We start from the raw sequence: 49,978 nt of genomic DNA on the forward strand, positions 1-49,978 counted from the left end.
CCTAGGCTACTTTCGTTTGATATAACACTCCAAGGGCGTAAATTCCCATACAACGCATGGTACATATTAACAGCTATCTTTCAGGTGATTATGCTGCTAATCCATATCTCGAAAGATTTATGCTAGCATTCCTGTCCCTGTCTATGACGAGGCCGCACGCATCGCATCTGTAGGTTCTATCAGATAGCTTCAGATCCTTTCTGATGGAACCACATTCCGAGCACAGCCTGCTTGAGGGATACCATCTGTCAGCAATTCTCAACTCTATTCCGTTCCTCCTGCACTTGCCAGCAAGTTTCAGCCTGAAGGAATGGAAGTTCTGGCTTTGTACAGCCTTCGCTAAATGCCTGTTCTTCATCATCCCCATCACGTTCAGGTCTTCTATGGTGATGAAACGTGGTTTTTGCCTGATCACCTTACGGATTACCTGATTGACGTGATTTTCCCTTATGCAGGAAAGTCTCTGATGAAGTTTCTGTACCTTTATGGTCTGCTTATGGATATTCTGTCTAGTAGCTTCTCCTTTCGTTTCTTTATTTCTGACGTTCAGGCTTTCGTATTTTCTCGAAAGCCTTCTTTGTTCGCGTTTCAGCCTTTTTCCCAGGTCACGCACGGATTTTGTCTTGTTGATGTTTGCGAATGGATTCTCCATGGTGCTTACCACCGCAAAATCTTTGATGCCCAGATCTATGCCGATGCCATTTCCTTCGGGCACATCATAGGGCTTCTCCTCTGCTTCAATCAGCACAGATACGTAATATCTGCCTGCCTTCATGGATACGGTCCCGCTTTTCACCATGGAGCCCATCGGGATGTATCCTTTCTCTTTCAGCCTGACAAATCCCAGTGTGGGTATTTTCAGGCGATGCCTTTCAATGGTCCAGTCCGTCCTGTTGTTCTTAGGGAAGTATGCCTTCACATCCGACCTGTTCTTCTTCTTGAATCTCGTAAATCCGGACTGTTTCCTGAAAACTTCCTGAAAGCCTTCTCCCCATTCATGATGCTCTGCTTGACAGCTTTGCTGCTGACTTCTCTGATCCACAGTATTCCGGATTCTCTGGCAGGAATTCATTGCTTCGCCATTTCGAGAAATCCATTCCGGACATAAAACTTTTCTCCGCTTTGTAGATCTCTTTGTTTTCAGCAATGTATAAATTGTAGATGAACCTGCAGACACCGATGGTTCTGTTTATTTTGTGTTTCTGCTTCTCCGTCGGATGTATTTCCGTCTTGTAACTTTTCAGCACCCTGATCATCACCTTTATGCACTATTTTTCTGGAATTTCTTTAAGAAAATTATAGCGCATACGTTCTTTTCAAACGATTGAATATGAAACATAAAGTATTCTATCTGAATTGCACCAAAGCTGGACTGTCATAGCAGAAACAGGTATGAACTCAGAAAGTCCATGAATCATGGGTATATTACGTCACTTTTGTCCATGATTGTATATATTTTAAGAATCATTTGCTTCTCCTTCGTCAGTTGGTGTGCTGTCATTTTTGAAAAGCTTAACTCCTCCATATTCTGCGTAATTATGTATTCTATCACTATTTATATGAATCTATTTTAAAAGATATACTATGATTAATCAATACTATATTAGATTCACCAAAACATCCATGCATTGACCGTACTGGTCTCTTCGGTGATGGAGTCCTGTGGATGGGTCCATTCCGGGTTCATCTGTATTTTTTACTGCCTCTCACCGTACTATGCAACAGATCGACTATAGTTTCAGCGATCTTTTGCAGCGCTTTTTCTCCCCTTGCCATTCTTCATGAGATCACAGCTTGTTTATATTATTCTCCCGCAATCACTGTGTGAAACTCTGGACATTCATGAAATCTTTACAACCGGATAATTGATATTCATTCTCATTAGCGCTATAATCTGACTGGATGATGCTCCATTCCAGACTATGACCACTCAAGGCAGTGCTGCAGTCGTGTTCATGAGAATGAAGCAAATACGCATTCACTTCAAGGAGGAAATCATGTCAGTATATCAGAAAGATGGAAAAGTCTATCTCATTATAGGTAATGGACCCGCAGGGCACTTCGCAGCGGGAGAAATACGCAAGAAAGATCCAGATGGAAGAATCATCATTACAGGAAGAGAAAAAGAAAGAACTTATCTTCGAACGCAGCTGGCTGAATGCTTCAGTGCTGAGCTTCCGGAAGATAAGTTCTATATGGTAAAAGAAGAATGGTATGAAAAGAACGAAGTGGAGCAGCTTTTGTCGATGGAAGCTTCTTCCATTGATAAAGAGAAGAAAATGGTCACCTTCAAAGATGGCAGTCAGATTCATTACGATAAACTCATCATTGCCACGGGCAGCTATAACTTCATTCCGTCAGTGGATGTGGAAATAATGAGAAACGGAAAAGCTGTGGATGTGATGAAAGTGGATCGTGCGAACTTCAGAGACTATGATGGTCTCTTCAGCATCAGAGAGCATGATGACACCATAGCCCTGCAGAAAAGAATCCGAGCATCCAAACAGGCTGTAGTCATCGGAGGGGGTCTATTAGGACTTGAAGCTGCATGGTCTCTGAAAAAATGTGGATTGGATGTCACCGTCGTTGAATTTTTCAACAGACTGCTGCCAAGACAGCTGGATGAGGAGTCTTCTGAAGTACTGAAAAACATGGCTCTGGCTTCAGGCGTGAAGCTGATTCTCGAAGACTCACTGGAATCCATCACCATCGAAGAAGATGAGGATGGAAATCAGAATCTTGCCAGTGTAAGGCTTCAAGGCGGAGATACTCTGGATTGTCAGATTGTGTTGTTCAGCGTAGGTGTTCGGTCCAGAGCGGCACTGGCTGCTGATGCAGGCATTAAAGTGAATAAGGGTATTGTGGTGAATACCAGGATGGAAACAAGTGCAGAGGATATCTATGCCTGTGGCGATGTGGCTGAAATCAATAATTTCGTCTATGGCACCTGGCCATCGGCACTGAACATGGGCAGAGTCGCCGGCACCAATGCCGCTGGTGGAGATCTGAAGTTCCCGCCCATGGTCCTGTCCACCATGTTCACATCCATGAATGCGAAAGTGTTCTCTGCCGGGAATGTGGACTTCTGCGATCCTGGTCTGGACATACTTGAACATAAGAGTGTAAAGAAAGGGGAATACAAGAAGCTTTTCTTCCGTGACGACAAGCTGGTGGCTGGAATTCTCTTAGGCGATACCAGACGTTCTACACGTATCGTTAAAGGGATTGAACAAGGCTACACTGAAGAAGAAGCCCTGAAAGCAGACATTCTTTAGCACCTTCGTTTCATTGAAAGCCAAAGCATAATACGCCTATGAAGAGATTCATCCCTCTGGATTCGCAAGAGAAATAACACCCTTCTATCAGAGGAGACCAGCCTTTTTGCGCAAACTGAAAATCAGCTGATGTATTCCGCTTAAATGGACATACTCAGCTGATTTTTCATGATTCCATATTTGCTGCGAGACCCAGCCTGCTATGCAGATTTAAGCTTGATCACAGAGCGGTCTGCCACTTTCTTCTCCATGCTTTCCTCATAACGGCGATATCCTTCGATTATCGCTCCCACAAGTAGATATCCGATGACAAATCTCACATCATACAGCAGTGTAAGATTTGGTGCATGCATGAAGCCTGTGGCAGTGAGCACTGCAGCCGCTGCTGCTGCATAGGAAGCCTTACGATAGGAACCGTCCAGAAGAAACACAAGAATCGCTCCCCAGAGGAGTCCTGTGAACATAGCTCCCTGGCCCAGTGGAACAATACCGCTGGATAGGTTGGCAACCACTTCTCCTGCACTGCCGTTGAACCTTGTCATGAGATAATTCGCAAAATACGGGAACATGGCCAGAACCACTGCAGGATAATGCTTTTTCTCCACTGTGCCGAAGGTCTGTGTCACCATGGAGATGCCCACAAACACCAGAATCGGTGCGATGACGGACATGGGGATCACTTTGGATAGGGCTGCGATGACACCAAACGTGGAGGCAATGAAGAAGACCATGCCGTTTAGTATGGAGTATCCTCTTCCTGCATTCATCAGCTTGGACCCGATGGAAGCGATGTATACGGTGGTGGGAAAGACTCCGCCGAAGAATGTGCCGAAGAGTGTGCCCAGTCCATCAGCCAGCTGCGCTTCTGATACGCTGTATTCATCGCCTGCTGAAGCCATGGCTTCCACGTTATTCATGGTCTCCACGAAATTGTAGATGGAGATGGGCAGAAGCACAGCAAAGAGGCCGATCATGTTTCTTCCGATGAATACAATACCTTCCACCAGGCCCAAGGTCGGTCTGGGCAGATAGAATCCCATGACGCTCAGTCCCTCTGTAATCATCCCTGCATCCTGACCGCCTATGGTGTAGGCCAGAACTGTACCGATGATGATGGCAAAAAGGGATGCGGGAATCTTGAAGGGCATGGGTTTCTTCACTACCATGCCAAGGAGAATAATGATGAGAACCGCCATGCCCGCGATAGGCATCTCATAGGTCATGAAGAACATTTCACCGCCTACGAAGGCGAAGGCCACTCCAGCCAGAGCGCCCATCATGGCCGCCCGGGGAAGATGACGATGAACCCATCTGCCGATAAAGCTCCCCAGAACTTCAACCACGCCACCAAGAAAACAGGCCGCAAGACCGATCTTCCAGGCCAGCTCGGGATCTCCTGTGAGCTGAAGTGCAGGTCGAAGTACAGCGAAAAGATAGATGAACATGACAGGGGTTGAGACGCCGTAGGCAAGGGCCGTCACATCACTTCGATTTTCCTTGGCTGCCAGCTTCTCAGCCATTCTGGCATAATAGAGATTGCCGAACAGAACTGCCATGGCCACGCCAGGAATGACGCGTCCGTAGACGATGCTGCCGGGAAAACCCATGGCGGTCATGGACACGGCGATGAGCACAAAGTTTGCCAGGTTGTTCTGAAAAAGGGCAAAGAATCCGTCAATATCTTCTCTTTTAAACCAGGGATAATAATGTTTCTCCAAAATGATCTCTCCTTGTTTGCATGCTGGTAGGTGCATCTACAGAATGTTCAGTGCAGTTGTATAACATAATTGGGACTCTATGATTTCTGTATACTGGTGAACTTATTCATAAAAGAACGTGTCGTAAGCGATTATCTGAATGTGATGTTTCCTTCCTCCATGGATGAAATGGTGGCCAGAGCACGGATATCCATTCCCTCTGATCTCAGCTGATCTCCTCCCTGCTGAAATCCTTTTTCGATCACCACACCAGCTCCTTGCAAGGTTGCACCGGCAGCCTCCACAATATCCCGAAGTCCTTTTAAGGCTTCTCCATTGGCTAGAAAATCATCCAGAATCAGCACCTTATCCTCTTTACTCAGGTAACGTCTGGAAACACGGATCTTGAAATGCTGCTCCTTCGTGTAGGAGTAGACCTCTCCCTCATAGGTATCTTTATCCAGGTTCAGAGACTGCGTCTTCTTTGCAAATACCACGGGAACCTGGAAATGAAGACCTGCGATAGCCGCAATGGCTATGCCTGATACTTCTGCCGTAAGAATCTTTGTGATCTCTTTATCCTTAAATACTTCTTTGAATTCTTTCCCGATCTCATTAAGAAATGCTACATCCAGCTGATGATTCAGGAAGCTGTCCACTTTAAGGACTGAGGAACCCAGTACTCTTCCCTCTTCTATTATTTTCGTTTTCAGTTTATCCAATTCTCTCTCCTTTACTCCTACTCTTTTCAGAAGGCTTTCATCAATATTCTCCAATAAAAAACCCGCGGTTTTCACCACGGGGAAATGCACCTAATCAGCAGCTTCAAATTATTGCATGAAGCCCACATAAGGAACGCACTCCCGTAGTCAGACCGTTTACGGTGGTCTGGTAGAAACTTATGGACCATATCTCCAAGATTATACGAGTTATTGATTTTTTGAATTAGTCTTTATTCTAACTTACTATTTGAGAATTGACAAGAGCCTGAAATCCTATTCAGAATTTATATTCTAATTTATTTTGAGTCAACTGCTGTTTTTCTGTACTGATCCGCAGACTCAGTAGGTGTTTAGGATATGGTACGGTGAACCGTACCATAAATAAAGGACATTAATACTCTACTCTTTTCGGATATGATATAATAAAGATATAAATAACCTTATTAGAAAGAGGGATTCACCTTGATGATGGACAACATAGAGATGATGGATAGAAAGAAACTGCTGGATATTTTCGAATATCTAAATGAACGTTTACTAGAAAACCAGCTTCAACTCGAGATTACAGTTTACGATGGTTCAATAATGACAATGGTCTATGACAACAGACCCGCTACAAGAGATATTGACTGCGTTTTTTCAGATGTTAATCAAAAATTATTTAACTATATTCTTGAATTGACAAAATATGCATTTAGTCTATCTGAAGGATGGATCAACGAAGAAATTAAGGAACCTCTGAAGTCCATTCTAAAAGAGGACAAAGAAACCTATAAGGTTTACTCAAACCTAAAGATTCTCAAACCTTCTGCTAAACAGCTTCTTGCTATGAAAATCCTGGCAGCAAGGCCAGAACCAGCAAAGGATTTCATCGATGCCTATCTTCTGTGCAAGGACCTATCTATCAAGACAAAAGAAGAATTACTTCATCTATGTGAAGAGTATATCCCATTGACACTCATTGGTGAGAGACAACAAAACTTTATAAGGTATTTAGGAGAGGATTTGGGTTATGATTGGAAATAAATATTTACAGCAATTATATGATTACCCGGATATTGATGCAAGTTTAAATCAGCTTCTTGAACTACTTAAATACAAAAACAAAGACTTCATAGACAGTCTTTTCATTCCTGTGGACTTATCACTATGCAGTAAAGATGAACTGAACTTTTTGACAAAAGTCGCAGCCCTTATCGACTACAATCTTCAGATTCACAAGATAGCCGTTCCTGAATGGCTTAGAAGTAATATACTTCGGTTCGAAGTCCCCTACTATCATTCAAAAAGAATCAGCGATTTTGAAAAATTCAAACTGCAAATGACTAATCCCGGTCCCTTTAGAGCGAGAAATGTGTATTTTGATTTAGCCGGTATCGGTAGAATTTAATTGTTTTAACGAAAAATCCACCTTAAGACATTTTATAGCCTTAAAGATGGATTTTTATTTCGCCTTATTTTATGGTACTTGATCAATCCGTATGAGAGGTTCTCCTAAGTGCATCAGATCCTCATCATGAGTGACAAGAACCACTGTCTTACCTGCTCTTTGAAATCCCTTCAAGAGATCTACAACTTTCATTTTATTCTCATGATCTAGGCTTCCTGTAGGTTCATCGGCCAGAATCAGTTCACAGGGCTTCAGCATCAGCCTTGCAATGGCCACTCTCTGCTGCTCTCCTCCAGAACACTGATATACTTTCTTCTTTTCAAATCCGGCGAGTCCCACTACCTCCAGAACTTCCTTTACTCGGTTATTTTCTTTGCTCGTGTCATGACCTTCCATGGCAAGCTTCAGGTTATACTCTACTGTGGCATTATCGACTAAAGCATAGTTCTGAAAAAGGTAACCGATTTTATCCTTCAGAAGATTCGTCGCTTTTGTTGAAAAGGGCTTGATATTCTTCTGTCCAAAGTGCACCATTTCGCCTTTGTCTTTCTTCTCCAGTAACCCGATGATATTGAGAAGCGTGGACTTTCCAGATCCTGAAGCGCCAGAAATCACCGTGAAACTGCCTTCTGGAATTTCTAGGTTGAACCTGGAAAAGACCGTCTTTTTACCGAAATTCTTTTCTAATCCCTGAATTGAAATTACATTTTCCATAACTACGCCCCTTTTATGGTTTTCACCATATCCGCTGATTCAAAACGTTTGATCAGACCTGATACCAGAATTGCCGTCCACCTTGAGAAATTGTGAAGCCTGGATCTGCCCATGGGTATCTACTACTTCGTCTCGGACCTTTCTGATATCACTTCCTTCCCCGTAGAAATAAACCACATAATAAGGATCTTTTTGCGGACTTTCATAAATCTGATGAAGAGGACGGAAATATAATAGAGGATATAGGAGCCCTGATGCGTAGCTCTCATCGAGCATCTGTATAGTCACTGCTGAGGAATCCTCTTTATTGGTTGAATAAAAAGTGGACTCACCGCTGTCACTCCAGGAAATTCTACTACCGTTTTGAGTATAGAAGAGATCCTCTATCTCCACTGAAGAAGAATAGATATAGTTCTCCATGACATTTCTGTTCATCTCGTCAGAATACCCTACAATCACACGAAAGGTCACTCCATTCTCATCTTAACTATTTTTTATCGTTTCCATAAACTCTTCCGATGAAACGGCAGTGAACATACTCTCATCAAACATGAAACTATATGTGCTCTGGTCATCAAAGTCGGGATGAAAAAAATTTTCCAGGTTAAATGTATATCTGACATTGAAGGTTGTGACAATCAGGTAGGTGGTCGCAATCGCCAACTGTATGACGAGAAAATAGCTGATTTTCTTCATAAAATACTCCTTACCTTAAAAAATAGAATCCCTATAATTCTCCATCTATACCTTTCCTAATTTTATCAATATATATATATATATATGTTGTAGCATCAACATTATTGTAGTTCAACACTAAATTCGAATATTTAAAATATTGAAAACTTACTATTCTTCTAATCTACTTATTATTTTGATTTGCATGTTCTTAGTATGAGTCTCAAAGCTTCTATGATTTACGCCGATGGATGTGGTGTGGTTCATCCAAATTATTTTAATAAACATTTTAGTATGATGAGGAGATCTGCTAAGAGAGCTTATTACTTGATTCTGACATGTCGATCAGAAAGAGACACAAGCGACGGATCATGAGTAACAACAAGCAGCGTCTTTCCTTTTCTTTTCATTGAAAGCAGTAAATCAAAAATCTCCTTTTTATTCATATCATCTAAACTACCCGTGGGTTCATCTGCAAGAATGAGTTCACAAGGCTTTATTAAAAGCCTTGCAATGGCAATTCTCTGTTGTTCCCCACCGGAGCATTTATACACTTTTTTATTTTCTTCACCCTTTAATCCAACTTCTTCTAGAGCATTTCGAATCAACCTGTCTTCATCAGGTAGTCTATGATGTTTTATGGCAATATGCATATTGTAATATACACTTTCATTGCTGATGAGCGCAAAATTCTGAAATAGATATCCGATTTTATCTCTCAAAATTTTGTTGGCTTTTGGGGAAAAGGGTCTGATATTTTTCTCCCCAAAAAGACTGATCTCGCCCCCATCATAAGTATCCAGTAGTCCTATCATATTCAGCAGTGTAGATTTTCCGCTTCCAGATTCACCAATTACAGAAACAAATTCTCCTCTTTTAACTTCCATACTGAAATTATTGAAAACTACTTGTTCATCATACTTCTTCTTAATATTCTTAATATTTACTATAACCTCTTCCACACGCTATTCCCCCTTTAGCACTGCCAGTGTTCTCTTTTTTTCAAAGGACTTAATCATTATCCCGGCAATTATAAAGTCAAAAAATATGCCAAGGAGTATGAATACAATAAGATACTTTCTGTCCAGCTCCATGAACTCCATCCCCAGAACGAGAGAGAAAAAATATACAGCCAAACTACTTATAAACATGTAGCCATAGCGCTGGAAATAGGATTTTCCAAAAAGATAGTTTACTGCCACTTTTTCCTTATTCTCATAGAAGTAAATAAACACTGACTGATACTGAAAAATATAAATCATCAGAATGTATAGACCAAGAACGAGAATAAATGCTCTTACTTGATCATTGCTTCTAGAAAGCGCAGTATCATATTCTTGATTCATATTTGAAATAAATATCCGATCGTTTAAACCATTGGTTACCAAAAAATCTGTAATCACCGTCCGAGTATCTTCGCCATCCTTCATGGTAAGAGAGCTTCCATTCCATTGCATACTCGCATCTAATCCTTTTTTTAAAAGAATTACCGGGTCTTTCTGTCTCTTAAGTGATAAATCCGGAGACAAAGGCGCTAGATTATAGAGCGTTCCAGGATTTTCTATATAAAGAACTTCTCCAGCACCGCCACTAAAATATACATCAGTAAACTCATCATCCTTATATCTCTCGGGAACCAATAAGGTATTCTGCTCGATACTCTGGAAATCCATCAGATTATTGTTTAAGTCCCTGATATTATAGTTTTTCAGATATCCCTCATTTGCAATAATATATGGGTGTTGTACAAACTGACGTTTATAGATTTCTTCAGGTATCGTTTCTTTTATTTCATCAGGGAGAAAATTACTGGAAAAATCATGGTACATCCATTCCTGGGACTCTACAACTTTTAACGTTTGTTGAAGCGGCTCCCAACTTTCGAGACTCGTCACAGTACTGTCAAGAAGTATCCCTTCAATTACCAGGTTGTTTTGCATAAGCGATTTATTCTTTCTAAGAATACTATTTTCTTCCATCATTAAAGGAGCAGTTTTAATCAAATCAATAAACGGTGTAACGATTAGAATTAACAGCAATAGCTTCAGCACTACAGCGACAACCCCTGAAAATTTCAGCGTATTATTATTTTTGATATTCGACGGCCTTCCAGTCACTGTCAGCATCATATAGCTCAATGCATTTGCTGCAATCCAAAAAAGTAAATACAGCCCAAAAGCCACTAAAAGAGGCTTCAGCAGCAGAAGGTGAATGGGTCTGAAATTTTTCACAATGAGAAAATATAGAGTTACCTGGGAGAAAATGTATAAGACTATGTTGATCAAGTACCTTTTTGCAAAGAGGTCCCAGTAAATACTTGTATCGCTTTCTCCGAAGAGTTTCCGTATTGTAATTTCTTTTTTCAAAGCGATTGATTCACAAATGGTGATCACCACCAAGGATGCAATCGTCAAAATAAGAAGGATATGAATTGATCCGACTTGAAGATCATCTGGAGTCGAAAACTCGAAGGAGAGTGAAGATTCATTAGATACGACGTGCTTATTTATCTCACTATCTACAATGTCTTTTTTGATCTGCACTCTATCTTCGCCATAGATAAAAAACAATGCCGTCTTCTTTTCAGGATGTTCGCTGTCAAGAAGTGTTAATGGCTTTACAAGAAGCCTAGGCTGATAGTCTTTCTGATAGCTCGAGTTTACATAATCGATGACATCAAATGCTTTTTTATCATTCGAAAATGAAGAATAGTAATTATTCTCTTCTATTGTAAAGTCTAAATTTTTGCCTTGGACCGTTTTGAAAAAGTCCAACTCATTCAGTTTTAGATTTGTGTACAAATATGCTGTAGTGTCAATTATGAAGTCATGTCGTCTTGTCTGTACGAAAGTTATCGCATCATAATGCTTTGATTCCAGAAAATCCGTAAGTTCAGACAAAACCGGGGATTGATTATCATTCAGCAACTGTAATTCAATCGTCTCATGTTCTTTACCCGTTGCTTGAGAAAAACTGCTTTCCAGGCTATTCATTACATTATAATGATTTAGCGAAATATTCTGATATAAATAAAGAAAAATAAAAACTGCCGTAAACATCGTCAATAAATAAGCAACCCGTTTCATATATCCTCCTACGAAAAAATCTGCATATAAGTCAAATGGAAATATCGATGAGTTTATGACGCTCCGTTCCTTTTATTGTGAAGATTCCATGGTTCATTCTAATCAAATATCTTATCCAAATGCTCACTCTGTAGTCGCACCTGCTTTTGCACCTCTAATTTCACTTCGTTTACATCCGAGTCCTGGTTTTTTGACTCAGCTATATAAGGCGATAAATCTTCATTACTCATAATATCTATAGGATCCGTCATCAGACCAATACTTGCTGCGATGATGATGATTAGTGTTGAGATTGTCTTAGTTATCTTGGGTTTTCGAAATCCTAAAATGTGCTGAACTCTTACTTCCAGATTTCCTTCACCGAAAGCTGTTATTCTCTCGTTAACTGGATGCATTTTGTAGGCAAATCGAACCAAAGTATTAGCATAGGTTTTCCTCATGTCAGTTTTACAGTGATTTAGAGCAGTCTCGTCACATGAAATTTCCATATCATCTGTCATTTTTTTGAATGCAAACCAAACAATAGGATTGAACCAGTGAACGGATAAAATGAAAAATGCCAAAGTCTTTATTATATGATCTTTTCTTTTTATATGTGATCTTTCATGAAGTATGATGATATTTTTTTCATCATGTGCGATTCCAGCAGGAATATAAACCTTTGGTCTAATGAACCCTATAACAAATGGAGTTTTAAGATGAGAAGCCTCATATATATTATCATGATACAGACTCGCATTTTTCAGTTTTCCTTTTAAAAGAAGCATAGAAACTGAAGTGTATATCATTAGAGATGCAAACCCATAGCCCAGATGTAGGATGCTATTCTGATAGAATCATACCTGCTAAGTAAAGCTAGGGAACTTTGTGCTGCACCCTTCTCAAGCAACGTAAATCCTCCGTCGAAGCCTTCTGCTGATGGCATTAAACTGAACTTTCCCTTTAGCGCAATTGGGCCTATCAGTCTAAATGCAACTACACTCCAAATTGGAAAAATCAAAGTCTTCGGGAAATTTCGTAAAAGCAGTCTTATCAATAGAACCACAATGATTACATAGGATCCTGTTAGACTCATTTGTAGGACGGTTGAAAATATGCTGCTCATTTCTCCACCTCATCATACTCTTCAATAAGCCTCTCCAGTTCCTTCATCTTCTTTTCACTGATTTTCTTTCCATTAAAGAACGCGCTAAGAAATTTCGGTAATGAACCACCAAAGGTGTCCTCCACAAAATATCTGCTTTGTATGGAATAATATTCATCTCTGGTTATGAGAGAGGTTACTTCTGATTTGATATTTTGGAATATACCTTTCTCTGACAGCTTTTTTAACACTGTATATGTTGTTGATTTTTTCCAATTCAGCTCATTTTCACATAACTTTACCAGTTCTCCAGAACTGATAGGTTCATGTTTCCATATCAACTCTGCAAATCTTTCCTCTATGTCTCCTAATTTATATAAGTCCAATTTTATCACCTCAGTCTATTCCCAATAGATCATTTATTTTAGTCTATTGGAAATAGACTAAAATGTCAATACTCTGTCATGATATGCTGAATTTCTTCTCTGACGCTGTTATGTAGTGTACGGTGAATCGTACCATAAGCACCAAACTTTATTTATGTTAGATATTCTAAAGCAGCAATTCTAATAATAATGGATGTCAATTTTTCATATATCACATACCACTAACTCCAGACTTCCTCTTTCATCTCTTCAATAATTATTGTAGTGTGATTTTCTTCATAAAACCCACTGAATTTTTGTCCGCAGACTCTCCACCGTATCTGAACTGAATATAGAGATCTCTGATTTCATCGTTATTTAGAGTAACTCCATCACCTTTTATGCTGATGCTTTGGGATGTATCACTCACTTCAAGCATTCTGCTCTTTTTTAGTTTTCGAAGGTATTTTCTGTAGTAGTACCTGATCTGTTCGTTATATCCTGAAGGAAATCGGTCTCTTTTTTTCTGTTAAAAAGAGTCTCTTTTGAGATCAGATATTCTCTTTTTTCATTGAGAGGTCTTCTACTGTAGTTATCCATTCTTCGTTTCTTATTTACAAAGTAACCAATAACCATAATTACCACTAACAATCCAGCACCTAAAACAAATCCCCATAGGTCACTGTTCTGAGCCATCTTGATCTCTTCCCCTATGCCCGGGGATGCGCCGGGTATTTCCTGTTCTACATAACTGTCACTGAAAACCTCCATTAGTCTTCTGCCAGAAGCTGTGAAAATCCATAGACCCACATACAGTAAAGGATAGAGAAGAAAGAACAGTGCCTTCTGTAATAAACCGAAGATGATACTAGCGCCATAAAGAAGCTGTATTCGGATCCCTTCAACACTGATGATAAGGGAAAGCACCATGGCTAAAATCAAGAAAACATAGATTCGTCTGTTATTTTTCTTCGATGTAGTTCCATAAGCGGATTGCCTTAAAGTTACACTTAAAAGAATTTCCGAAAACAGGTAGAACATCATAAACGGAAGTATACTTAACATTTTCTCCTGAACTGGCTTTACGAGAATGCCTGCAAAAACAAGAACTGTCATGATGCTGTAATGCACTTTAAACCTGCTTGCGCGCTCTTCCATCTCCAGTCTTCCCATAAATTTCTCATAGTAGTAAATACATCCTATAGCAAATAGAAGCGTAAAAAGAACTCTCTCCAAGGTAAAATAAAGAAGCATTGGCAGAGAAAGTGAAACCCCCAGCAGAACTGTGGTCTTCCAGTTTCTCTTTTCACACTTCCCTTGAAAGAAAAGCAGAACCAGAGCACTGTATAGATAGATGGGAATACTCCAAACTACTTCCACCTGAAAGAAAACAAGTAGAATCATCAGGTAAAAGGAAACAAAAGACAAAACTTCAAGTATCATCAGCTGCACAAAAATCCCTCCCTTTATAAATCCTGACATTTCTGGATATTTCTGTAAGATGGTCTTCCCTCATGGCAATGAGCACGAGTTTACCGTTTTTTGAAAACTCATTTATGGGCAACACATGCTCCTTCAGAACTTTTGGCACAATCAGCACCACCACCTGAAATGAGCTTCTGTTTCTGGAAAGCTTCTTTAAGCTGTTTTCCAGGCTATCCGATACCATGCCGCCCATTTTCCCTAAAAGCATCGTATACTTTTCAAGATTCTTCGGAGAAAGTCCAGGTGGAAAACTGACTCCCCCATTGTCTGTTTTAGCATTGTATCCATTACTGGAGAAGCCTGCAGGGATCTTTTCCTTCATAAGCTCCTCCAGTACAGCTCTGGCAGCAATGATGCTTTCCTCTAATGCTTCCACATCGGGATCTTTCCAGTAAGGCTTGCTGCTTTCCATGCTGAGAAAGACCATGGCGCTCTGATCTGCAGTAAAATCAAACTGCTTCACTAGAATACGATGGTGTTTTAATGAAGAGGGCCAGTGAATATATCTCTGGGACTCTCTTCCCGTATATTCTCTTACGCCTCTTAGCATCAGAGGATCATCCACAATCCACCTTTTCACAGAAACGGCGCCGTGGAGACTGTCGAAAGGTAAAATGAGCTCCCTTATGTTTTTTTTCCTCGGTAGAATTATTAATTCCTGATTTAAAGCCTTCTCCAGAAATTTTATCTGAAATCCCAGAAGATCTGTCATCTTGAGCGCTGCTCCATCCAAGGTGTGAAGACCTCTTTCTTTCCCATAAATTTTATGTTCAAGTGTACTCCGCTGAAAAGGCATCACGAAAAGATGATAAGCGTGATGACTTTCCGAAAACTTCTCCCCATAGTATTCTGTCACGTTTAAGAAAGGAATGGAAAGAATCTTTCTGTTTTCAATCACTGGTGTTAAGGTAATCTCCTCTCCAATCTCATACACATTCTTATCCGTCTGTACCCCATAGGAAAGCTTCTTCTCACCAAAATAAAACATCACTTCATTAAGAACGATGATGGCAATGAGCATGCCGAAAAATCCCCAAAGCATCAGAGTGCCTCCAGATCTTCCAAAGGAACTTTTGTTTCTTTCACAATTTCAGAAATGATCTCCATACTCTCGTCAAGAGACTGGCCCATACCAGATGAAATCCTGTGGTTCAGCACAAATGGTGCCATGTGCTGAACATCTTCCGGGAGCATAAAGGATCTCCCCTCCACTGCTGCCTTGGCTTGAGAAGCTCTAAAAAGCGCTATGGAGCCTCTCGGACTCACACCTACACTGATCTTTTCATGATTTCTGGTTTTCTCCACAAGGTCCAGGAGATAATCCATCACTTCCTTTTTTGCGCTCACTTTCTTGCTCTCCTCTATATAGCTGAGGAGTTCTTCCAACTCAAAAACCGCATGGATGGTATCAAAGACATCTTCCAGAGTATTGAGAAGAATCCTTCTTTCTTCTTCCTTTGAAGGATAACCCATGGAAAGTCTCATGAGAAAACGATCCATCTGAGCTTCAGGCAACGGAAAGGTACCGTAGGATTCTATGGGATTCTGGGTGGCCAGAACCATAAAAGGCCTATCCAGTATTCTTGTCTCACCATCAACAGTAATCTGCCTTTCCTCCATGGCCTCTAAAAGAGCCGATTGTGTCCTTGGTGTTGCCCGATTGATCTCATCCGCCAGAATGACATGGGAGAAAAGAGGACCTTCTCTGAACTCAAATTCTCTTTCTTTCTGGTTATAAAAACTAACACCTGTGATATCCCCTGGAAGAAGATCCGGCGTGAACTGAATTCTCTTAAATGGCAAGTCCAGGGTTTTGGAGAAAGACCGCACCAGCATGGTTTTTCCCATGCCAGGCAGATCTTCCAAAAGAATATGTCCTTCCGATAGAAAAGCAATCAGAAGAAGCTCAATCACCGGATCTTTTCCAATGATTCCCTTTCTTACGTTCTGAACTACAGTTTCCTTGAGTTTCTTTATATTTTCCAACTAATTTTCCCTCCTCATCGCAGTATCTTCATGAAGATTCTCCAGTCTTACATGGGGATCTCCCATACTCATAAGCTCCTCATCATGGGTGACAATGAGAATGGTCTTTCCTTCTCTATGCAGCCTCTTAAGCACTTCCAGGATGATCATCTTATTGCCATGATCAAGGCTTCCCGTAGGCTCATCAGCGAGTATCATCTCGCAGGGCTTCAGCATCAGCCGAGCCAAAGCAATTCTCTGCTGCTCTCCGCCAGAGCACTTGTAGATCATCTTCTCTTCAAACCCTTCCAGACCTACTTCTTTCAAAGCTTTCGAGATAAGCTCTCCCTTCTGATCCGATTTGACATTTTCAAGAGCAATCTCTAGATTATACCGAACTGACTTGTGATCAATGAGGGCAAAGTTCTGAAAGAGATACCCGATTTTTTCTCTCAGAAGGATTTCGGATGCTTTTGTAAAAGGCTTTACCCCTTTCTTGCCAAACCTTACAATGGTTCCTCCATCTTCACGGTCCAGGAGTCCTATCATGTTCAGCAGTGTGGATTTACCTGAGCCCGATGCCCCACTGATGACTGTAAAGCTGTTTCTTCTGATGTCCAGATCATACTCATCAAAGATGACAAGATCATTGAATCTTTTTTTCAGATTTCTGATTTCTATAATATTCTCCATACTTATTCTCCTTTCAAAACCAAAGAAATAGACTTTTTCTCAAACCTTCTGATAATCCAGGTCATAAACAGTAGGTCTATGACAACAAAGTAAAGAACCAGACTGGTTGCAATTGTTGCATTCACATTCAGCGTAGTCCAGACGGTAAGCAGAATCACGAAATAAGGCAAAAGGTGCATCAGAATCATTTCTCTGTACCTACTAAAGAAGCTGCTCCCCATGCTGTATTTCAGTGCAATTTCTTTTCTTCTTTCGTTAAAGTGAAAAGACAATCCTTGATAAAGAAAAATCATGGGGATGATGGTAAAAAGCATCAGATATCCCATGGCGGTGATGAATTCTTTCATGTAACTCTCTAGATAATAGTTATGCTTGATCACATAATTTTCAATATTAAAATAGGCTTCCATCTGGTACTTTGAAAGTAATAAAGAAACGTCCTCATATGAAGAGTAAAATGCGCTCATATATACTGGTTGAATCTCGCTTCGATACTCAGTCAAAAAATACACTACCGGATTTTCTATTAACATTTTCGGGTCTGAAATATCGGGGGCTAAAAAGGCACTATCATAAGTGACAAAGTACGTATTCTTTCCGTTCTGATCTAGCCCAGTATAGGTTTGGAACTTCTCTTCTTTGAGATGAAGAGGCACGAATACAGTGTTCTCGGTGATTTGAGATAAATCGAGAACTTCGCCATCTTCATTTCTGATGGAATATTCTTTCAGATACTGATAATCTACGATGATGCTTGGATAAGGAATCTCCATACCTATGGTTTCATAAAATTCAATCATCTGCTGATCCAGGTGAGCATGTGAAAAGTCCGCATACATGCCTTTTCCCCTTAGAATCATCTCCTCAAACAGGATCTGATTCATGTTTAGATTCTCTCCAATCTCTCCTGGCAGAGAAGTCATCATAGACTGGTTTGTAAACAGGTTATAATTGTAATGTTCTTCTGTGCGGGAACCATAATGGTATATTTTGCGAAACGCTTCAACACCTGTAGAAATCTCATGAACCAGCGGCGTCAGTACAATAAGAAGAAGTACTGTTTTTATAATTATGTTTCCATACACCATTTTCATATTCACAATACTTCTCTTTAGTGCAACATAAGAAGCAACATATCTCACATAGAGATAACTAAGGATTGTAAAAATCAGAATGACTCCTGCAAACATCAGAAGATTCATCAACATGGGCTTTATGACATTTAACGAAATGGGTGTAAAATCTCCCCCTAAAATGAAATAGGAGAAAAAAATGCTTACGGTATAGGCGAGGATGGAAAACAGAATAAAACTTCTCATAAGTCTTGTGAAAATCAGGGTGCTTTGATTCCCGTTCATCTTTCGTACGCTTACTTCCTTCAAATTTGAATTAATATAGCTGGTGGCACTAAGCAAAATAACAAGTAAGAGGATGGGAGCCATGAATTCCGTAAGTTTTACCGGCTGATCGTCCACCTCTTCTTCTATAGGACTGTTTAAATCATAGATATCTTCCTCGTACATGAATGGAAAAGCATCAAGAATCATCGCCTTAATCTCTGCCATACTCATTGAGTTATCAAAGAAGAAAGAGATTCCAACAAAATTCGCTTCTCCCTCATAGTATTTCCCAGCCGTATGAAGCGGCATAAAATTAAGTACAGGATAGGTGTTTCCCATAATGTACTTGTCAGACAGAAATTTGATGCTGTCAGTTTTTTCATCATTTATAGAATCGGAACTTATATACTGATCGTTTGCAAGGCCTCCAAAATCCACATGAGTTCCTTTCTCCAGATAGAAAAAGTCTTCAAAAATAAATTCATTTGAATAAATATATAGACTTTGAACTTTTCTTTGATAAATGTCATCATTGCTAAGACTCATCATGATCTCAAGAGAGCCGTTTTGTCCCATTTCTAGTAGTTTATCCATTACTTCGGTTACGGACACGCCTTGTTCTTTTAAATATAGATTAATAATTACACCATTTTTATCCGTCCAGTCATGATATTCTAAGATTGTATTGTCCAAACTATTAAAGTACCTTTCATTAAACTCATTGAATATGCCAAAGGTTACAATAAATCCATAAATAATGATAAATACATAGGCAAATTTTTTCATACGACCCTCCTCGACAATAATTTTAGCTGAAATGTTTAACTTGGCACCAAAACACTGCATGTTTTGTCTAATGTCAGCGTTCAGTGCTCAGTCCATATTTATCTTGCTATAAATGTCTCGATGTACGCATGCTGATGTCCAACGGTCTTAGAGATGGATATTGAGGCCGTTTTAGGATAATCACCAGGATTAAGTGATCCTGTAACGCTTTTTGTAACCCAACTGGTGCTACTATTGCTCCTAACTGCCGCAACTCCGCCAGCATTCATATTTTCTAAGACAAACATCGTATATGCACGATCGGAAGTGTCATAAACGTTCACGTATCCAAACTCCGTTTCCGTTATACCATGCATTACTATCGTGTATCCATATGCGGTCACTTGAGCTGTTACGAGTAAGGTCAGGAATAAAACTGCGATTTTTTTCATTTCAAACCTCCATATAATTATTAATTCATTCGATGAGTTTTTTATCAGTTTATTTATCTCATTAATTATCACCTCCGATACTTTGTGAAGGATTAGATTGAAAAAAACCTGCAGACTCTGTTGACACCTCTTCTTGATGTCTGCACCTTGTGGAAATACACAAACATGATTTGAATCCTTCTTAAAAACTACCTTAGACTTTGCACTCAGTATACAGTCAAATGTTTTTTTATATTATTGACGAATGGTTCTGTCCATCGTCCTTTATCACTCAAAAAATATCCGGGAAAACCAATACCAACTCCTTGAGTTTCTTTAAATTTTCCAACTAATTTCCCCTCCTCATCGCAGTGCCTTCATGAAGATTCTCCAGTCTTACATGAGGATTTCCCATTTTCATAAGCTCCTCATCATGGGTAACAATGAGAATGGTCTTCCCTTCACCATGCAGCCTCTTAAGCACTTCCAGGATGATCATCTTATTGCCATGATCAAGGCTTCCCGTAGGCTCATCTGCAAGAATCAGCTCGCAGGGCTTCAGCATCAGCCGCGCCAAAGCGATTCTCTGTTGCTCTCCGCCCGAACATTTGTAGATCATCTTCTCTTCAAACCCTTCCAGACCTACTTCTTTCAAAGCTTTCGAGATGAGCTCTCCCTTCTGATCCGATTTGACATTTTCAAGAGCAATCTCCAGATTATACCGAACAGACTTGTGATCAATGAGGGCAAAGTTCTGAAAGAGATACCCGATTTTTTCTCTCAGAAGAATTTCGGATGCTTTTGTAAAAGGCTTTACCCCTTTCTTGCCAAATCTCACAATGGTTCCCCCATCTTCACGGTCCAGGAGCCCTATCATGTTCAGCAGTGTGGATTTACCCGAACCCGATGCACCACTGATGACTGTAAAGCTGTTTCTTCTGATGTCCAGATTATACTCATCAAAGATGACAAGATCATTGAATCCTTTTTTCAGGTTTCTGATTTCAATAATATTCTCCATACTTATTCTCCTTTTAGAATTTCCGCCACCGATTTTCGTTCAAACTTTCTAAGAATTATCATCATGAACATCAAATCAAGAACTATATAGTAAAGTATCATTTGTACACCTATGGCTTTGGGCATTTTAAGAGAAGTGACCACGGCAAAAATCAATACTCCGTAGGGCAATAGATGAAGAAGTATGATTTCTCTGTATCTCTTTATGAAGGAAGATCCCATACTGTACTTTAGAGCGATTTCTTTCTTTGTTTCGCTCAAATGAAATGACAGACTCTGATAAAGGAAAATCAAGGGAATCAAGGAGAATATCAGCAGAGAAAATGTCGACTCCATAAAGGTTTCCCAATAACCATTTAAATAAAACGCATAAATAGGCTCATAGGCTTCAGTCTGGTAGAAATCTTTAAACGCACTTTGATCCAAAATATTCTGAAGTTTCGTCTGAGAGGAATATAAAGCATTGGTGTACGTTACATGAACCCCTTTTACGTATTCCACCATGTAATTCACCACCGGGTCTTCTATGAATAGGCTGCTGCTTCCCACATCAGGATTCAGAAATGGCTTGTCAAAAGAAACATACATCACATTAGGAACACTATGTGTGATCTGATTGTAGGTCTGATGCTTCAAATCTTTAAGATTCATCGGAATGAAAACAGTATTTTCTTTGATTCTAGAAAGATCTATTTCCTTCCCTTCTTCATCCCTAATCTTGTACTTCCTCAAATAATTGTAATCTGCAGAAACACTTGGATATGGAGCCTCTAAACCACCTGCAAGAAATCCCTCCACCGCTTGAGGAGGCCAGTAGGCAGACGAGAAATCTGCATAGAACCCTTCACTATTTAAAACAAACTCATTAAATAATAACTTTTGGAAGTCACTCTGCCTGTCATCCTCCGGATCCACATAGAAGTCCAAGGAAGTGACTAAATTTACCATATACTTCCCTTCGTAATCTTCTGATGCTTTTGTATAGTGATAAACTCTTAAAAGAGCATCCGCTCCGCTTTGCATTTCTTGTGCCAGTGGTGCCAGAATGAGGATGATCAGTATCATTTTAAGAAGTAGATTCATATACACTGTGGTCATTTGAGATTTGCTTCTTTTCAATGATACAAAATTTCCGATGTAATAGATGTATCCATAGGTCAGCATCATAAAAATGATCAGAATCAAAATAAAGTTTCCCATGTTTCCAATCACAGGTCGGATAATATTCAATGAAATACTGCTGAATTCTCCTCCAAGAATAAAATAAGAAAATACTGTCCCGATGATGTAATAAAGGACGATAAAGAGAATATAGGACTTCATAATTCTCATGAATATATTTTTTGACGAATTGCCTTGAAGTTTTCGAATACTGATTTCTTTTATACTGCCATTCACATGACTCGTCGCTGTCAATAGAATGATGAGCAGCATAATAGAAGGAAGATAATCTGTTAAGGAAGCTGTTTCCACCTCCATATCCTCTGAAAATTGTTCTGATTCATATATTTCCATTGGATTTAAAAATGGATACTCTTCTTGAATTTTCTCAATCAGATCATTTTTCGTTACTTCCTCTTTGTCGTATACAATGGTGGGTGCAAAGAAGTTTACAGATGCATCGTTGTTCTCTTCAAAACTATGCATCGGAAGAAATCTCAAAACCGGATACTCTTTACCTCTGGTATATTTCGATGACAGAAAACGAATCCCTCCAATTTTCTTTTCATCCAGTGGGTCAGAACTGATGTACCTCTTTTCTTTTTCATCTGAAAAATTGATATCGATCTCCTTTTCAAGGTATGCAATGTTATTTAGTTTGAATTTATCTGAGTATATGTATGTACTCTTCACGCTTCTTCCTAAGATATCTTTATGTTCAAGCGTGACCATCACTTCCAGGTTATTCTCTTTAGCAAGATGAAGAAGTCTTTTCATGGCATCGTTCTCAGTCAGATCATTCTCCTTCAGATATAGATTTAGTACTAGAGAATCTTTTTCAGTTTGGTACTTAAACTCAACTGGCAAAAACTGAAGACGGTTGAAGTAACTTTCGTTGAATGAATTTACAACCCCTAGCGTCAAAATAAACGTATATAAGAGGATGAAGATATAAGTAAAGCGCTTCATGTTCATTCCCTCCGTTGTGATAGTAAAGATATTTCACTAGGAAAGAAAAGCTTTCATTTATGATAAAGGTTTCATTCCTATTGAAATTCAAACTACTTTGCTATTATTTGCTCCCTGAAAGCATGGTAATGATTCCCATTCTTAGAACGATCGGCTATAACCACTTTAGGATCATCTGAAGGATTAAGAGAGCCATATACATTCTTCACAACCCAAAATGTATCCACTTCATTTCTTACGGCAGCAACACCTGCTGCATTCATATTTTCTAAAGTATAAGATGTGTATATCCTGCTGCTTGTGTCGTAAGCATTTACAAATCCATATTGTGTATTAGTAATACCGTGTCCTATATAATTGTAACCATACGCTACAGTTTGTGAGAACAGTAGTAGCATCATTGTGAATATCATTTTTTCATACTTTTTCATTTCAAACCTCCCTGTAATAGTGTGCAGCACCAATAATTCATTATTATCGATATGATCACCTCCAATCTAGATTGTCGAGAACATTTAAATATCATTTTTGTTGATCTTCTATTTCTCTGCTTTGGGCCAACTATAAACCATGCACTCGGTTCACAGTCAACAGATTCTTTGTGTTTTATCATGTGTTATGTGAAATTAGCCTAAATAAGACTTAAATTCATGACTCTACAAAGAAAAAGGAAAATTGCTTTTGTATCCCAATACTTCCTCATTGGAAAATAAAAAAATCCCTACAGATAAAACACTGTAGGGAAAAATCCAAACTTAATCATTCTTCTTAACAGAAAAATTGACTTTATAGATATATTCTTTTGCATCATCAAGAGGTACAACAAACTGTGGTGAGGTATTTTGATATCCGACCAGTTCGACTTCCGCAGACACACTGACATTATTTATGATATGGGAGAATCCTTCAGATGCGCCTTTGGAAACTACAGTCATAACCTCTTCCATCTTATTAGAAAACAGCCCGATAGTCTCTTGGGCACCTGCCATCGAAAGATAGCTAACCAGCATATGGTTATTATATGTATATAGTGTCTGCCTTTTGTTCTGAATGTTTATATTGAAAGAAATAGCATCTACTTTACCATCATCAAATGAATACAGCATCATTGGGCTTTCCATATATCCAATAAAAAGATTAGACTCTTTATCTGATGGTTCTGTCCATTGTCCTGTATCACTCAAAGAATATCCGGAAAAATCAATACCAAGCAGCTTCTGATAATACTGGAAATTCTCAGTGTATTCTTTCAGCGTCAAATCCCCTCTATGAGGTGGAAATACCTGTGCTTTGAAAGTCAGAATAAACAGTATTAGTACAAGTATTGATACTCCTCCTGCAGCAATGGAACGAAGTCTGCTTTTGTCTTTAAGATCATAGGCAAGACCTTCATCCCAATTAAGGACCTCTTCGTCGATACATAACTTATAGCATTTGAAGAGTCTGATCATCGAATAGATGGGTATCAAGAAACCCATGCCGTCCACTAGAACAAGATACGTTCTTCTCAAAGCTTCCCCATAAGATAGTTTCGTCATCTCAAAGGTCTTAATATTTAATCCAAACACTGACTTCCCAATGGTGCTTCCAGTTATCGAAATCAAGATCGGTTCAAAGATCATCATAAAAAAAACGATCATCATAACGTCTAGAAATACACCCCGCATACTCTTATTCACCAGTGGAACATGCAGATAAAATACCTGTATGCTCATCCATAAAAGAATATACAGGGCAAGATCTAAGCTTCTTGCAAAAAAACGAGTCCATGGAAGAAACACTTGGGGTAACCGGTCCTTCTTCACCGTAAAATAATCATGCTTAGAGACTACTTCTTTCTTCTCCAAAAGTTCCAGATACTCATAAGGGTTCAGCTCACTGATATGACTTCCGCTTTGTCTGATTTTCTCACAGATCTGCTGAGCATAGAGAATATCACCTTTTGCTTCCTCCAGATCCGAAACCTGTCTCTTAAGCACTTCTAGCAGTGACTTTTCATCTGAAAACAGACTTTTTACCTCATCTAGTGAAATCTGCAGGCTTCTAAGAAGCTTGATCCATACTAATTTATTTAAATCATCTTCGGTATATTCACGATATCCATTCTCTAACCGTTCGGGGTTGATAAACCCTTCTCTTTCATAAAAACGGATATTAGAACGATCCATACCAGAACGAATTTCAATCTCTTTAACTTTCAAATAGACCATCCTCCATCAGCGATTCTTTCATACAATGCGAAGTATATTTTCAATAACTTCCAATCATATTTTATGTTCTATATCAGTTATATTGTATCATAAGTACAAACTGAATTATTACAAAGTGCAATGTTTACGCCGATGGATATGTCACGGCGAACCGTACCACAAATAACGGCGTAAATTTTGCCGATAGGTATGGTAGAGAGTCACTTACCGTTACTATCGGCATACTTACAGTTTAGATAGAGAAAACTCTGACCACAACTCCCTCTTAGATTGTGCTTCTTTTACTTTAACCTCTAAAGTCAATAACTTGAGCTCTATATTTTCATGTTTTCGCTAAGACTATTTTTTCTGAAGAGTATCTCACAGTAGCTATAGAGTTTAAATCCGTACTTTTATTGACCACATACTATTTAGAAGTAATTACAAAGAGAAATAAAACCTGAAATCCAGTGTTCGCAATGGATTTCAGGCTTTATAGGTACAACTACCGGGACTTCAAGTCACATAAATAGGCAAAACGGTATATATCATAGGGAAACAAGTTATTCTTCGTACATTGATTTATATCTAGGTCTTTGATATTCTACTTCTTCTTCAATGTATTTTTCATAATCTTTGTATACTTGTGATGACACTATTTCTTCTTCACTTGTAACATCTAACTTGACCGCTCCTGTTGCAGCCGCCTGTACTATTGAGCCATCATCATTTCCTGCAGCAACTAGGATGTAATATTTATCTTCTTCAAGCATTGTATCACCTTCGAGCAGGGTAACCATATTACTTGAGGATGATATTCCACCAATCTTACTAAGTTCTACAGGTGTATTTATCTTTATTTTCCCTTTCAAATTATCAATAACTGTAATAGAATATGTAGACATTGGGATTCCAGGGTCAAGGTCTTCAGCACTGCTATGCACGTTTTTGATTTCCTCATCAACGCGTGCAACAAATACGTAATCACCATACCCCACTACTTCCCTAGGGTTTTCTATATCTATAACATTCATGCCACTTACGTATTGAATTGGCGATTCTTTTTGGGGGTTCATTAGATATTGTGTTGCAAACAATGATATACATAACATTATTATGATGATTACTAATTTTATATTTTTGGTCATCATTACCACCCTTTCTTTAATTAGAAAATAATAAAGTCTAATAATTTTAAAAAGCTGCATCATCATATACCTTCTTCTTTTCATATACGTCGAGTCTCACCACCTCCAGAACTTCCTTTATTCGATTATTTTCTTTGCTCGTGTCGTGACCTTCCATGGCAAGCGTTCAGGTTATACTCTATTGTGTCATTTTCGACTAAAGCATAGTTCTAATAAGTTAGCCGATTTTATCTTTCAATAGATTCATCTCTTTTGTCGAAAAAGGCTTGATGTTATTCTGTCCGAAGTGCACCATATCCCCTTTGTCTTTCTTCTACAGCAACCCGATGATATTGAGAAGAATGGACCAAAAGAATACCTACAGTTTTTAGCATTTTTATGTCTCCTGAAATTATTTATATATATTATAACAATCAGATATTATGAAATCAATCAGATGTTACAAAATATAAAATATAATAATCATAATCTCTTAATATATATGTTATTAATATAATCATTCGTTTTTGAAAAATTACATTGATAGAATGGATACGGTGAACCATGCCTGAAGTAACGTCATAATCATTGTATTGTATAATAAAAGAATGATGATTACTGTATTGGAGGTAATAGAAATGAAGCGTATTTTGGATGAGGCACTTATTTATGAAATACTGTCTGTGGTTGAAGAGATTCCTGAAGGAAAAGTCGCTACCTACGGCCAGATTGCCAGATTAATCGGCAGAGAGAAAAACGCTAGACTTGTAGGAAAAGTGTTGAGCATGTCGGAATTCTACGGCAGCTACCCCTGCCACAGAGTGGTCAGCCATAATGGAAGACTGGCGCCAGGTTGGGCTGAGCAAAAGTATCTTCTGGAAGAAGAGGAGGTGCCCATGAAGGATGATGCTCATGTGGACCTTGCACTGTGCCGCTGGGACTGCTGATTCAATCGCAGCGTAGTGCAAATGATTGGAAAAAGCCTTTTCAGAATTTCAGTCGAAGCATTCTGTCCAAAGCCCTTCCAATTACAATGACCAGGACCCATGAATGAAGGATGTCCGGGTGAAAGAATAAATAACCAGTGGTTGAGTTGTATTGTTCTGGTGTAAACCAGTTGTAGTTCCATGGATGAATATCCAAGGAATGAAAAAACGCTCCCCACCTGTACTTAGCTGTATAGAAGAGGACAAGAAACAAAACCAGTCCCATGAGCTTTGATATATGCAGCTTCTTGATTAGCATCTCCATTGGAAACACCACCAGTGGAATGGATCCATCGACCAGGTACATCCAGGTGCTGGCTGTCTGAATCGCATTTCTATCTATCTGCTCTCCAATGATCTGCTGCACAGTGGTCATGGAAACATCCCGACCCATGTCCAGGATCCCAAACACAGGAATCCCCATCCAGAGCTTTTTATCATATTCCGTAAAGAAAGCTTTCAGCTCCAACTACTCCTCACTAAGGCTGCACGCCAGCCTTAGTCCTGACATCCCTCCCGCCTATTCTTCCATGACCTGGATACAAGAGCTATGCTCAATTCCATAAGCAGACGCACCTATCTGAATCCGTGTATATGATATACTACATATAGAAATACATCGCTTACTATGGAGGTTGAAAATGGAAAAGAAACTGAAACTGAATGATGGTACAGATATGCCCAAACTGGGCCAAGGCGCCTGGTACATGGGCGAGAACACCAGTCGTCACCAGGAAGAAATCGATGCACTGCGTCTAGGCGTCCAAAGCGGCATGACCCTTATTGACACGGCAGAAATGTATGGAGACGGACTGTCAGAGGTTCTTGTCGGAGAAGCCATCAAAGAATTCAGACGAGAAGATCTCTTTCTCGTATCCAAAGTCTATCCGCACAATGCAGGACGAAAGAACATCTTTCACTCCCTGAAAAAGAGTCTGGAAAGACTCGATACGCCATATCTGGATCTTTACCTCCTGCATTGGCGGGGAGGCGTACCCCTGTCGGAAACCGTCGACTGCATGGAAGAGCTGAAAGCGTGTGGACTCATAAAAAACTGGGGTGTCTCGAATTTTGATACAGCGGATATGAAGGAGCTCCTCTCCCTTCCCCATGGAGATCAGTGCAGAGTGAATCAGGTGCTGTACAATCTAGGCTCACGAGGCGTGGAATATGATCTGCTTCCCTATATGAGATCCAAGGGCATTGCCCTCATGGCCTATTGCCCCTTGGCCCATGATGACAGAACCAGAAGAACAATCACAAATGAACCTGAAATCAGGAGTCTCTCTGAAAGACTGGACATCACGCCAGAACAACTGATGCTCTCCTTTCTGCTGGCACAGGAGAATGTCTGCGCCATACCAAAGGCTTCCTCCCCGCAGCATGTCAGAGAAAATGCGGATACACTGCAGATAGAATTAGGTGAAGAGGAAATGAGAATTCTGGATTCCAGCTTTCCTGCTCCGACCAGAAAGGTCTTTCTGGACATGCTCTAACCATCAATACATGTACAAGATAATTGAAAGCGACGAAAGAACCGGAAGCTGCAAGGAATTTCTACTGCAGTTTCCGGTTCTTTCCTATTGCTTTCTCTTCATCACTGAACTGCCTCTGTCTTCCCTTCCAGAATATAATTGAACGGGAGTGAAAACTGCAAATATCTGAAAAGCCATTTTCCGTTCTCTTTCACAAGTACGGCTTCAAATCTGAATGGCCATTTATACTCTTCCCCTCTGGCGTTCTCTTTGAGCATCTCTGCTATACTCCGCCGGATGCGAAACAGCTTATCCTTATCGTCCATCTGAGAACTTTCGGTTTTTTTGATGAACGCTACCAGATGTTCCAGTGCTTCGCTTTCAGTGATCACTTTTCTGAAAACACCATGGGTGGCAATCCAGATAGCATCATGGGAAGAATTGACCAAACAGTTGTCATGATCGAGTTCAAATCCCTCAAAGCAGCTTCTATGTTTTCTGATCATAGAGTCTATTCCTTCTGGATCCATATACTGAGACTGATCTGTATCAATCGCGAGCAGATCCTCTGAACTGAAATACTTCTCTCTTATGGAACTTGGATCCATTTCTTTATCCAGATAATCTTCTCCGAAATCATGAATGACGGGTTGTATGTCCTTTTCATCCATCGATGCATTATGCTCAGCATATTTCTCCAGTTTCCTCGTTTCCTGATCAAAAATCTTCTGATCATACCCGTATTCATCAAGCCGTACATCAGGAAGATGACCGACTACCGGTAGTGAAAACTGCAGCTGCCTGATTTTCCAGACACCCTTATTCTGTGTCAAGATGAAAGAGATCCGCAGATCCCATAAATAGTCTCGCACCTTGCCCTCCCATTGGCTCAATATATGCGCCAATGCCCAGTTGATGTCTGTAACCTTCATCCAATCCGGCCTTTTACTATCCAGAGATACTCCGTCAAAGCATTCTCTGATATAACCCAGGTATCCCGAATAGGCATCCTTGTCACTGGAAAAGGAATACTTCACAGAACCGGTTGTGTAGACGATGGCAGTCTCTCCAAATATAATCATCTCTGCTTCATCGGTATTCATCCTCAAGTCACCCCAATACTTCCAGTCACTGATGAATAATTCTTTCACCTCATCATAGCCCATACACCATTCACCGCTGCTTGTTCCGATCAGTACGATGTTTTCATTCTGATCAAATAATTTTTGCATGAAGGAATCTGCCTTACTGATGTCCCTCTGTATGTATCCTTCCTGAAAATAATCCAACAGTTCTCTGATTTCACCCTTGATCCGATTATTCATACGTTTCACCTCTTTTCTTTTTCTACACTTATTTACCCTTACAGTTTCATCTCTCCGTATATCTGTTATTTCAAAGTAATGATTACGTTTTCATAGTAACTTAGTATATTTGTGATGTCAATATTGCGCTTCTTATGCAGCAACCATTCAGTTACAATTAGGCAAAGAGAAAAAAATCTATTAAGCCATATGTTCCATCGAAAACATATGGCTTAATAGATTCCTTATAATAAGCTTTGTGCATTATATTGATATCAAAGTCAGCAGATTCATTCTTCTAGTGCCACGCTGGTTATTTCACTCTTTTCGGCCATCATAAATAATACGACGATCTGCCCAAATGGTACCAATAAAAATAACTGCCACCAGACACTGCGACCGATATCATTCAATCTCCGGGACCCTACAGCAAGAAATGGCACCAGGAATATGATTGCAACTATTTGATTGAGCTGTTCATGAATAATGGTTGCTATAGCCAATACAAGAACCATAAATAGAAGAAACCACCAATATTCATAGCGAGTTGCTTTACCGGAAAAGTTGGCATACTCCATAAAGCTCTTTTTGATGGACTCAACCGGTGTTTGTGGTTTCTGCTTCTTCTGCAAGATCAGTTCACTTGGATCAGCACTCAAAGCTTCTGCAATCAGTCTAAGCGACTCAGCTGATATATTACTTCCATTTTCAATTCGTTGTATTGTACGAAGACTTAATCCACTTCTTTCGCTCAATTGCTCTTGTGACCAGCTCTTATCTAGCCTTAAGGCTTTAATCTTATTCGAATTAGTTTTCATAACTTCACTCATCCTCGTTTTCATGTAATTTGAACATAGTATAGATGAAATGACCTGTAATGTCTACGACAGCAGGACGTCAGTTACCCGCAAATGGGTCTTAAAATGAAAAAAGACCGCATAAAGCGGTCAGTTTAACTGGTGGAGATGAGGGGTGTCGAACCCCTGTCCGAAAGTCGAAAAATAAGACTTTCTACGAGTGTAGCTTTGTAATTAACATTCCCTTTGGCTTAGTTTACAAGCAGACTTGGCCATTGGTAGCTTCATTTATTCCGTTTCTGAGGCAAAGCTTACTCAGACTCGTTTTTCCGCTAATCGGCGCTCTGATCCCAGGCAGCGGACATCCCGGGTAGAACGTAGCAGCTTACGCTGCTAGTGCAAAATTATCTTCTGCGTTTATGTTTTGCTATAGTTTTTTAAAGCAGGTCAATAGCATCCTTCTACTCGCTTATCAGATCTTCCATACCCCCGTCGAAGCCAATACATCCCCATGTATTGTACAATCCTTATTATACGCACTAATTCTTAAAAATCAATAAAAAACACCATACAGAATCGAAAAAGTCTTATTTTCTAAAAATTTACTCATTTAATCGGAAATAAACTGTTAATAAATATTTAACTTTTAGAAGAAATGGTGTAGAATTATAGTAGTAAAAACCCTAAACAGGTGGTGATAAAATGAAACTCTTAATCATCGGGGATAGTCTGGTAACAGGATATGGTCTTCCAGATGGAAAAAGCTGGCTGGACCTTGTAAGTGAAGAATCCAGTGAATATATTATAAACAAAGGCGTCAACGGTGACACGACCGCAGATATCCTCAACAGATTTCATGAGGATGTCATCATGCATTCACCAAAGACCGTGTTTATTCTGGCGGGCACCAATGATGCGTTGGCTGGAAGAACAGCAAACTACATCTACAACAATGTGCAGGAAATGATCAGGCAATGCATCAACAATGGCATTACGCCCATCGTACTGCTTCCGCCCTTTCTGAATGTGGAGACGGCGATAAAGAACGATCCTTCCCTGAAGGAGACTTTCGAATCCTCAGCCAACACACTGAAACGATTCAGAAGGCTCATTGAAGACTACTGCATAGACGAACATATTGACACCATAGACTTCAATCGTGCATTCATAGGTTCAGACATGGAGGAGAACCCCGAAAAATACTATATCGACGGCATCCATCTGACCGAATTCGCGCACAGAAAGATGACGGACAAATTCCTGTATAAGTACAACTACATCCTTGTGCACAAAAACCCCACAGACTACATCATCAATTATGACACCATATGATGAAGAATGAAAAATGGCGAGAACTCGCCATTTTCTTTTTTATTCGAAAAGTCCTCTCCAATCAGGCAAGATCGGAAAGGACTTTTTCTGTTTCATCATTCTAAACTATGAACTCTTCTTCTCCGAATCCTCTCCATCACTGACTTCAAAGAAAATTTCTCTGGAATCCAGATTGACGTTGGATACAAGGACTTCGATTTTCTCGCCTAGACTGAACTTCTTTCCAGAACGTTCTCCGATGAGCGTCATGTAACGATCATCATAGACATAATAATCATCATAGAGGGATGTGATGTGGATCAGACCTTCTATGGTATTGGGCAGTTCCACGAATAGACCGAAGTTGGTCACGGAGGAAATGATTCCTTCGAAAGTCTCTCCCACGTGGTTCTTCATGAACTCCGCCTTCTTCAGCGCATCCAGTTCTCTTTCCGCCTCCACAGCCACTCTCTCCATTTCAGATGCCTGTTTCGAAGCTTCTGCTACGATGGGAATCAGCTTCTTCGCTCTCTTCTCATCCAGCTCCCCATTCAGGAACTCCTTGATGATACGATGGATCTGAAGATCGGGATATCTTCTGATGGGTGATGTGAAGTGAGAATAATAGGTGGCGGCAAGGCCGAAATGCCCGATGTTTTCAGGTGCATATCTGGCCTGCATCATACTTCTTAAAAGAAGTTTCGACAGGACTGGTTCTGCAGGTTCCCCTTTCACCTTCTCCAGAATCTCCTGAAGCATTTTGGGCTGAACACCTGCGTAAAGCTTCACAGGATACCCCAGATTAAAGGAGAACTCCGTGAATGCCTTCAGCTTTTCCTCATCCGGCTCTTCGTGGATTCTGTAGATGAAGGGAACATGAGCCCAGAACATATGCTCCGCCACGGTCTCATTGCAGGCCAGCATGAACTCTTCAATCATCTTGTTGGAGATCTCTCTTGGATACAGAGAAACATCCACAGGCTTCCCGAGTTTATCCAGCGTGATCTTGCTCTCCGGGAAATCAAACTCGATGGCTCCTCTTCTTTCTCTCTTCTTCTCCAGAATATGCTGAAGCTCTTCCATGTCTCTGATCATGGGTATAAACGCTTTGTATTTTTCAAGGCTCTCATCCATTTCGCCGTTCAGCACTCTGGTCACATCCGCATAGGTTGCTCTCAGTTTGGACTCGATGATGGATTCATAGATGTCATGCTCCACCACTTTCCCCTGCGGGTCGATGATCATATCGCAGCTCAGTGTAAGCTTCGACTCATAGGGATTCAGAGAACACAGATTGTTGGACAGCTTCTTGGGCAGCATGGGAATGACCAGATCCAGAAGATATACCGATGTGGCTCTTTTAAACGCTTCCTTGTCGATGGGACTGCCTTCCTTCACGAAATGCGTCACATCAGCGATGTGGACGCTCAGCTTATAGTTGCCATTCTCCAGTCTGAATACGGAGACCGCATCATCCAGATCCTTGGCATCGGCTCCGTCGATGGTCATGATCATCTCCTGCCTCAGGTCTCTTCGTCTTTCGATCTCCTTCTCTGGCACTTCTTCCGGAATCCGATCCGTGTATCCGATGACCTCAGGGGAGAATTCTTCAGGCAGATTGTACTTCTTGACCACCGTTAGAATGTCTACACCCTTATCCCCTTTCTTGCCAAGGATTTCTGTAATAAGCCCTTCCGGATTTCTTCCTTTCTCCGGCCATTTTGTGATTTCCACCACGACCACGTCCCCGTTTTCCGCGTAGTTTCTGTTCTTCTTGTTGATGAACACATCATGATGCATCTTGGTATCTTCAGGAACCACGAAGCCGAAGGCTTTGGACTCCTCATAGACTCCAATGATCTTATTGTTCTTTCTTTCGATGATCTGAAGGACTTCTCCTTCGGCTCTTCTGGATCCGGCATTTTCTCTCATCACCTTCACCTGAACCTTATCACCATGCATGGCGGTCTTCATGGCATTCTCAGGAACAAAGATATCCTCCTTGCCTTCTCCTCTTGCCACAAAACCGAATCCTCTCTTATTCACATCAATTCTTCCTGTGTATACTCCGTATTCTTCAGGAAGGACGATCTTCTCTTTCTTGATTTTGATCACCAGGCCGTCTTTCATCAGGCCATCGATGACTTTTCTCAGTTCTTTCTTCTCATTTTTTTCCAGTCCCAGCACATTAGCCAGCTCATCCGTATTCATCGGCTTATAGCTGTGTGCGGACAGAATTTCCATGATCTTTTCTATTAACATACTTACCTCCCTGTCAGATTCACTTCAATATGAAACCTGTTTGATTTACTTCTACCATCAGTATACAGAAAAAGTGTTAACTTATCCTGAGATTTCGATAATAACTTGTATATTTTTTTATAATTTTCCTATGTGCCGCAACAGGGAGCCCAAGAAATAAGGGCTCCCTGTCTGTTTCCTTAATTGAACAGTTTAATGATGATACCGCCATATTCCAGAATCACCGGTGCAAAAACCAGAGATACGATGGACATGAGCTTGATGAGAATGTTCATGGAAGGACCTGAGGTATCCTTGAAGGGATCTCCAACCGTATCCCCTACAACGCCCGCTGTATGGGCATCACTGCCTTTTCCTCCATGCTCACCGGACTCAATGTATTTCTTGGCATTGTCCCAGGCACCGCCTGCATTGGACATCATGATGGCCAAAAGCACACCGGTGACCACTGCGCCAGCGATGAGTCCACCCAGGGTTTCAGGCCCGAAAAGAAGTCCCACCACCACGGGAATCACAACGGCCAGGACCCCAGGAAGAATCATCTCCCGTAGGGCAGCCTTGGTGGAGATGGCTACGCACCTGTCATAATCGGGTTTTCCCGTGCCTTCCATGATGCCTTCGATTTCTCTGAACTGTCGTCTGACCTCCGTGACCATCTCGTTGGCCGCTTTTCCTACGGAATTCATGGTCAGGGCAGCAAAGAGGAAGGGCAGCATTCCCCCTATGAGAAGCCCGACAAGGCTAAGGGGATTGAGCAGATTGATGCTGGTCAGCTCCACACTCTCTGCATAGGAGGCGAAGAGCGAAAGCGCCGTCAGGGCCGCTGAACCGATGGCAAATCCCTTGCCGATGGCAGCTGTGGTATTCCCCACAGAATCCAGCCTGTCCGTGATTTCTCGGACTTCCGGTGGCAGGTCTGCCATCTGCGCGATCCCACCTGCATTATCCGCTATGGGACCATAGGCATCCACAGCCACTGTGATACCGGTGGTGGAAAGCATGCCCACCGCAGCCAGGGAAATCCCGTAAAGACCCATGGTGGGATCATCAACTCCACCCATGACAAAATAGGACACCAGAACCCCCGTCACAATAAGCAGTGTGGGAATCATGGTGGAGAACATGCCCACACCCAGTCCAGAAATGATGTTGGTGGCTGAACCGCTGACGGATTCCAGCGCAATGTTCTTGACGCTTCTGAAATCCGCTGAAGTGTATACCTCTGTGATTCTACCGATGAGAATCCCCACCAGAAGCCCTACAGTTACGGCAAAGAAAGCGCTGATGGAGTCCAGCACAAGATAACTTAGAACAAGTGTACCGATGATTACAATGATACCGGCTGTATAAGTACCCATATTGAGAGATTTCTGAGGATTATTCCCTCTGCCGTTGGCAGCGATGTAGATCCCCGCTATGGAGGCTATGATTCCTATGGACGTGAGCAGCAGCGGAAAAACCGCTCCGAACTTATCCAGAACAATGTATCCTAAGGTGACGGAAGAGATGATGGACCCTACATAGGATTCAAAGAGATCCGCACCCATACCAGCCACATCTCCCACATTATCGCCCACGTTATCCGCAATGACTGCTGGGTTTCTGGGATCATCTTCCGGAATATGCGCTTCCACCTTGCCCACCAGATCCGCGCCCACATCCGCAGCTTTGGTGAAGATTCCTCCGCCCACACGGGCAAAGAGCGCAATGGAAGAAGCACCTAATGCGAAGCCTGTGAGACTGGACGTATCGTCTGAAAATATGCTCAGAAGAAATCCGATACCGATGACCCCAAGACCCACGACGCTGAGGCCCATGACCGCACCGCCTGAAAAAGCGATTTTCAGCGCTCTGCTCTGGGAATGTCTGGCCGCTTCCGCTGTTCTCACATTGGCTTTTGTGGCTACGGTCATGCCGAAAAAACCGGCAAGAATAGAGAAAACCGCCCCCAGAACAAAGGCCATGGCTGTTTTAAGGCTGATGGCGAAAATGAGAATGAAAAAGACAGCGGAGATGAACACACTAAGATACTTGTACTCGCTCTTAAGGAAAGCCAGGGCTCCCTTATGAATATACTCAGAAATCTCACGCATGCGTTCATTTCCGCTGTCATAGCCTGCTATTTTCTTTGCAAGAAGAAATGCGATACCGACAGCAATTACCCCGATGAATCCCGTAACAAAAAAAACTGTTTCCATAAAAACCCCCCTGCGTTTCACAAAACCTTTTAATTGTATGAATATTCTTTCATGTTTAAATGGTATTATAAACCAGCGATGAATTCAATGACTTTCTTCATGAATTCTTCACTTAAAGGCAGATCCGGATCGCTGTAGGTGGCAATGTTTCCTTCCAGATCTTCCGGTGCATCCTTCAGCACATGATTCATGCCTTCAATGATTTCAAGCTTTGACCCTGTTGCTGCCTCATGGAGAATCCGGGCCTCCTCATATGGAATCTGGATGTCTCTGTCCCCATGAAGAATCAGAACCGGATCCTTGATTCCTGAAAAGATCTTCACCGGGTCATAGGAGAACCAGGAAATGAGGTAAGGCTGTACGCTAGGCCTGAAGAGATTGAAAAGGCTCACCGGAACTTCCGGAACCATGTTCCCTTTCACAAGTTCTCCCACTATGGGTACGCTCATCTCATAGGCTTCCTGAGACTGGGCTTTCAGCTGCGCAAGAAGCAGCTCATGGGCTTTCTGAGCCGTACCCGAAACCGCAATCAGTGCATCGCAGTCCGTGGAGATGGAGCAGGCTTCTGCTGCAATGAGCGCACCCTCACTGTGTCCGAGAAGAATGATTTTCTCAAATCGGCTATCCCCCTTGAACTTGCTGACCCAGGAAAGCACATCATTGATGGCGTCATGAAAATCCATATCGCTTTCCTTCTTTATGAGATCCCTGCTCTCCCCGATTCCTCTTTTGTCGTAACGGAGACTGTAGTACCCCGCTTCAGAAAGCGCTTCCGCGATCATCAGAAGATTGTTGTTTTCTCCTGCCTGGGGATTGTTTCCGTTGCGGTCCGTTGGCCCTGAGCCTGGTACGATGACCACAAGATTCCCCTTTCCTTCTTCCATGGGCCACATGAGGCTGCCTTTCAGTTCTCCTTCGTCAAATAGTACCGAAACGTTCTCTTCCTGATATCTGTCATCCACCAGATGAACCGTCTCTTCCTTTTCGCCACAGGATACCGTCAGCATAAGAAATGCCACGGCGATTATGAACAGTGATTTTTTCATTCTCCTCTCCCCCCTGAATTCATCTGTAAAAAAGCAAAATGCTGCCTATCACTAGGCAGCAAAATTTAAATCAGATTCATTGCGATGGTATTGATTGCAAACAGAACTGCTACAATGACAGTCAGTTTTTTTAGGAATGCTTCTCCGGTTCTTCCACGATTCTTTGCAAAGAAAGATTCCTGTGAGCTTCCACCGGTCAGTCCCTTCAGACCATCGGATTTACTCTGCTGCATCAGAACCAATGCGATCATGATGATTGCAAGTATAAATTCAACTACGATTAAAACAGTTTCCATACTATCCCTCCTGATTATCTAACAACTTATTTTATCATACTTATCCTGCCACCACAATAAGTATACCCATTCAGGCCAATTTATTCTTCCTCATCATAACATATAAATGCCATGGGGCCAAATACTTTTCAAGAAGAAGACACCTCCATGAAGGAAGGTGTCCATCTTGTCTATTCTGTCTAAATGAGTATCCGGATCGGCTATTTCTTCAGGTTGAAGAATCCGCTTAATCCTCTGTACTGAGCCACTTCATCCAGCTCTTCTTCGATTCTGAGAAGCTGGTTGTACTTGGCAACTCTTTCACTTCTTGCAGGTGCTCCGGTCTTGATCTGACCAGCATTCAGTGCTACAGCCAGATCTGCAATGGTTGCATCCTCTGTTTCACCGGATCTGTGTGAAATAACCGCAGTGTATCCTGCTCTGTTCGCCATTTCGATGGCATCCAGGGTTTCTGTAAGGGAACCGATCTGGTTCAGCTTGATCAGGATGGAGTTTGCCACACCAAGATCAATACCTCTCTTCAGTCTTTCCACGTTTGTAACGAACAGATCGTCACCAACCAGCTGAATCTTACCACCAAGCTTTTCAGTCATAAGCTTCCAGCCATCCCAGTCTTCCTCAGCCATACCATCTTCGATGGAAATGATTGGGTACTTTTCAACCAGTTCTGCATAGTAGTCCACCATCTCTGCTGGTGTCAGCTTTCTGCCTTCTCCTGCCAGGTTGTACATTCCGTCTTCGAAGAATTCGGATGAAGCTGGGTCAAGAGCGATAAACATATCCTTACCAGGTGTGAAGCCGGCCTTCTCGATGGCTTCGATGATGATCTGGATCGCTTCTTCGTTGGAATTCAGGTTTGGAGCAAAGCCACCTTCATCGCCTACACCTGTAGCCAGTCCCTTGCTCTTCAGGATACCCTTCAGAACATGATAGGTTTCGGAACACATCTGAATGGCCTGTGAGAATGTTTCAGCACCCAGTGCCATAACCATGAATTCCTGAAGGTCTACATTGTTGTCTGCATGGGATCCACCATTGATGATGTTCATCATAGGTGCTGGAAGTGTCTTCGCATTCACGCCACCGATATACTGGTAGAGTGGAAGTCCAGCTGAACCAGCTGCTGCCTTGGCCACTGCCAGAGATACACCTAAGATGGCGTTGGCACCAAGGTTCCCCTTGTTCTTTGTTCCATCCAGCTCGATCATCAGTTTGTCGATGAGAATCTGGTCGAATACGTTCAGTCCTATGATTTCTGCAGCGATTTCATTGTTCACGTGCTCTACAGCCTTCAGAACACCCTTTCCGCCGAAGACATCCTTGTCTCCATCTCTCAGTTCAACGGCTTCGAACATACCTGTTGAAGCACCTGATGGTACAGCTGCTCTGCCCACGGTACCGTCTTCAAGGTATACTTCCACCTCAACGGTTGGGAAAGCTCTGGAGTCCAGAATCTGTCTTGCGACAACGTCAATGATTTCTACGTAATTTTTCATGAATGAATTCCTCCTTGGAATATCTATATATTTTATTTTGGGATTACTTAAGCAGGGAGTGTCCGGTCATTTCCTTAGGGATTTCAAGACCCATTTCTTCCAGCATGGTTGGTGCCAGATCCGCAAGTCTTCCACCCTCTATGAGCTTCTTTTCAGGGTTGTTCGTCACATAGATCAGCGGTACCGGATTTGTGGTATGTGCAGTCATGGGACCACCAGTTTCATAATTGATGAGCTGCTCTGCGTTCCCGTGATCCGCAGTGATGAAGACCGTTCCGTCTTTTTCCAGGACCTTGTCGATGACTCTCTTCATATACATGTCGATGTCTTCAAGGGCTTCCACGACGGCTTTCATGATTCCAGTATGACCCACCATATCAGGATTCGCATAGTTCAGAATCACCAGACCGTAGTCTTCCTGATCCATGGCTTCCACGACTTTCTCAGTGATACCTTCTGCGCTCATTTCCGGTTTCAGATCATAGGTGGCAACTTTGGGAGAAGCCACAAGAATACGATCTTCACCAGGGTTTGGCACTTCGACTCCACCATTGAAGAAGAAGGTCACGTGGGCATATTTTTCCGTTTCTGCAATTCTCAGCTGCTTGATGCCCTTATCGGAAACGTACTGACCGAGGGTATTGCTGAAATCAGTAGGACCATAGGCTACATGCACATCTTCCAGTGTATTGTCATACTGGGTCAGTGTCACGTAGGTGAGGTCAAGGGGCTCTCTGTCAAAGCCTTTGAAGACCTTGTCATTCAGCGCTCTAGTCATTTCTCTTCCTCTGTCTGGTCTGAAGTTGTAGAAGATTACAGAGTCTCCGTTTTTGATGGTTGCTGTTGGTGAACCTTCTTTTCCTATGACAGTAGGCAGGACGAACTCGTCCGTGATCCCGTTCTTATAGGTTTCCTCCATGCATGCCACTGCAGATTCCTTGTATTCTCCTTTTCCGTGGACCAGAACATCGTAGGCCTTTTCAATTCTCTCCCATCGATTGTCTCTGTCCATGGCATAGTATCTTCCGCTGACCGATGCAATCTTCCCTGCACCTACCTCGGAGAAATATGCTTCCAGTTCTCTGACAAACTCGATACCTGATGTAGGTGATACGTCTCTGCCGTCCATGAATCCATGAACGTAGATGCGATCCAGACCTTTGTCCTTTGCAAGTTTGACCAGTGCTTTAATGTGATCGATGTGGGAATGTACGCCTCCATTGGACAGCAGCCCAAGAAGATGCAGGTCTCCCCCGTTTTTTAAAGCATTATCCACCGCAAGATTCAGGTTCTCGTTGGAGAAGAAATTGCCTGTCTCTATTTCATGGGTGATTTTTGTAAGTTCCTGGAAGATGACTCTTCCAGCACCGATATTCATATGCCCTACTTCGGAGTTTCCCATCTGTCCTTCAGGAAGCCCTACAGCAAGTCCTGAAGCCTCAATGGTTGTATGAGGATAGTTTTCCCAGTAGTAGTCATAATTCGGTTTTCTGGCAGCCTTGACGGCATTACCAAGTTCGTTGTCTGTTAAGCCGAATCCATCCAGGATCATCAGCATTACAGGTTTTTTCATGAATATTCCTCCAGTTTGTCTTCAATTTCCTGCTAAGTTTCCTTAGTCATCAGGAAGCATCTTCTGTTCTGATGCTAGAACTTGACGATTTTTGAGAAGTCCTCTGCAAGAAGACTTGCTCCGCCAACCAGCGCACCGTCAATATCAGACATCGCCATCTGTTCCTTGATGGTGTTCGGTTTTACGGAACCGCCGTACTGAATACGTACTTTGGAAGCCACACCGGCACCATAGAGCGTACTGATCATGTCTCTGATCTGTCCGATGGTTTCGTTCGCCTGCTCACTGGTCGCTGTCTTACCGGTACCGATGGCCCAGATGGGTTCGTAGGCGATGACAGTATCCTGTGCATGATCAGCTTCCACATCCAGGAATGCCTTATTGATCTGGTTTGTGATGACATCCTTCGTTGTGTCTGCTTCTCTCTGCTCCAGAGACTCTCCAACGCAGAGTATCGGTTTCAGACCATGACGATAAGCGGCCTTCAGCTTCATGTTCACTGTTTCATCCGTTTCATTGAAGTACTGTCTTCTCTCGGAATGACCGATGATCACATATTCCACACCAAGATCTGTAAGCATGGAAGGAGCGATTTCTCCTGTGAACGCACCCTTTTCTTCAAAATGCATGTTCTGGGCGCCGACTTTCACGTTGGTTCCCTTCAGCTCTTCCACTAAAGCGGGAAGCTGTATGTATGGAGCACAGATAACCACATCGGCTTCTGCGTCTTTTACGAGTCCCTTCAGTTCATTGGCCACTTTCACGGCTTCCTTCACAGTGTAGTGCATTTTCCAGTTACCCGCGATGATTGGTTTACGCATAGTAAAATCCTCCTTATTTGTCATTTAAAGCAGCGATTCCAGGAAGTACCTTTCCCTCAAGGAATTCCAGTGAAGCGCCTCCACCGGTTGAAATATGAGTCATTTTATCCCCGAATCCGAGAATATTCACAGCAGCAGCGGAGTCTCCTCCACCGATGACCGTCGTCGCATCGGATTCAGCCATGGCCTCAGCCACCTTAATGGTTCCTTTTGCGAAGTTATCAAATTCGAATACCCCCATAGGTCCATTCCAGATGACAGTCTTCGCATCCTTAATGGCATCCGCATAAAGCTTCGCGGTCTTTGGTCCGATGTCCAGTCCCATGCAACCGTCCTGGATGTTTTCATCCTCTGTGGTCACAGGCTCTGCATCTGCACTGAACTTGTCTGCTACAACATTGTCTACTGGCAGGAGCAGCTCCACGTTCTTCTCTTTCGCCTTTTCAATCATTTCCTTGGCGTAGTCAATCTTATCTTCCTCCAGCAGGGATGTCCCTACTGTGAAGCCCTGAGATTTCAGGAAAGTGTAGCTCATACCACCACCGATGATTAAAGTATCCACTTTATCAAGCAGTGCATTGATGACATTGATCTTGTCTGATACTTTGGCACCGCCGAGAATGGCAACGAATGGTCTTTCAGGCTTGTTCACCGCTTCTCCGAGGAACTTGAGTTCCTTGTTGATCAGGTATCCTGCCACAGCTGTGTCCACAAATTTTGTGACACCTTCAGTGGAGGAGTGTGCTCTATGTGCTGTTCCGAATGCATCGTTGACATACACGTCACACAGTCCTGCCAGATCTCTGGAGAACGCTTCACCGTTTTTGGTTTCTTCTGCTCTGAATCTTGTGTTCTGAAGCAGAACCACATCTCCATCTTTCATTTCCGATACGGATTTCTTTGCATGCTCACCGACTACGGTGTCATCTGCAGCAAAAGCTACTTCCTTGTTCAGGAGTTCAGACAGTCTTTTTGCTACAGGTTCCAGTGAAAACTTCGCATCTGGTCCCTTCGGTTTTCCCAGGTGGGAACAGAGAATCACTCTCGCACCATTTTCCATGAGATACTTGATGGTTGGAAGCGCCCCCAGCAGTCTGTTCTCATCGGTGATCTTCCCCTCCTGCAGTGGAACGTTGAAATCACATCTTACGAGCACTTTCTTGCCGGAAACCTTGATGTCTTCTATGGTCTTTTTGTTATAGCTCATTAATTTCACCTCATTGCTTTCATATCCTGAAAAGGCCTGGCCATATAGCCAAGACTATTAGACCAGACCTTTATAGTATTAGATGTTACTACTTAGCATCTACCTTGGCAGCATATGCTACAAGGTCAACCAGCTTGTTGGAATAACCCCATTCATTGTCATACCAGGAAACCAGCTTCACGAAGTTGTCATTCAGTGAGATTCCAGCTTCTGCGTCAAAGATGGATGTTCTTGCATCATGGATGAAGTCTGTTGAAACAACAGCGTCTTCTGTGTATCCAAGAATTCCCTTCAGCTCATTTTCTGAAGCCTTCTTGACTGCAGCTTTGATTTCTTCATAGGTTGCAGCCTTTTCCAGTCTTACTGTCAGGTCTACAACAGATACGTTGATGGTTGGCACTCTGAAAGCCATACCTGTAAGTTTTCCGTTCAGTTCTGGAATAACCTTGCCAACTGCCTTTGCAGCACCTGTGGATGATGGAATGATGTTTGCAGATGCAGCTCTTCCACCTCTCCAGTCCTTCTTGGAAGGTCCGTCAACAGTCTTCTGTGTAGCTGTTGTGGAGTGAACAGTTGTCATCAGTCCTTCTACGATTCCGAAGTTGTCATTGATGACCTTAGCCAGTGGTGCCAGACAGTTTGTTGTACAGGAAGCGTTTGAGATAACGGTCATATCGCTTGTGTACTTGTCTTCATTTACACCCATTACGAACATTGGTGCATCAGCTGATGGTGCGGAAATGATAATCTTCTTTGCGCCACCCTTAAGATGCGCTTCTGCCTTTTCCTTTGTGGTGTTGATACCGGTACATTCAAGAATATACTCAGCGCCTACGCTCTTCCAGTCGATGTCTCCTGCCTGCATTTCTCCGAAGACCTTGATCTTTTCTCCGTTTACGATGAGGCTGTGGTTTGCTTCGTCAATTTCCACTGTTCCCTTGTATCCGCCATGTACGGAATCATACTTGATCATGTATACCATGTAGTCAAGATCGATGAAAGGGTCATTGATACCTACCACTCTTACGTCTGGGTTTTCCAGAGCTGCTCTGAATGCAAGTCTACCTATTCTACCAAAACCATTTACTCCAACTAAAACTTCTGCCATTGTTGAATCTCCTCCTAAAATCTGTTTATTTATTTAAAACTCATTATATTGAGATTTTAATATCGATACGATTTTCCTTGCTGCTCCCTCATCTGTGATGAGTACAGCGTTTCTGTTATGCAGTCTTACAGCTTCAATCGCTTCCGCCTTTGAAGAACCGCCTGTTACAGCAATCATATGCTGCACATCTTTGAAATCATCCAGACAAATCCCTACAGAATTGATCCTTCTGATGCTTTTGCCTGATTTCCCGAAATAAGTTCCGAAGGCTTCGCCCACAGCACCTTCTTCCAGAAGCTTTGTGATTTCCTCTTCTGATAATCCACGTCTTGCAGCCATTTTGTCCGCACGTCCGATACCAAGTACAAGTATCTGGGTATTACGTATGTAATCTACAACCTCTCTGATTTCCTTCTCCTTCAGCAGAACCTCCAGGGATTCGTTGCTCAGATTGTCCGGAACATTCAGGAGCTTGTAATTCGCACCTACCTTTTCCGCCAGCGCTGCTACCACATTATTGGACTGAATGTCTATGATCCGTCCAAGACTGCCTCTCGCAGGAACGATGAGATTGTCTCGAAAATCCATCTTCGGAAAACTGTTGACCATTTCCTTGATGGTGCTTCCGCCTGTCAGAGCGATGATGTCCTTGTGCCTGATGACACTGGACAGATACAGCGCCGCAACATTGCCAAGCTCTTTCTTGACATTGGGATCCTTGTCCGAGTCCCCCGGGACTACAATGATTTTCTTGTACCCCAGTTCCCTCTTCAGGATGCTTTCCATGTCATCCAGACCTTTGATCTGAGAAACCAGTTCTCTGAGATTGCTCAGCATTTCAATTCCCTTATCCGTGAGCGTCACACCCGGAATGGAAACATCGATGAAATCCATGGATTTAAAGAAATCCAGATCTCCTCTGACGATCCGCTCACCCAGTTCGAGTTTCTGGGATAAAGTCCTTCTGCCGATGGGCTGATGATTGAAGATGGTTCTCAAAATGTTGTACCTTCTTTCAAGAAGAGCGGTTGCCTCAGGAATAATTTTCTGCTGTATCTTTAAAAAGCTATTCACTAGATTTCACCCCTTGGCCATTTTTGTCCCACCGTATTCAAATTTGTCCCACATGTATATTATACTCCATGTGCTTCCATTTTAAAATAGATTTATTGAAAAAAAGAGGCATATCGTGTAAACAGATTATTAACTATACTCCTTAGTTGTTAATATCTTGAACTGCAATGTAATGGAAAAGAAAATATGAAGTGTATCCAATTTTCCTGCTGAAAATTGTCCCACCGCCTCTATCCTGACTTCAAATATTATTAACATCTCTTTTTCTCTGCTATGATATAATGAATCATTGAAAAGACAATAAAAATCACAGTCTTAGAGACTGTTTTTCAGTGATATTTGGAGGTCAGCGAAATGAATACAGACATAGACAGCAGTACGAATAAATCAAAAACTACCATGGTCATCTTCGGTGGAACAGGAGACCTGACTCACAGAAAGCTTATCCCGGCACTTTATCAGCTGCATATCAACGGCTTTCTTCCAGAGGATTTCACAGCCATCTCCATCGGAAGAAGAGATAAAACCACAGAGGAATATCGGGAAGACCTGTTGTCATCCATCAAACGATTCTCCTCTAGAAATTTTGAAGAAGAAAGCTTTGAATCCTTCAGCAAAATGATCACCTATTACAGGCTGAACTTTGAGGATCAGAGTGACTATGAGGATCTTCGCAGGGAACTGGAATCCCGAGATAAAGAAGGCGTGAGAGACAGCTATATGTTCTATCTCGCCGTATCTCCCAGCTACTTCAGTGAGATCGTCCTGAATCTCAAAGCAAGTGGAATACGGGAAAAAGATTCTCTCTGGCAGAGACTGGTCATTGAAAAGCCTTTCGGTCAGGACCTGGAAAGTGCAATCAGACTCAATGATTCCATATCCAGTGTATTCGATGAGAAAGACATCTATCGTATCGATCATTATGTGGCCAAGGAAATGATCCAGAACATCAATATGCTGCGGTTCCAGAATGCCATATTCGGTTCCATCTGGAATAAGGATCATATCAGCAACGTTCAGATCACCGTTCTTGAAAAGGAAGGCGTAGGCACCCGTGGGGGATACTACGATGGCACAGGAGCACTCAGAGACATGGTACAGAACCATCTTCTTCAGCTTCTGGCAATCACAGCCATGGAACCTCCAGTAAGCCTCGACACAGATGATGTAAGAAACGAGAAGGTGAAAGTATTCAGCTCCCTGAAGCCTTTCACAGGTGAACATCTTGATGAGAAGCTGATTCTCGGGCAGTACAGGGGATACCAGGACGAAGAGAAGGTGGATCCGGATTCCGGTACTGAAACTCTGGTGGCTACTAAAGTATATATCGAGAACGAACGCTGGGAAGGGGTCCCCTTCTATCTCCTTACAGGAAAGGGTCTTAAGAACAAGACCGCGCAGATCACCATCGAGTTTAAGCAGAGCAACCGATACAACTACGGTAAAGTATCCGAACCCAACATTCTTGAAATCAAGATTCAGCCTGATGAAGGCATCACGCTCCATCTGAACATCAAAGAACCTGGGGTGGTGGATAAAATCGCCATGGTGGAAATGGACTACTGCCAGAGCTGCCTGTACCTCTTCAATTCACCGGACTCCTATGAAAAGCTGCTGCTGGACGCCCTCAACGGAGACTCCACCCTTTTCACACGCTGGGATGAACTCCAGCTCACCTGGAAATATGTGGACTCCATTCTGGAGAAAGTCAATGAAAGCAGGAAATCCATGCTGAAGGCCTACGAAGTAGGTTCCAACGGACCAGAGGATCTTTCCTCCTTCATTGATTCAGGTGCAAATCACTGGTGGTATCTCAACAGAGAATACTGATTCCTTAGAAAAAAAGATAGAGCAGAAGCATCAAACGGATGATCCGTTGATCGCTTCTGCTCTTTCAGCTATTACTGTAATTATTCGGACATCCACATGAACCGCTATATTGTTTTAGCCATCAATACCCCATCTCTATACTCGTCATCGTGCAATTCCATATCTTTAATTATCTTCAGTTTCCTGAAACCGCATTTCTCATAGCAGCGAATCGCTCTTTTATTCCATGTTTGTGGAGCAATAAGCAGAAGTTCCGCCTTCTTTTCTGAAAAAAGATATTCAGACAGCAGTACTATCGTATGTGAACCAATGCCCCGATTCCAGTAATTCTTATCCCCAATAACAATATCCATTCCATAGGACCGGATGAATTTACTTCGATCTATAACATCACATTCATGGTATTCGTCTGTTTCAGTTTCATAAAACTGAACGAATCCTATTGGATATTTCTCGTATTCTATTATGCCGACAGCAACTGGATCTAATCCTCTCGCTCTTTCCTGAAACTTTTCCAGCACCATTTCATAACTGAATGGTTTTGTTCTTCTTTCATAATATTCACATACATCCAGATCAGAAAGCCACATCATCAATAAAGAATAATCATTCCTGCAATCTCTCAGATGCCGTATCATTATTTTTTCATCTTTAATAATCACTTTCATTATTTCACCTCAACAGTTGTAATTTAACATCACAAAGAGAAGACAAGCGTATTCTGATAAGCTTATCTTCTCTTTTCAGCTCTTTATTTCAAAGTTAGCTCAGGTAGTGCGATCGTTGTGACAACCGGATCTCCGTTGATGTATCTGAAGGCTCCGAACTCATACCTGTATGTGAACCCCTGCTTATCTTTCATGATCACTGAAAACTGAATGGTATCCAGCTCATTCGCTTCGATTTTCAGGTCGTGAACATGACTTTCATAGACCAGCTGGTCAGGGTACTTCTCATCGGAAGTCTTCATCGGGATTCTCTCCAAAACGATGCCGTTCTTTTCCACCACCATGTCTGATTGTATGAGATCGATGCTCTTGCTGGTGGAGAATATCACCTCCGCATCATAGGAAGCTCTCAGCTGTGCGGTATCCTCATTATAGGCTGATGTGAAGTCCAGAAGATTGAACGCTGTGTCTGCAATGTATTTTCTATAGATTTCCTCTTCATCCACCAGATTTTCCAGTCTCTTTTCTCCGTACTTCTCCACCAGAAGATCGATCCTTACGGGTTCCAGCACATTGATTTCCCGGTCCACGGTATAGGTCGTGTCATTGAGAAGATGCGCTTCCACAAGAATCGCTTCCTCACCGCCAGCTTCAACAGCCGCATATACTTTTGATGTGGAGTCCATGGACTTCAGTTTAAAATCAATATGCAGCATAGCCGTCTTCTCGTCATTGTCCATGAGTTCTGATACCGTCCAGTTCACATCCTCCAGAATAGACTCTGCAAAGCCTCCGCTTTTCACGGCCTCTTCCACAGCGCTATCGATATTGTCTTCCAGATACTGCAGTCTGTTTGAATTTCTGGTTATACCTTTGTTCATCTGTCTCACTTCTGAGATCAGATAAACATTCAGTACAATGGAGAAAAACAGAAACACTGACATCACTGTCATCGCTTTCTTATTCAATTCTCCTGTCCCCCCTTGTCCCCGTTATTATTAAGTCATTTTTATTCTACTATCATATTTTCTCTATACATATACGATTATACAGTATTTACAGGTGACATCAAAGCTAATTTTAAGTTTAATACGCGACGGTCACTCTCTGGTTTTCAATGGACTCGTCACTGATGAGATCCACCACAGCGGAAGCAAAATCTTCTGCAGTGATATAGGACATTCCTGCTTCGTCTTGAAGCAGTTTGTCTTCTGTACCGAATCTGTAGTGTCCTCTCTTCTCGTCGGGTTCAATGATCTCAGCTGGGCTGATGTTGATCCAGTTGAATTTCTTTCCCTGAAGACTTCTGTAGATGTCAAGAGCTCTCTCATGAATCTTCGAGATTGCTTTTACAGATTCCGGGAAATCCTCTCTGTCCATGAGCTTTCTTCCATCTGGAAGCAGAAGACTTCCTGCCCCCCCCACCGTTATGAGCTTCTTCACTGCCGATTTTTCGGCAATCTTTATGAGATTCTCCGTTGCTGTAAGAAAGCTTTCCAGATCATTGGGATCCGGGCTGATGGCGCTGATCAATACGTCATTCTCCAGGGCCAGCACATGACCTGATACCACCTTTTCGTTCATGACATCTCCGTCACAGGCAATGATCTGAGGGCTTCCTGGAAGTTCGAAAGGATGTCTCGAGATGGCTGTGATCACGTAACTTCTTTCAATGAGTTCCATGAGCACTCTCGATCCGATCATTCCTGTTGCACCTATTATAGCTATTTTCTGCATATTTCCTCCTATGGTCCCTTAGGACACTATGATAATAATTCTCATCTACATTCTAGACTTAAGATTCATATTTGTAAACAAAAAAGACATGCAAAGAAAAGAGGCCACTGAAAAAGTCTAATAAATCAGATCTGAGAAATCATCTCAGGTCTTTTTTCATTCTTATTATTTATCACATATCTATTGAATATATTATAAATATATAGTATAATTAGCATATGGAAAAGTATACCCTTGTGAGGTGCTTTATGATCAAAAATCAGTTCGAAGTCTTAAGAAGTCAGTACACCACGCTCTATGATTTAATCATCCCTAAAGACCATATGTTGAGAAGAATCAACGAGGAAATCGATTTTTCGATGATCGAAGATGAGCTTATTGATAAGTACTGTTTGGATAATGGAAGAAATGCAATCCCTCCTATGCGTTTGATCAGGTATCTGATTCTGAAGGAAACCTATACGTTATCAGATGTCGATGTCGTAGAACGTTCCATGTATGATATGTCCTTCAAGTTCTTCCTGGGGCTAGCCCCAGAGGATCCAGTCATCAATCCGAGTACGTTAACGAAATTTCGAAAGCTGAGACTAAAAGATACGGATATTCTTACAAAGCTTGTAAATCTCAGCGTAGGAT

45 protein-coding genes, 1 other RNA gene, 1 pseudogene and 1 riboswitch are annotated in these 49,978 nt (G+C 41.8%); of the genes and pseudogenes, 8 read left to right on the forward strand and 39 right to left on the reverse strand.

Features of this window, described 5'->3' with window-relative positions:
• Positions 1-88: 88 nt before the first annotated feature.
• Positions 89-1,247, reverse strand: a pseudogene (locus tag J3A84_RS14015) (RNA-guided endonuclease InsQ/TnpB family protein).
• 750 nt (positions 1,248-1,997) lie between these two features.
• Between J3A84_RS14015 and J3A84_RS14020 the strand changes: the two are divergent.
• Positions 1,998-3,275, forward strand: coding sequence for an NAD(P)/FAD-dependent oxidoreductase (locus J3A84_RS14020; protein WP_207600676.1), 1,278 nt, complete (start codon positions 1,998-2,000; stop codon positions 3,273-3,275).
• Between the two features lie 200 nt (positions 3,276-3,475).
• Here J3A84_RS14020 and J3A84_RS14025 read toward each other — a convergent pair whose 3' ends face one another.
• Both J3A84_RS14025 and J3A84_RS14030 read right to left on the reverse strand, forming a co-directional pair.
• Complete coding sequence (locus J3A84_RS14025) at positions 3,476-4,993, reverse strand: NCS2 family permease (protein WP_207600677.1); 1,518 nt, start codon at positions 4,991-4,993, stop codon at positions 3,476-3,478.
• 131 nt (positions 4,994-5,124) lie between these two features.
• The gene (locus J3A84_RS14030; protein WP_207600678.1) at positions 5,125-5,694 is read right to left on the reverse strand and encodes a xanthine phosphoribosyltransferase; all 570 of its coding nucleotides are present in this window, start codon (positions 5,692-5,694) and stop codon (positions 5,125-5,127) included.
• A 124-nt stretch (positions 5,695-5,818) separates the two neighbouring features.
• A riboswitch (purine riboswitch) is annotated at positions 5,819-5,920 on the reverse strand.
• 236 nt (positions 5,921-6,156) lie between these two features.
• Between J3A84_RS14030 and J3A84_RS14035 the strand changes: the two genes are divergently transcribed.
• Both J3A84_RS14035 and J3A84_RS14040 read left to right on the forward strand, forming a co-directional pair.
• Positions 6,157-6,720: a DUF6036 family nucleotidyltransferase gene (locus J3A84_RS14035; RefSeq protein ID WP_207600679.1), complete on the forward strand. Its 564-nt coding sequence runs from the start codon at positions 6,157-6,159 to the stop codon at positions 6,718-6,720.
• On the forward strand, positions 6,707-7,084 hold the full coding sequence (locus J3A84_RS14040; protein ID WP_207600680.1) for a hypothetical protein: 378 nt from the start codon (positions 6,707-6,709) through the stop codon (positions 7,082-7,084). Before J3A84_RS14035 ends, J3A84_RS14040 begins: the two co-directional genes overlap by 14 nt.
• A 69-nt stretch (positions 7,085-7,153) precedes the next feature.
• Here the strand turns inward: J3A84_RS14040 and J3A84_RS14045 are convergent, their stop codons facing one another.
• The 19 genes from J3A84_RS14045 to J3A84_RS14135 all read right to left on the reverse strand — a co-directional run bounded on the left by J3A84_RS14045 (position 7,154) and on the right by J3A84_RS14135 (position 26,258).
• Positions 7,154-7,798, reverse strand: a complete 645-nt coding sequence (locus tag J3A84_RS14045; RefSeq protein WP_207600681.1) for an ATP-binding cassette domain-containing protein — start codon at positions 7,796-7,798, stop codon at positions 7,154-7,156.
• Between the two features lie 39 nt (positions 7,799-7,837).
• Positions 7,838-8,257: a hypothetical protein gene (locus J3A84_RS14050; protein ID WP_207600682.1), complete on the reverse strand. Its 420-nt coding sequence runs from the start codon at positions 8,255-8,257 to the stop codon at positions 7,838-7,840.
• 24 nt (positions 8,258-8,281) lie between these two features.
• Positions 8,282-8,494, reverse strand: coding sequence for a hypothetical protein (locus tag J3A84_RS14055; RefSeq protein WP_207600683.1), 213 nt, complete (start codon positions 8,492-8,494; stop codon positions 8,282-8,284).
• Positions 8,495-8,796: 302 nt separating this feature from the next.
• Positions 8,797-9,435 (reverse strand): putative bacteriocin export ABC transporter, encoded by a 639-nt coding sequence (locus J3A84_RS14060; RefSeq protein ID WP_342590976.1) that lies wholly within the window; start codon positions 9,433-9,435, stop codon positions 8,797-8,799.
• A 3-nt stretch (positions 9,436-9,438) separates the two neighbouring features.
• Complete coding sequence (locus J3A84_RS14065; protein WP_207600684.1) at positions 9,439-11,559, reverse strand: DUF1430 domain-containing protein; 2,121 nt, start codon at positions 11,557-11,559, stop codon at positions 9,439-9,441.
• 98 nt (positions 11,560-11,657) lie between these two features.
• Positions 11,658-12,347 carry a M56 family metallopeptidase gene (locus J3A84_RS14070; protein ID WP_207600685.1) on the reverse strand — a complete coding sequence of 230 codons (690 nt, stop codon included), beginning with the start codon at positions 12,345-12,347 and terminating at the stop codon, positions 11,658-11,660.
• Complete coding sequence (locus J3A84_RS14075; protein WP_207600686.1) at positions 12,347-12,664, reverse strand: M56 family metallopeptidase; 318 nt, start codon at positions 12,662-12,664, stop codon at positions 12,347-12,349. The genes J3A84_RS14070 and J3A84_RS14075 overlap by 1 nt, the downstream gene beginning before the upstream one ends.
• The gene (locus J3A84_RS14080; RefSeq protein WP_207600687.1) at positions 12,661-13,029 is read right to left on the reverse strand and encodes a BlaI/MecI/CopY family transcriptional regulator; all 369 of its coding nucleotides are present in this window, start codon (positions 13,027-13,029) and stop codon (positions 12,661-12,663) included. Before J3A84_RS14080 ends, J3A84_RS14075 begins: the two co-directional genes overlap by 4 nt.
• A gap of 429 nt (positions 13,030-13,458) precedes the next feature.
• Positions 13,459-14,181, reverse strand: a complete 723-nt coding sequence (locus J3A84_RS14085; RefSeq protein WP_207600688.1) for a hypothetical protein — start codon at positions 14,179-14,181, stop codon at positions 13,459-13,461.
• Between the two features lie 259 nt (positions 14,182-14,440).
• The gene (locus tag J3A84_RS14090) at positions 14,441-15,535 is read right to left on the reverse strand and encodes a DUF58 domain-containing protein (RefSeq protein WP_207600689.1); all 1,095 of its coding nucleotides are present in this window, start codon (positions 15,533-15,535) and stop codon (positions 14,441-14,443) included.
• On the reverse strand, positions 15,535-16,479 hold the full coding sequence (locus tag J3A84_RS14095) for an AAA family ATPase (protein WP_242694267.1): 945 nt from the start codon (positions 16,477-16,479) through the stop codon (positions 15,535-15,537). Before J3A84_RS14095 ends, J3A84_RS14090 begins: the two co-directional genes overlap by 1 nt.
• Positions 16,480-17,151: an ATP-binding cassette domain-containing protein gene (locus tag J3A84_RS14100; protein ID WP_242694269.1), complete on the reverse strand. Its 672-nt coding sequence runs from the start codon at positions 17,149-17,151 to the stop codon at positions 16,480-16,482.
• Between the two features lie 2 nt (positions 17,152-17,153).
• Positions 17,154-19,277 (reverse strand): DUF1430 domain-containing protein, encoded by a 2,124-nt coding sequence (locus J3A84_RS14105; RefSeq protein WP_207600690.1) that lies wholly within the window; start codon positions 19,275-19,277, stop codon positions 17,154-17,156.
• 98 nt (positions 19,278-19,375) lie between these two features.
• Positions 19,376-19,708, reverse strand: a complete 333-nt coding sequence (locus J3A84_RS14110; RefSeq protein ID WP_207600691.1) for a hypothetical protein — start codon at positions 19,706-19,708, stop codon at positions 19,376-19,378.
• A 328-nt stretch (positions 19,709-20,036) separates the two neighbouring features.
• Entirely contained in the window at positions 20,037-20,708 is a 672-nt protein-coding gene (locus tag J3A84_RS14115; protein WP_207600692.1) for an ATP-binding cassette domain-containing protein, read from the reverse strand.
• Positions 20,709-20,710: 2 nt separating this feature from the next.
• Positions 20,711-22,837, reverse strand: a complete 2,127-nt coding sequence (locus J3A84_RS14120; RefSeq protein WP_207600693.1) for a hypothetical protein — start codon at positions 22,835-22,837, stop codon at positions 20,711-20,713.
• A gap of 92 nt (positions 22,838-22,929) precedes the next feature.
• Entirely contained in the window at positions 22,930-23,268 is a 339-nt protein-coding gene (locus J3A84_RS14125) for a hypothetical protein (RefSeq protein WP_207600694.1), read from the reverse strand.
• A gap of 324 nt (positions 23,269-23,592) precedes the next feature.
• Positions 23,593-25,038: a MerR family transcriptional regulator gene (locus J3A84_RS14130; RefSeq protein WP_207600695.1), complete on the reverse strand. Its 1,446-nt coding sequence runs from the start codon at positions 25,036-25,038 to the stop codon at positions 23,593-23,595.
• A gap of 551 nt (positions 25,039-25,589) precedes the next feature.
• The gene (locus tag J3A84_RS14135) at positions 25,590-26,258 is read right to left on the reverse strand and encodes a hypothetical protein (protein WP_207600696.1); all 669 of its coding nucleotides are present in this window, start codon (positions 26,256-26,258) and stop codon (positions 25,590-25,592) included.
• A 533-nt stretch (positions 26,259-26,791) separates the two neighbouring features.
• On the opposite strand from J3A84_RS14135, the gene J3A84_RS14140 reads away from it, so the two are divergent.
• On the forward strand, positions 26,792-27,100 hold the full coding sequence (locus tag J3A84_RS14140; RefSeq protein ID WP_207600697.1) for an MGMT family protein: 309 nt from the start codon (positions 26,792-26,794) through the stop codon (positions 27,098-27,100).
• A 40-nt stretch (positions 27,101-27,140) separates the two neighbouring features.
• Here J3A84_RS14140 and J3A84_RS14145 read toward each other — a convergent pair whose 3' ends face one another.
• Complete coding sequence (locus tag J3A84_RS14145) at positions 27,141-27,608, reverse strand: hypothetical protein (RefSeq protein WP_207600698.1); 468 nt, start codon at positions 27,606-27,608, stop codon at positions 27,141-27,143.
• Between the two features lie 172 nt (positions 27,609-27,780).
• On the opposite strand from J3A84_RS14145, the gene J3A84_RS14150 reads away from it, so the two are divergent.
• Positions 27,781-28,635, forward strand: a complete 855-nt coding sequence (locus J3A84_RS14150) for an aldo/keto reductase (RefSeq protein ID WP_207600699.1) — start codon at positions 27,781-27,783, stop codon at positions 28,633-28,635.
• A 101-nt stretch (positions 28,636-28,736) separates the two neighbouring features.
• Here the strand turns inward: J3A84_RS14150 and J3A84_RS14155 are convergent, their stop codons facing one another.
• From J3A84_RS14155 to ssrA, 3 genes are all read right to left on the reverse strand, one after another.
• Positions 28,737-29,939, reverse strand: a complete 1,203-nt coding sequence (locus J3A84_RS14155; RefSeq protein WP_207600700.1) for a Cif family virulence factor — start codon at positions 29,937-29,939, stop codon at positions 28,737-28,739.
• Between the two features lie 269 nt (positions 29,940-30,208).
• Positions 30,209-30,736, reverse strand: coding sequence for a DUF805 domain-containing protein (locus J3A84_RS14160; RefSeq protein WP_207600701.1), 528 nt, complete (start codon positions 30,734-30,736; stop codon positions 30,209-30,211).
• Between the two features lie 139 nt (positions 30,737-30,875).
• Positions 30,876-31,226, reverse strand: a transfer-messenger RNA (tmRNA) gene (ssrA, locus tag J3A84_RS14165).
• Between the two features lie 191 nt (positions 31,227-31,417).
• Here ssrA and J3A84_RS14170 point away from each other — a divergent pair.
• The gene (locus tag J3A84_RS14170) at positions 31,418-32,047 is read left to right on the forward strand and encodes a GDSL-type esterase/lipase family protein (RefSeq protein ID WP_207600702.1); all 630 of its coding nucleotides are present in this window, start codon (positions 31,418-31,420) and stop codon (positions 32,045-32,047) included.
• A 105-nt stretch (positions 32,048-32,152) separates the two neighbouring features.
• Here the strand turns inward: J3A84_RS14170 and rnr are convergent, their stop codons facing one another.
• The 10 genes from rnr to J3A84_RS14220 all read right to left on the reverse strand — a co-directional run bounded on the left by rnr (position 32,153) and on the right by J3A84_RS14220 (position 45,107).
• Complete coding sequence (gene rnr / locus J3A84_RS14175; RefSeq protein ID WP_207600703.1) at positions 32,153-34,288, reverse strand: ribonuclease R; 2,136 nt, start codon at positions 34,286-34,288, stop codon at positions 32,153-32,155.
• 179 nt (positions 34,289-34,467) lie between these two features.
• Positions 34,468-36,486: a sodium-translocating pyrophosphatase gene (locus J3A84_RS14180; RefSeq protein ID WP_207600704.1), complete on the reverse strand. Its 2,019-nt coding sequence runs from the start codon at positions 36,484-36,486 to the stop codon at positions 34,468-34,470.
• 65 nt (positions 36,487-36,551) lie between these two features.
• A complete protein-coding gene (locus tag J3A84_RS14185; RefSeq protein WP_207600705.1) occupies positions 36,552-37,532 on the reverse strand; it encodes an alpha/beta hydrolase in 981 nt (326 codons plus the stop codon).
• A gap of 65 nt (positions 37,533-37,597) precedes the next feature.
• Positions 37,598-37,828 (reverse strand): preprotein translocase subunit SecG, encoded by a 231-nt coding sequence (gene secG, locus J3A84_RS14190; protein ID WP_207600706.1) that lies wholly within the window; start codon positions 37,826-37,828, stop codon positions 37,598-37,600.
• Positions 37,829-38,028: 200 nt separating this feature from the next.
• Complete coding sequence (gene eno / locus J3A84_RS14195) at positions 38,029-39,324, reverse strand: phosphopyruvate hydratase (protein ID WP_207600707.1); 1,296 nt, start codon at positions 39,322-39,324, stop codon at positions 38,029-38,031.
• Positions 39,325-39,367: 43 nt separating this feature from the next.
• Positions 39,368-40,897, reverse strand: a complete 1,530-nt coding sequence (gene gpmI, locus J3A84_RS14200; RefSeq protein WP_207600708.1) for a 2,3-bisphosphoglycerate-independent phosphoglycerate mutase — start codon at positions 40,895-40,897, stop codon at positions 39,368-39,370.
• Between the two features lie 74 nt (positions 40,898-40,971).
• On the reverse strand, positions 40,972-41,718 hold the full coding sequence (tpiA, locus tag J3A84_RS14205; RefSeq protein WP_207600709.1) for a triose-phosphate isomerase: 747 nt from the start codon (positions 41,716-41,718) through the stop codon (positions 40,972-40,974).
• A gap of 13 nt (positions 41,719-41,731) precedes the next feature.
• Positions 41,732-42,925 (reverse strand): phosphoglycerate kinase, encoded by a 1,194-nt coding sequence (locus J3A84_RS14210; protein ID WP_207600710.1) that lies wholly within the window; start codon positions 42,923-42,925, stop codon positions 41,732-41,734.
• A gap of 88 nt (positions 42,926-43,013) precedes the next feature.
• Positions 43,014-44,033, reverse strand: a complete 1,020-nt coding sequence (gene gap, locus J3A84_RS14215; RefSeq protein WP_207600711.1) for a type I glyceraldehyde-3-phosphate dehydrogenase — start codon at positions 44,031-44,033, stop codon at positions 43,014-43,016.
• 33 nt (positions 44,034-44,066) lie between these two features.
• A complete protein-coding gene (locus J3A84_RS14220) occupies positions 44,067-45,107 on the reverse strand; it encodes a sugar-binding domain-containing protein (protein ID WP_207600712.1) in 1,041 nt (346 codons plus the stop codon).
• Positions 45,108-45,461: 354 nt separating this feature from the next.
• Here J3A84_RS14220 and zwf point away from each other — a divergent pair, with 354 nt between their 5' ends.
• Positions 45,462-46,937, forward strand: coding sequence for a glucose-6-phosphate dehydrogenase (gene zwf, locus J3A84_RS14225; RefSeq protein ID WP_207600713.1), 1,476 nt, complete (start codon positions 45,462-45,464; stop codon positions 46,935-46,937).
• 104 nt (positions 46,938-47,041) lie between these two features.
• Here zwf and J3A84_RS14230 read toward each other — a convergent pair whose 3' ends face one another.
• The 3 genes from J3A84_RS14230 to J3A84_RS14240 all read right to left on the reverse strand — a co-directional run bounded on the left by J3A84_RS14230 (position 47,042) and on the right by J3A84_RS14240 (position 49,342).
• Positions 47,042-47,605 carry a GNAT family N-acetyltransferase gene (locus J3A84_RS14230; protein ID WP_207600714.1) on the reverse strand — a complete coding sequence of 188 codons (564 nt, stop codon included), beginning with the start codon at positions 47,603-47,605 and terminating at the stop codon, positions 47,042-47,044.
• 83 nt (positions 47,606-47,688) lie between these two features.
• A complete protein-coding gene (locus J3A84_RS14235; RefSeq protein WP_207600715.1) occupies positions 47,689-48,573 on the reverse strand; it encodes a DOMON domain-containing protein in 885 nt (294 codons plus the stop codon).
• Between the two features lie 118 nt (positions 48,574-48,691).
• Complete coding sequence (locus tag J3A84_RS14240) at positions 48,692-49,342, reverse strand: NAD(P)-dependent oxidoreductase (RefSeq protein WP_207600716.1); 651 nt, start codon at positions 49,340-49,342, stop codon at positions 48,692-48,694.
• Between the two features lie 248 nt (positions 49,343-49,590).
• Between J3A84_RS14240 and J3A84_RS14245 the strand changes: the two genes are divergently transcribed.
• Positions 49,591-49,978: transposase (locus J3A84_RS14245; RefSeq protein WP_207600717.1), on the forward strand; the 388-nt coding region annotated here is incomplete at its 3' end.

This window comes from Proteiniclasticum aestuarii (assembly GCF_017368455.1).
GTDB classification, from domain to species: domain Bacteria; phylum Bacillota; class Clostridia; order Clostridiales; family Clostridiaceae; genus Proteiniclasticum; species Proteiniclasticum aestuarii.

What these genes read in the sequence shown, in the direction of transcription:
- J3A84_RS14020 (WP_207600676.1), top strand. Translation starts at nt 1,998, where the DNA reads ATGTCAGTATATCAGAAAGATGGAAAAGTCTATCTCATTATAGGTAAT.
- J3A84_RS14040 (WP_207600680.1), top strand. Translation starts at nt 6,707, where the DNA reads ATGATTGGAAATAAATATTTACAGCAATTATATGATTACCCGGATATT.
- J3A84_RS14045 (WP_207600681.1), bottom strand. Translation starts at nt 7,798, where the DNA reads ATGGAAAATGTAATTTCAATTCAGGGATTAGAAAAGAATTTCGGTAAA.
- J3A84_RS14055 (WP_207600683.1), bottom strand. Translation starts at nt 8,494, where the DNA reads ATGAAGAAAATCAGCTATTTTCTCGTCATACAGTTGGCGATTGCGACC.
- J3A84_RS14065 (WP_207600684.1), bottom strand. Translation starts at nt 11,559, where the DNA reads ATGAAACGGGTTGCTTATTTATTGACGATGTTTACGGCAGTTTTTATT.
- J3A84_RS14070 (WP_207600685.1), bottom strand. Translation starts at nt 12,347, where the DNA reads ATGATATACACTTCAGTTTCTATGCTTCTTTTAAAAGGAAAACTGAAA.
- J3A84_RS14075 (WP_207600686.1), bottom strand. Translation starts at nt 12,664, where the DNA reads ATGAGCAGCATATTTTCAACCGTCCTACAAATGAGTCTAACAGGATCC.
- J3A84_RS14085 (WP_207600688.1), bottom strand. Translation starts at nt 14,181, where the DNA reads ATGGGAAGACTGGAGATGGAAGAGCGCGCAAGCAGGTTTAAAGTGCAT.
- J3A84_RS14090 (WP_207600689.1), bottom strand. Translation starts at nt 15,535, where the DNA reads ATGCTTTGGGGATTTTTCGGCATGCTCATTGCCATCATCGTTCTTAAT.
- J3A84_RS14100 (WP_242694269.1), bottom strand. Translation starts at nt 17,151, where the DNA reads ATGGAGAATATTATAGAAATCAGAAATCTGAAAAAAAGATTCAATGAT.
- J3A84_RS14105 (WP_207600690.1), bottom strand. Translation starts at nt 19,277, where the DNA reads ATGAAAAAATTTGCCTATGTATTTATCATTATTTATGGATTTATTGTA.
- J3A84_RS14110 (WP_207600691.1), bottom strand. Translation starts at nt 19,708, where the DNA reads ATGAAAAAAATCGCAGTTTTATTCCTGACCTTACTCGTAACAGCTCAA.
- J3A84_RS14115 (WP_207600692.1), bottom strand. Translation starts at nt 20,708, where the DNA reads ATGGAGAATATTATTGAAATCAGAAACCTGAAAAAAGGATTCAATGAT.
- J3A84_RS14120 (WP_207600693.1), bottom strand. Translation starts at nt 22,837, where the DNA reads ATGAAGCGCTTTACTTATATCTTCATCCTCTTATATACGTTTATTTTG.
- J3A84_RS14125 (WP_207600694.1), bottom strand. Translation starts at nt 23,268, where the DNA reads ATGAAAAAGTATGAAAAAATGATATTCACAATGATGCTACTACTGTTC.
- J3A84_RS14135 (WP_207600696.1), bottom strand. Translation starts at nt 26,258, where the DNA reads ATGAAAAGAAGAAGGTATATGATGATGCAGCTTTTTAAAATTATTAGA.
- J3A84_RS14140 (WP_207600697.1), top strand. Translation starts at nt 26,792, where the DNA reads ATGAAGCGTATTTTGGATGAGGCACTTATTTATGAAATACTGTCTGTG.
- J3A84_RS14150 (WP_207600699.1), top strand. Translation starts at nt 27,781, where the DNA reads ATGGAAAAGAAACTGAAACTGAATGATGGTACAGATATGCCCAAACTG.
- J3A84_RS14155 (WP_207600700.1), bottom strand. Translation starts at nt 29,939, where the DNA reads ATGAATAATCGGATCAAGGGTGAAATCAGAGAACTGTTGGATTATTTT.
- J3A84_RS14160 (WP_207600701.1), bottom strand. Translation starts at nt 30,736, where the DNA reads ATGAAAACTAATTCGAATAAGATTAAAGCCTTAAGGCTAGATAAGAGC.
- J3A84_RS14170 (WP_207600702.1), top strand. Translation starts at nt 31,418, where the DNA reads ATGAAACTCTTAATCATCGGGGATAGTCTGGTAACAGGATATGGTCTT.
- rnr (WP_207600703.1), bottom strand. Translation starts at nt 34,288, where the DNA reads ATGTTAATAGAAAAGATCATGGAAATTCTGTCCGCACACAGCTATAAG.
- J3A84_RS14180 (WP_207600704.1), bottom strand. Translation starts at nt 36,486, where the DNA reads ATGGAAACAGTTTTTTTTGTTACGGGATTCATCGGGGTAATTGCTGTC.
- J3A84_RS14185 (WP_207600705.1), bottom strand. Translation starts at nt 37,532, where the DNA reads ATGAAAAAATCACTGTTCATAATCGCCGTGGCATTTCTTATGCTGACG.
- secG (WP_207600706.1), bottom strand. Translation starts at nt 37,828, where the DNA reads ATGGAAACTGTTTTAATCGTAGTTGAATTTATACTTGCAATCATCATG.
- eno (WP_207600707.1), bottom strand. Translation starts at nt 39,324, where the DNA reads ATGAAAAATTACGTAGAAATCATTGACGTTGTCGCAAGACAGATTCTG.
- gpmI (WP_207600708.1), bottom strand. Translation starts at nt 40,897, where the DNA reads ATGAAAAAACCTGTAATGCTGATGATCCTGGATGGATTCGGCTTAACA.
- tpiA (WP_207600709.1), bottom strand. Translation starts at nt 41,718, where the DNA reads ATGCGTAAACCAATCATCGCGGGTAACTGGAAAATGCACTACACTGTG.
- J3A84_RS14210 (WP_207600710.1), bottom strand. Translation starts at nt 42,925, where the DNA reads ATGAGCTATAACAAAAAGACCATAGAAGACATCAAGGTTTCCGGCAAG.
- gap (WP_207600711.1), bottom strand. Translation starts at nt 44,033, where the DNA reads ATGGCAGAAGTTTTAGTTGGAGTAAATGGTTTTGGTAGAATAGGTAGA.
- zwf (WP_207600713.1), top strand. Translation starts at nt 45,462, where the DNA reads ATGAATACAGACATAGACAGCAGTACGAATAAATCAAAAACTACCATG.
- J3A84_RS14230 (WP_207600714.1), bottom strand. Translation starts at nt 47,605, where the DNA reads ATGAAAGTGATTATTAAAGATGAAAAAATAATGATACGGCATCTGAGA.
- J3A84_RS14240 (WP_207600716.1), bottom strand. Translation starts at nt 49,342, where the DNA reads ATGCAGAAAATAGCTATAATAGGTGCAACAGGAATGATCGGATCGAGA.